A 43,474-nucleotide genomic window follows, 5' to 3' on the forward strand; every position below is an offset into this window, starting at 1 on the left:
TGAGAATAGCAGCCTAAATGAACCCCTGATCCATCTTAAACCGGCTGCAAATTGGTCGAAAATCTAGGACCACCTCTACCTATGACGTAAACAAATATGGTAAGCAGGCCAGGAACAAGGCCAGCGATGAGCAATTGGCCGACACTTTCGTTAGTAAGAATGGCATAAATCACCATGGCGATAGATGGTGGAATCAAGGCAGCAAAAGTACCGGCTGCGCAAATACATCCCGCGCTCAACGGGATAGAGTAACCATGCTTACTCATCTCAGGGAGGGCAATCTTGGAAAATAGGACGGAGCTTACGACGGTTGAACCGTTTATGGCACCAAAGCCACCTGCAGCAAGCGTTGTAGCATAGTACAGGCTTCCTCTTATGCCACTCGTCCACCTATGGGCAGCTGTATAGAGCTCGCTGGAAATCCCCGTAGCGGCTGTCAATGCGCCCATGAGCATAAACATTGGAACAACAACGAACGAATAATTGCTCGATACAGCATAAGGCAGATTAGAAACGGTGGTTAAAACAAACGGCGTGGTCGAGACTTGGAATAGTCCGATAATCGCCACAGTTGACATTGCTATCGCGACTGGAACTCGAATGGCCACGAGCAACAGAACACCTAGGAATATGACTGCACCAAACAACAAGGGATCCATTTATCTTACCACGCTACTTTATATATTGATTATTATCTTTAAAGGCTTTTAAGCCTCTTGAAATGCACTGAAGGCTGGAGACAATTAGACCGATGACCATGAGTGTTTTCATCGGCCAAATTGGAAAACGGTATATCGCGTCCGCGGCTTCACTAATCTCAATACTTTTGATTGCAGCTTGCCCCGCTTGCACAGCCATGAAGGAAAGCGATTAGAAGTGCTGCTGCTTCGAGCAGCTTTTTCACTTTGATGGGCGCTCCCTCAACTAGAAAGTCCACGGAGATATTTCTATCGTCTTGCACGACTTGGGGTAGAGCAAGAAAGATGATTAAAGGAAGGAGCTCTTCTGGAAGTTCCCTTGCTAGTGGAATTGGACGATTAAAAGCAAAAGTGCTGACAGCGTCTACTGTTCCAAACAACGCAACAAACAGAGCCAAGCCACATGCCACGGCTAGGAGGAATTTGGTTGAGTAGGTAAGGATCGTATGCATATGGATAAGTCATTCTTTTCGTTAAAGGTGCTTTGACCTAGGGGGCTCAGGACTAACGGGATATTTCAGATTGTTAGATTAACGCCCGTCAGGAAGGTCAAATGCAAACAGCCGCATGATGTTCTGTGCGGCTGCTTGCTCCACCTTTGGTGTCACCGATGTAAACGCTATCAGTTTTGCGCTCTTATAGCATCCGCAATTTCACCAGCTTCGGCCCCCAAACCTTGCTCTCCCATGCGATCCTGCCAAACTTTCAGAAAGTCAGGTGTCATTTCTGTAAGTTTATCCTGCTCGGTGAAGTCGACGGCAACTACGCCGTTTTCCACCATCAGTTTAAGTGCGTCCTCCCCGGCCGCCTTGACAACCTCAGAGTCACGCTTAGATGCTTCTTGGGAGACTTCGGCGATCAGTTCACGAACATTCTCAGGCCAGGAATTCCACTGATCTGCGTTCACATGAATAGCCCACGGCATGATCGCACCAAAATTGGCTGAGATGTGATATTTCGCGACTTCATAGATCTTGAGGTCAACCGAACCATTGTTTGCAAGATAGGCGCAATCGATGTTGCCACGCTGCAGACCTTCGTAAAGCTCTGCTGGCAATACTGTAACGCTGACTGCGTCAACAGCATCCCACATCAACGGTACATACGAACCAAAGCTGCGCATCTTTGCGCTCTTAAGGTCTGCAACTGTGGAAATCTCTTTCGTGCACATGAGGTGATATGTAGGCAGAGATGTGTAAAAGAGCGGCACAATGCCGTTGCGCTTGTTTTCCGCTCGCACACCTTCGAGATTTTCGATCTTCTTCATTGCATTGTGAACACCGTCAGTATCGGGATGCACAAGAGGCAATTGGCCAACACCGATCAGCGGAAGATTTGATGCATAATATGCAGGGGCCGTTGCTGAAAATGAAATGGCTCCATTTGAGACAAGGTCGAGCAACTCAGTTGATTTTCCAAGGCTTTCCGACCAGAAAAATTCAACAGAGATTTTTCCGTCACTTCGTTTTTCAATTTCGTCGCCCCACCATTGAAACAGCTCGCCATGCATCGTATTTTCGCCCAAATACCAAGCGAATTTGAGATCGAGCTCAGGATAATCGTCCTGCGCAAACGCACTCGATGAGGCAAGCAGCCCAACACTCGCTGCGATCACTGTTGAACAGATAAATTTTGAAAATTTTGACATAGTTTCCTCCCTGGTGTGCCAAAAGTCAGACTGTTATTTTTCCTCTGAGTTCGCTTGGGCAACATTCATTGCGCTAAGTGGACAGCCACCAATCTCGTGGATGTGGTACCTGCAATCTTAACTCCCTGCCGCTGTGTGCTTCTCCCTAAGGGACAGCCTAGTTTTTCGGATTGAGTATGCTCGTCGGAGGTCAAGTGCCCTCAATCGACTGCATTCAAGACCCTGAAATCACTTCAGAGTTTGATCTCTCCGATTAACGGAAATAATCGCATAGCTAGGTGGGATGGTATACAACCACAAACTAGAAACAGTTTTCCAAATATTGGAAACCACTTGCTCAGTTTGCACATCAGCGTTTCGAAGACGAAAAGGTGCCGTGTGTGGCAGCTGTTCTTGCGGTTATAGTATTTTGTCGATTTTTCGTCAACTATTTGTTAGACTAGGCTGGGCAGTATAGATTACTTGACTACAGCGTGTTCTATCGCGGCTAAATCCGTCTTGCCCACCAATTTTAGTGTAGTCGCAAAAGCGGATTATCGTCCAGCCAGTTCCTGTTCGACTTGACGAAAACCATACTCTGGAATTGAAAACGAACTCGTATCGCTGACCTGCTCCCAAAATTCAGGATTCCAATCCGCACCGTTCTCGGGATCTGCAGATCGAGCACCTGCTGTGAGCATGATGTTCGCAATAGAAAAGTGACCGCCACCAGCGCACAAAATTTTTCGGCTGGGAGCATTTTTACCAACCAGAGCAACCAATCCATGGCTTGCAAATTCAGGAGCCAATTGATCGAGCACCTCTGGCTCGAGTATGCCTTCCATCATTTGTGTAGAGGCCGTGGGCGCAAGACAATTTATTTGAATACCATACTTATCGCCCTCAATGGAAAGTGATTGCATAAAGCCAACGAGCGCCATTTTTGCTGCTGCATAGTTTGTCTGTCCAAAGTTACCGAACAACCCAGAGCAAGACGTCGTCAACACAATCCTCCCATAGTTTCGACTGCGCATGATGTCCCACACAGCTTTGGTACAAACTACGGATCCCATGAAATGAACATCCATAACGAAACGAAAGTCGTCGAGATTTAATTTTGCAAAGCTTCGGTCTCGTAGAATGCCGGCGTTATTTACGAGAATATCGATTTGGCCGTAGGATTGGACAACGAAGTCGACCATATCCGCTACACCCTGTTCGTCCGTCACAGAAGTTGCAAACGATAATGCTGATCCATTTGCGTCGGTAATTTCTAAAGCGACCTTCTTTGCAGCTTCTTCATCCAAATCGTTGACAAGTACAGAAGCTCCACGCCGGGCAAGTTCGAGTGCATGAGTTCGTCCCAATCCGGCTCCTGCACCTGTGACGATGGCCACTTGACCAGCAAGTTCATCTTGATTTTCAAACATTCGATACCAATTCCTGTAGCTTATATTATTTTTCCTGACTCCAGATCTGTGTTTCAGAAGGAGACCTGATCATAGCCCTTTAAGTTGAGCTTCTCTCGTGTCTCTTCAGGAGTCGCAATTTCAAATCCTCGAGCCTCCAATAAACCCCGGATTTTTAAGACTTGCTCGGCATTAGAAGCCGCCAATTGGCCTCGATCAATATATAGGGAGTCCTCCAGGCCAACTCTGACGTTTCCACCCATCTCTGCAGCGATCGGCGCTAACTTCATCTGCGCACTGCCGGCACCTAACACCGACCACTCATACCCATCCCCAAAAAGTCGATCGGCTGTCTGCTTCATGAATATTAAGTTCTCAATTTCAGAACCGATGCCGCCCAAAATTCCCAAAACGAATTGGATGAACAGTGGAGCCTTAAACATGCCTTGTTCGACACAGAACTTTAGATTGTAAAGGTGTCCTACATCATAACACTCGTGCTCGAATTTAACGTGATGTTTTCCACCCAGCTCCTCGGCCACCTTTGCAATGTCTGCAAAACTGTTCTTGAACACGTAGTTTTCTGACTTTCGAATATAGTCTTCTTCCCAATCAAACTTGTATTTTTTGTACCGATCCGCGAGAGGATGAAATGAAAAGTTCATTGACCCCATATTCATCGAGCACATTTCAGTAGATGTACGGCGAGCAGGTTCAATTCTATCTTCAATCGATGTCTTCAACGAGCCACCTGTCGTGATGTTTACGACCGCATCAGTGCTTTGCTTGATACGAGGCAGAAAACGCATGAAATGCTCTGGATCAACAGACACTTCCCCAGTTTCTGGATGCCGCGCATGAAGATGTATGATTGCGGCACCTGCTTCAGCAGCTGCTATTGCTTGTTGCGCAATGTCGTTTGAAGTATAGGGCAATGCACTCGACATAGTAGGCGTGTGGATAGCTCCTGTAATTGCGCAAGAAATGATGACTTTCTTATTCTTCATGTCCGGTTTTTCGTATTCTGTTGTTTTCATTTCGATGAAGTAGCTGATCTAAGAAGACTGTAGTATCGAACCCCAACTCCTTTGCTGCAAGGGGTTACATCTGAACGCCCTTAAAACCTTCTTCGGTATAGCGTTCGCCCCTTGCAGCACCGGGAGGAATAGCACGATCTAGTTCGTCGAGGATTTGTTGATCCAGCTTCACAGAGGCGGCCTCAGCATTTTCGGTAAGGTATTGGATATGGCGCGTCCCTGGGATTGGGATGATGTTGGCTTTTTGCGACATGAGCCAAGCCAGTGCGACCTGAGCTGGTTTTAGATCCAGTCGATTTGATATGTCGGCGACAACAGAAACTAGGTTAACGTTCTCGGAGAAATTTTCTGGGTGAAAGCGAGGTAAGTTGTGACGAGCATCTTCCTGATGCAACTCACCTGGAGTCTTGTATGCTCCGGTGAGCATACCTCGACCTAAGGGACTATAGGCAACAAATGCTACGTTATGCTTTTCACAACAAGGCAGAACAGATTTTTCGGCGTCCCTGGTCCAAAGAGAGTACTCTGATTGCACCGCTGCAACTGGATGGACGGCACACGCGCGTTCTAGGTTTTCTGATGAAATTTCACTGTACCCGAAGGAGAGTATTTTCCCCTCTTCTACAAGTTCAGCCAGTGCGCCGGTGGTTTCCTCTATAGGCGCTTGGGGGTCAATTCTATGGACGTAGTAAAGGTCAATCACATCGCGCTTGAGTCGCCGCAATGACGCTTCACACGCCTTTTTCATGTAGCCTTTTGAGTTGTTTAGACCACGCGCGTATCCACCACTTTGTTGGCGCACGATACCAAACTTCGTTGCAATCCTTACTGGAAGGTCGGAACCACTTGTGAATTTGGCCAGAAGCTTTTCATTGTGGCCGGAACCGTACATGTCCGACGTATCAAAGAAATCTATGCCAAGATCAGCTGCGGCGTGAAGCACTTCAAGGGACTCATCATCATTCGTGGGTCCATAGAATTCCGACATACCCATGCAGCCGAGTCCTATAGCTGACACGTCAAAAGGAGCTGTACCAAGCTGTCGCCTATTCATCATTTTTGTCCTTTTTCGAAATCATCTGTGGCGCTTGCAAGTACCTTGATACCGTTGATAGCTCGCGGATAACCCGCGAAATTGGCCATCTGAATAACGATTTCAATGAGTTCGGATTTCTTCACACCGACGGTCAGAGCGGCTTGGATATGCGTGTAAAGCTGCCTTTCAGCACCGCCCAGAACAATCAATGCTGCGACGGCACACATTTCCCGCGATCGCAGATCCAGTTGTGGCCGCTCGTAGATGTCTCCAAACGGGAACTCAATAATATACCGAGCAAAATCGGGTGAAACGGCATTGATTTCGGCGAGCGCTTTTTCACCATCACCTCCGACAATCTTTGCAAAGTTCTTAAGCCCGCGCTCGTATCTACTATCTGCCACATGATCTCCAATTCCAGTTTACCTTTGGCAATTTAGCTTTGCATGTTTGGAAAGTGTAACCTTGACTTGGAGAACCGTTTTCCATTAATAGAAAGCATGGACTGGAACGACTTACGATTTTTTCTCTCTGTTGCAAGAACAGGGAGCCTCTCAAGTGCTGCTAAGGAGCTCAATGCAAGCGCATCAACGGTGAGCCGTCGTATTGAGCAACTAGAGGCGACACTGCAGATCGCATTGTTCACGAGGCATCAAAGTGGATATCTGCTGACCGATGACGGAAACGACTTAATGGAGCACGCTAATCGGGTCGAAGACTCGGTAGGCGAGCTCGAGATGAGTGTTGTAGGCAGGGACAGGCAACCTGAAGGACTTGTCAGATTAGCAACTGCCGAAAACCTCGCCAATTTCCTAATTATCCCAGAGTTGGGCCCATTTTCATTGCGCTATCCGAAAATCACTCTTGAGATTGTAACAGGGATAGAGCGTGTAAATCCTTCCAAGCATGAAGCTGATATCGCAGTACGTCTTGTCCGACCGACACGCGGCAATGTTAAAGTCCAAAGGGTAGCGGTTCAAAAGTTTGGCTTATATGCATCAAAGTCATTCCTGGAGTTGCGATATGGAGATAATTTTGATCGCAACTTCCAACGTCAACCGGATGATCGTTGGATCGTCTGGGCGGATGACTTTTCGCATCTACCAACCGCTGAACTAGTTGGTCGAATTTTGGCCGGTCAACGTCCAAGCCTCATCACTCATAGTGTGATGGCGCAAGTTATGGCCGCGAAAGCTGGTCTTGGAATGGCAGTACTGCCTTGTCTGCTAGGCGATATGCACAGCGATCTCATTCGGCTGCGCTTTGAAGGTGAAATGACCGAGCAAGAAATTTGGTTGGTGACACAGCAGGATCTTGTCGAGTCTGCAAGAGTTAAGGCCGTTTCGGGATTCGTCAGGGAACTGTTCGAGCGGAACAGAGATCGGCTCTACGGCGCCGGGTCGAAAGCAATTTCTAGCTAGTAGCGGAATCCCAATTGAGGATTCACGCGGTTTTCCAAAAACAGAAAAACACTTCCTGAAATACTGCAGGGTGCATCAAGTTTTTGTGTGTCATAAAGGCGCGAACATTAAGGAGTGTGGGTTTGTGTCAGGGTAACTGGCGTAAAGCAAGCTCCCACTATTCAGGAGTTTGTGCAGTGACAGAACTATCAAAAATCGAGCAACCCAACGCAGCAGATGATAAATACCTGCTGTACATTGATGGCGAGTTTCGTTCCGCCGAGAACGACTCAACCCTGCCGTCTGAAAACCCGTTCACAGGTGAAGTTTGGGCTGAAGTCCCTTCGGCATCTGAATCAGATGTTGATAGTGCTGTAAAAGCTGCTCGTAAGGCCTTGTCGGGTCCTTGGGGGCAAATGACGGCTCGAGAGCGCGGCAAATTACTTGGAAAACTGGCAGACTTGCTTGCTCAAAACGCTGAGCTCTTGGGAATTCTCGAAGCCAAAGACAACGGCAAACTCCTAAAGGAAATGAGTGGGCAAACACAGTATCTTCCGGAGTGGTTCCACTACTTTGCTGGAGCCGCTGATAAACTCAATGGTGAGGTCATTCCTTCAGAACGTCCGAACTTCCATATTTATACTCGCCACGAACCAGTTGGTGTCGTGGGAGCAATTACTCCTTGGAATTCTCCATTGATCTTGCTGGCCTTTAAATTAGCCCCCGCTTTGGCTGCAGGCTGTACATTTATTGTCAAATCCTCCGAGCATACCCCTGTTTCCACACTCGCATTTGCGAAAATCGTTCACGAGGCTGGGTTTCCCGCAGGTGTCTTCAACGTTGTTTCAGGCGGGCCCGAAGTTGGTGCGTTTCTTTCGAGCCATCCCGGTGTCAACAAACTTGCATTCACCGGTTCTGATGCAACGGGTAAAAAAGTACTTTGTTCGGCTGCAGAAAACTTCACTCGCGTGTCTTTGGAGCTTGGGGGCAAGTCCCCGAACATCGTGTTTGAGGATGCAGATATTGATGCAGCAGTGAACGGTATTGTCGCCGGTGTCTTTGCCGCTACCGGACAAAGCTGTATGGCTGGTTCACGTCTTGTGGTTCACCATTCTGTAAAAGACGAACTCCTTGAAAAGCTGGTTGCTAGGGCCAAGTCGATTAAATTGGGCGATCCAATGGATCCGGAAACAGAGGTTGGTCCGATGGCCACTCGCCCACAATTTGAAAAAGTCAAAGGTATTCTCAAACAGGCCGCAAACGACGGAGCAACTTTCCTTTGTGGTGGCGGTGCCAGCGAAGAGCACCCCGGCTTCTTCATTGTTCCCACTGTTGTAGATGATGTTCACTCGGAAATGGATGTGGTGAAGAACGAGATCTTCGGGCCAGTCATCTCGGTTCTTACTTTTAGTACAGAAGAAGAGGCGATTGAGATTGCCAACGATACGCGGTTTGGTCTTGCGGCGGGAATTTGGACATCGTCGGTTCAACGAAGCACACGTGTTGCGCATCAAGTAAAAGCTGGAACAGTTTGGATAAACGCCTACCGTGTTGTCGCTCCAAACGTACCGTTCGGCGGTTTCGGTCATTCAGGCATAGGCCGCGAAAATGGGTTTGATGCCATGAAGCAATACTCTGAGGTCAAAGCTGTTTGGGTCGAGACTTCTGGGACAACGCGCGACCCATTCGCTGTAGGGTAGGAGGTCCTCTATGAACTGGTTTTCTCAAAGACTGAGAAACCAGTCGTCGGGAATACTGAAGCTCCCTGGTGCATTTGACGCGCTGTCGGCTAGGCTTATACGCAGTGAAGGCTTTGAGGCCATCTATTGCGGTGGATTCGCGACGGTTGCCAGTCAGTTTGGTCTTAAGGATAACGGTTCGGTCGATGTCCGCGGCTTGGCTTCAGCGTTTGGGCGCGTCAAACGAGCAACGCCTGACAAACCGCTTCTAGTCGACGGCGACACCGGGCACGGAGATGTCGATCGTGTTCGAGAATCGGTTAAGTTGTTCGCCGCCGAGAATGTTGATGCAATCCACATCGAGGACCAGACAAATCCAAAGTGTTGTGGGCAAAATGGTGACCCGCTAGTCGAGCCGCTAGCGAGCGCAGTTGAACGAATTGTGGCGGCCAAACAGGCCGCAACACCGTTCAAAATCGCAATCATTGCTCGAACAGATTGTCTGCGTTCGAGCAACCTGAATCATGCAATTGACCGATGCAACGCATTCTTGAAGGCCGGAGCGGATGCTGTCTGGATAAATGGGCTAGAACTTGAAGACTGCACCGCGTGCTTGGTCAATGCTATCGACGCCCCTCTTTTTTTTAACCTTGGCAGTACAGCTCTCAACGACAAAAACCAGGTAAGAACCCTGTCAGAGTTGGGATTCTCAGCGGTGATTGCACCTGGTCATGCGCTCTTGAGCGCTGCCTCTGCTATGCAGGTCAGCTTTCGATTGGCATCTGACCAGGTTGGCACAAATGCAATGCCAGTGGATGAATTGAACCGCTATTTGAGGGATGACGTCTAGTTTTGATGTTGCAAGCAGTTGAACTGAATGAAAATTCATATTCGCTTTGCGTGAGCGGTCAATTCGTATGCAGTGCAACAATAGGACTTTCGGAGTAATAGAAAAGTGTCGGGATCTCTCAATCTAGTGGACAAGTTGTGGAACGAACATTTCGTGTCGTCGTTGCCCGACGGAAGAGACCTTTTGTTCATCGACCGTCACATACTACACGAGGTTTGCAGCCCCCAAGCTATATCTATCTTAGAAAAAAAAGGCCTAAAGGTCGCGCATCCAGAATTAACATTTGCTACAATTGACCACATAGCGCAAACACATCCGCTCAAAAGGTTCCGCTCGGGTGGTGTAGGAAACGAATTATCGCTAGCGATCCGAAAAGCAGCGCAGACTCATGGTTTCGAATTATTTGATCTCAACGATGAACGCCAGGGCATCGTTCATGTGACTATGCCGAGTTTAGGCATAGTTCAACCCGGCATGTTCGCGGCATGCGGTGACAGTCACACGTGTTCCTTAGGTGCCATCGGGTGCCTGGGATTTGTAGTCAGTATCAGCGAAATTGCTCAGATATTGGCGACACAAACGATCTACAGGTCACGACCCAAAACACTGAAGATAGAGCTAAAGGGCGAGTTACAGAAAGAATGCTCGGCGAAAGATGTTATCCTGTGGTTACTTGGCAAGATCGGCGTAAACGGTGCAACAGGATTTGTCATTGAGTTTTGTGGCAAATTCGTTGAGGACCTATCTATCGAAGGACGTTTCACGCTTTGTAATATGGCTGCAGAAATGGGGGCTTTTTCGGCTGTAATTGCGCCGGATCGAAAAACGATTGAATTCCTCGAGGGCGCGGAATATGCGCCGAAAGAGGAACAGTGGCGTGAGGCCGTTGTGAAGTGGTTAGAACTAACTTCCGACGACGATGCCAAGTTTGATCGGCAAATGACCTATGATGTCAGCCTTGTAGATCCACAGATTACATGGGGCACACGACCAGATCACGTCATCTCTGTGACCGATCACATGCCTTCCGACTTCGAAGCACAGCATGTTTCAACGGCGCTGGACTACATGGGATTATCGACTGGAAAACCGATCGAAGGCACGCCGATTGATACCGCTTTCATCGGGTCATGTACCAACGGTCGTTTATCCGATCTTATTTCGGCAGCAGCGTTTGTCAAAGGTCGTAGAGTGGCGGAAGGCGTGAGGGCCATGGTGGTACCAGGCTCAAGAAATGTACAAAATGAGGCTGAAGCCCGCGGCCTGGACAAGATCTTTGTGAAGGCTGGGTTTGAGTGGCATTACTCAGGTTGCTCCATGTGCGCTGCTCTTAACAATGACAAAGTTGGTCCATTTGAAAGGTGTATCTCGACATCGAACAGAAACTTTCCTGGGCGGCAGGGAATTAACGCACGCACGCATTTGGCAAGCCCTGCAACTGTTGCTGCAAGTGCCATCGAAGGCCGTATTTGCGATCCCCGTAAAGCAGGATAAGTCTAGTTAGATGATTAAAACGATCAATGCACCACTCGCCTTTCTTCAGAAAGATGACATCAGTACGGACGAGATTATTCCTTCCCGGTTCCTGCTTACGACATCGGTGGAGGGTCTGGGAAAGGGTCTTTTCCACGACCTACGTTATGATTCTGACAACAAACTCAAAGAAGATTTTGTATTGAATAAGCCTCCGTTTCAGAGCGGATGTGTATTGGTTACTGGAAGAAATTTTGGTTGCGGAAGTTCGCGCGAACATGCTGCTTGGGCACTCAAGGAATTTGGCGTGGAGGCCATAGTTTCAGAGAGCGCTGCGACAAATTTTGACCGTAACGCGGCACACAATAATCTGCCGGTAATCAAAATTTCCAAAGAAAACGTTGGACTACTTGAGCGACTGGCCACCACTGAGCCCGAGGTACTTCTGGCATCTATCAATCTAGGCGATAGGAAATTGATCACCGCTACTGATTGTCAAATTTCATTTTCATTGTCTCGGCTGCAAGAAGAGTTTTTAAGTTCGCCGATTCCAGATATCGACAGGGCTCTGGCACAAAAAAACGAAATCGCCAAAACATGGTCCCGCCTTGCTCACAATATTAGGGGTAGATCACCCTCAATGAGTGGCAAATGAAGGTAGGGTTCGAACAGTATTACTGGGAACCACCTTTTTGAGCGCCAATCATATCAGCCGCTTTCTCTGCGATCATCATAACAGGTGCATTGATGTTACCGCCCGTCAAGTCCGGCATAATGGAAGCATCAACTACGCGCAGTCCTTTGACACCCACAACACGTAGGGAACTATCAACGACGCGTCCGGGATCAGTTTCATCTCCCATCCGGCACGTTCCCGCGGGATGATGAACCGAAATGGCAGTTGAAGCGATATGATCATCGAGAGAGTTATCGTCTTCTGCAGTAGGGCCGACAATACTGCTAATATGTTCTGACAGTGGTTCTGTTCGTGTGAATTCCAGCAGGCGCCGCAAGCCATCTCGTAGGAGCGATCTGTCCGCATTGGCAGTCAAGAAGTTCTGTTCAATAAGAGGTTTGTCGAAAGGATCTGGCGAACGCAAGCGAATTTGCCCTCGACTTTCCGGGTGTAGAACAACCGCACGCAACGTGAACAGATCCTGTCTCGGTTCGGAGATTAAAGGGAGCCATGGCTTGGCAGACAGCGAACCGGCAACTGCAATAACCTGTAGATCCGGCTGCTCTGTTGAATTTCGAATTTGGAGAAAACCCATGTCGCCGACAGGTAACTGGCTTCCAATGCCGGCGCCACTCACCACCCAATTCATCATTGAAGCCGCTAATCGATCTATACGTAGATTGTTTATTAGTGTCCCTCGATCAGACCGCTCACATATGACAGACGATGATATGTGATCCTGTAAATTCGCTCCAACACCAGGTAGATTGATACGGCATGAAATCCCATGCTCTTCGAGCTCATCGGCACGACCGATACCCGATAACATTAGCAATTGAGGGGAGTTTATCGCCCCACCGCAGAGCAATATTTCCTCAGATACGCGTAGCGAGAAATCACGACCCTTGCGTCGGCATCTGAGCCCAACAACACGATCTCCGTCGAAAACCAATCCAGTTGCATGGGTCCGAACCATAACCTTGAGATTTGGGCGTGACAAAACTGGGTGCAGATAGGCACTTGCTGAACTGGCACGTCGTCCATTGGCGCGGGTCATTTGCCAGGGTGAAAAACCCAAGGTATCTGTGCTGTTATAATCTGTACCCAAATTATGGCCTAAGCGATGAACAGTTTCGCGAAAGCTGTCACAAATTGGGTCGGAAAAATCACTCGGCTCAACTGTCAGTGGTCCGCTTGTGCCGCGCATTCCCGAATTTCGGCCTGTCCAGTCTTCGATCTTTTTGAAATAGGTCAAAAGAGAGTGATGATCCCAACCTGACAGTCCTGCATCGTCCCACCGATCGTAGTCGGCTGGATGGCCTTTGACCCAGGCCATTGCGTTTGTTGAAGACGACCCCCCAATCACCTTTCCACGGGCACACTCCATACCGCGGCCAATCTGTTTGTCTATTTCCGTATCATATCCCCAATCTGCGATCTTTCGACCAAGCAATACTGGCCATGCCAAGGGCAACCGGATCAATGGATGCCAATCCCAGCCCCCGGCTTCGATCAAAAGAACCTTAACATTCGGATCGGAGCTGAGCCGGTTTGCCAACACGCACCCGGCCGAACCGGCTCCAACAACGATATAGTCCCACATTTAGGTCAATCTCACCTCGCAGTACCGACTCTCTACTTTAGCAACGAGGTTTGATGTCAATATACGCCCAGCTGTTAGAAACGTATTTCTAAATATGGAAGGCCGCACAACAATCCCCAATGTCGATCCAAAGGGTCTTTGACTTGGGAGTGGGCAAAGGCTGAGGGTCTGATGCTGCCAACTTGGTGTTTGCGACTAACAGGCGCTCGTCGAGAAAAACTGCTCTGGTGACGGTCACGTTATAGGCACCTTGTGGCGATTAATGCATCCGCTTGCGTTTGCCTAGGCGCGCATTTCGGTACTCATCGAAGCAGCGCTACGTATGGAGGATCGAGATCGCCAAGCCCTGGCGATATCCCTTATCATGAGTGACCAACGAACCGCTGTTGATTGCGCTATATCTGTAGAGTTCATGGCAGCTCGCCAATGCCTTCTGGGCTTGATCTCGAACCATGCGGTTGTAATTGGCGAGCCATTGGCGATCAACAAACAGCCATCAAAGATTGGTATCGAGTACCTGAATCTCGCAATGCAAAAAGTACCTACCGGTCGGTTTCGTTAAGATCACAGCTGTTCGCAGAAAGTAGTCCCCCGGCACAAATCCCTTGAACGCGTTCTCCACATACTGAACCCGCATCGAGATTTGCTACCAATCGCGGTGATGGCACGTTGACTGTACTACCCGAATGCTTCCAAATATCGACGAATTTGACTAGAAGGCGGAACAGCAGCGTGTGATGCAAGACAAAGGCGACAACACGTGCTGTAACTTTCGATCTTACTGTCCACAACTTCAAGAGGACGTTTCTTGTATTCCGATCTGCACAGGAGATCGTGTCCATTGATGAACAAGTATGATGTCGTAGACATTGGACCCTGAAGTTGTGGACAGTAAGATCGAAACCCCTTTAGTTTACCGGAATACCCCAACCTTTGCCTACTCTCGAACCAGCTTTCCAAATGTGGAAAGCCGATTTTCAGACTTTGGCGTCAGTAAATCTCTATTTATCTGCTAACTCTAACAACGTTCATTTATTGCAGCCTGCACGCTATCGCATTTAGAGCTGTTTCATTGGCCTGATGCTCGCTGGACCGCTTTGGCAGAAACCAAAGACTGGCGAGACTGCAGATATCTGCGCACAGAAACGCCTGACGTTCAAATCATCGAAGACATTGCTCGAGTACGTGAAGGATGAGCCATGAATCAGACCACCTCTCTCTCCAAGGCTTTGACAGCCGATGCGTTCTCCAGCGGCGTCATCGCCTCGACATTGACACCGTTTTCTGAAGCCGGATCGATCCAAACCGACGCTGTCACCGACCAGGCAAAGCGTCTTGGGAAGATCGAAGGCATACTTGGGATCGCCGTCAACACGACCACTCGGGAGCGGCAGTCGATGAGCCAGACGGAGCAGATCGAGATCATCAGGCGAACGCGCGAGGCGCTCAGCACGGACCAGCTTTTGCTCGCCTGCGTCGGCGCTCTGTCGAACGGTGCCATTGACGAAATTACGGCCTGTGCAGACGCCGGCGCCAACGCGGTGATCACCTTCCCGCCAAGCTGGCGCGAAGGGCCGTCTGCACCGGCCCTGAACGACCATCTGTCTCAACTGAGAGATGCGGCTGACAGCCTCCCCCTACCCATCATCGCGGCGATCGGGGACGGGCATCGGCAGTCCAATGGGACTTGTCCGGAGATCGCCGAGCTCGCGCGGACCAGCCGGAAAGTCATCGGTGTCGATATGGGCACCCATGACAACGTCCTGCACTACGATCAGTCCTACTACGCTTTGAAAACCATAGACCGGCCGCTGGCCTGCCTGCCTTCATCTGAGGCAGCCCTCTTCCACAATCTCAACACCGGGGCAGACGGCGTGATCTCTTGTCTGGCCTATGTCGCGCCTCATGAGGTCTCTGCCCTCTACCGCGCGACCAGGGCCGGAGTCACCCATGAGGCCCAAGCGCTGCACAACAAGCTCGCACCGCTCATTGGTCTGATCTCCGGGCGCGACAAGACCACACGTGAGATGGTTCTGCGCCAGATTGCCCATAGCCGCGCATTATTGGCCTCAACAGACGCCAGTGGTCTTTCTGACACACTCGATACCTGCACCATCCACACCATCGAGCAGACTCTCGACGAGATCGCGCTCACGCCGATCGAATGGTGGTGACCGGCCGCTCGCTAGCGCTCGATCCCGCGCGAGTGGTCCTTGCCACGCTCCGGTGTGCGATCCAGCCTTTGTATCTGCTCGCGCATTTGGCTCATCACGGGTATGGCATGGGCGACCCCGTCGGCGCGCTCCTTTATGAACTTGCGCTCCGACGCTGATCTCGATGCCAAAGCCGGGTCCCGCTCGATCCCTTTCCGGATCGCCTCGTCCCCCTTGCCGTAGCGCTCGGCAAGGCCCTGGCGGAACCGCACAACTTCCTGCGCCGAGACCCTATCCGTCATCAAGAGCCGCGTCAGATCATCCTTCGCCGGCCCGGACGCCATCTGATGCACTTGTGCCATCTGCGCCATGTAAGCGGTTGCCTGTGGTGACAGATCGGGGATCGGCTTACGCATCGCAACGCGCTTTGTTTCATGTCGGTCTATGATATTGAGTTTGATCTCCTCCAGCGCGGTCAGATGTTCGTCCACCTTGCGGGCCATCGTCGGTGTCAGCTCCAGGGCCGTGCGGCGTTCGGAATTGGCGATCCCGAGCCGGGTCTTGCCCTGCATCTCGCCGAAGCTTTCAGATGACCGTTCGATCTCGGAGACTAAGGCTTTGCGGTCCCCCCGCTCGGTGTAGCGTGCGACCATCCGGTCCACGGCCTGGTCCGGTTCAACGTAAATCCGGAAGGCTGCATCCTGCGCTAAGGCGAGGCTCGGCCGCGCGGCGATATCTTCGGCAGCGCGCGTGCGGATGTCGCGATCTTCCAAAGGCGGCAGATCGGGCACGGCCTCGATGAGTGGTTTTTCGGGCGGCATGTTGGACCTCACTTTGTCTGGTGTTTGGTCGGCAGAACGGTCAGGGGTTTGGGTCGGCGTGCGATCCGGTCCTTCCGTGAAGGCCGTTGCCCGCGCGCGATCCCAAGGACGAACCCGCTCGGTTAGCGGCAGCAGGGTCGCCTGCTTTTCGGCCCATTGCGCGGCGAAGACCTCAGACCAATTTTCGCGGGCGAACGACTTCCAACCGTTGGGCAACCCATCCAGCACCGGCGCATCCTCATTCGGTTGATGGGATCCATGGGTCAGGATTGCGTCTTTCGGAAAGACCGATTTGAGGTCGGTGTTGAAGGATCGCAGCTCTTCTGCCGACAGCGCGAGGTTGAGTTCATAATGCGCCGAGCGTGTGAACCTCCGCGCCTTGCGACCACGCATGGTTTCTGATGCGAGGTTGTGGGACAGGCGGTTGACCGATTGCTGCAAGTGAACGGACATCTCGGGCGGCCGCGGTGCCGGCGGAGCACGCCGCAAAGGCTCCTTGCCCCCTTCCCTTTCCAGTACAAAGACCGACTTGTCGGGCATATTTTCAGGCTCCGGCACAGGATGACGCAACCGGCCAAACCGTTCCGCCAGTCTGTCGAAGCGCTCGCGGAGATAGTGCACATTGGCTTTGACAAAGTCGGTAATGACGCGCGTGGTCGAAAAGCCGCGTCGTTCGGCAAAGCCGCGCACGATATCCTTGTAGTCTACACGATCACGATAGAGCGCGGTGGAGTCCTGCAGCCGATCACGGCACATCAGCTCGACCAGCTCGCCCTTGCTGCGATAATCCTCGCGGGACGCGTAGAGAGAGACATCATCGCGGTGCCGTGTCAGCGCCACATAAGCGAGCTGCGCGTCCATCGTTGGCGACAGATAGACAAAGGCGCGGTCGACCGTGTTGCCCTGTTCCTTGTGGATCGTGCGCGCATAGCCATAGTCGATATGGTTGTACTCATTGGCCCGCAGGGTGATCGGATCGACCTGTCCTTCCACCAATACCTTGAGCCGGTTCCGCTCGGCTTCTGCCACCTGCCCTGTCGATCCGTTAAACACACCAAGGCTGCGTTCGTTCTTCAGGAACAGGATCTGATCGCCTGCCGCGAAAGGCTTCTCGCCGCGCTCTGATGCAAAGATGTGTTCAGTACCGAGCGCATTTTTTGACTTCAGCATCTCCCGCGCCTCGACGTTTAGCGCGATCACATCCTTGTTGCGATGTGCCATGATCGTGACATCTGCGGACGCTTGATGGTAGGGCATCCAGTCCGCAATCAAAGCGGCGCGCGCGTTCTCATTGCTCTCAGACCAGCCGAGCTTGTCGTGCTCCAGATAGGCGGCGACACCCTCGCCCGCCCTGCCAGACCCGAACGCGATCGCGGCCTCACGCATCCATGGCTCGTGCTGGCGGACGACAGAATCGAGTTCGCTATATCCCGTCACATCGACAAAGGCCCGGAAGGCGGCACCGGCCTGAATGGGCTGCAACTGCCGCGCATCGCCCAATACGATCATGCGTGCCCCGGCCTCGTTCAAGGTGCGTGTGATGCTCTCCATCTGGCGCGAGGACACCATACCGGCCTCGTCCATCACGAAGACAGTCTTGGCATTCGGAAGCATGTCCCCCTTCGCCCATTGATACTCCCAGGACGCCAACGTGCGGCTTTCAATGCCTGCCTCCGAGCGCAGATTGTCCGCGGCAATCCCCGCCAGGGCCCCACCCACAACCGTGTAGCCTTGCCGCTCAAACGCGATCCGCGTGGCCTCAGTCGCCGTCGACTTACCTGCGCCGGCATAGCCCACAAGAGCTGCCGCACCTGTCTCACGTGTCAGGTGTCGAACGACCATCTTTTGTTGATCCGTGAGATCGAACCCGCGCTTTGCCTCAAACGCTGCATAGGCCTTTTCCAGATCACGATCCGCAATGGGGGCGGACTGCCGCCGTGCCAATCCATCGATATTCTGCAGCATCTGATGCTCGAGCTCGACCATAGTTCGAGTCGAGAACATCGCCTCGCTTGTCGCATCTCCCGTGAATGGATCAAAGGCGGGTGCTGCCACCGGCACCAACTCTTCATGCGCGCCCACATGATAAAAGAGTGCCTGGAATTCAGCAGGGGTACATTCGGTGCGGTGGATCTCCCGCGCGATGTCGTGGCGGGTGAATACCGCCTTTTGTGTCGTAATCTTTTTGAGGATCAGCGCCGGATCATCCGCATAGCGCAGATAGTTTTCCCGGGCGGCAAGCTTGGCCTTCTCGGCCAGTTCGGACACTTCACCGCGCGCATCCATATTGTCGGAGGCTGGTCCGCGATGCTTGCTTGGGACTGCATCGATCCCAAGCTCTTCGAATGAGCGATGATCGACCCGGATGTCATATCCGTGTTTGGCCAGATGATGGTTTTGCGTCTCCGCCCAGGCCGCCCGCATCCCGCGCAAGCGCTCCATACCACCCGTAAACTGCTTATAGCGGATCTTGCCGTCAGACCCGCGCAGAGCCTCTCCATCATCGCCAAGAATCGGCACACGTTTGGCCCCAAAGCCTTCATCCGTGAGCGACCGCAGCGAGGTCATCAGATGCACATGCGGATTGTCAGCCATGTCATGATAGGCCCAATCCGCGACGACGCCATGCGCCGAAAGTTCGCACGATACGAAGTCCCGGACCAGTTCGATGTTCTGCTCTGTGGTCAGCTCAACCGGTAAAGCGAGAACAATCTCGCGCATCAGCTGCGCGTCTATACGCCCCTCATTGGCTTCCACCGCATTCCAGAAATACGCACTTGTCTCCGGCGCTGAATGCTCCTCAGCAAACGCAGCGATCCAGTCTGGCGCATCCTTCGGCAGCGCAAACTCCGAATGCGCGTTACCGCCTTTGCGGGAATAGTCGATTTCTTCGGCGGTCTCCTCGCGCTCCATCCTGGCGCAATGCCGATAGGCAGCCGCGGCAACGGCGGACCGTCCGCCTCCCTTGCCGATGATCTGCGCCGAAAGATGGTAGATCGCCAAGTCCCGTCTCCTTTCCGGCCCGCCTGCGTTCGACGTCGCTCATGTCCAGTCGACTAAGACCGCCTCTGTCGCTCCAGCACCGCTTCACCCGTCTTTTCGTGCGGCCCTCGGCGGCCGCACCTGTCGCTTGCGACGTATAAGTGCGCCGTTGTCCTAGATTTTCTATCGCATATTTACCGTTGTGTCTATCGTTATATATAGCGATATTATTTGAAATACTGTATCGTCGGCTCAAAGACCCTCGATGCCCAAAGACAGGAGACACTACCCATGGCCAGAAAACCCAAATCCGTCGTCGATATCGACAAAGAGATCGAAGCCCTCAAGGCGCAACGTGTTGCCGCCCTTGAGGCACGCGCAGACCAGATCGGAAAGATCGCCGGCAAGGCCGATCTGACGACGTTGGAAATCACTGACGCGGAATTGCAAAAGGAGTTTCAGGCGATTGTGGACCGATTTCGCCGCAAGACTTCTGCCTCCGCTCCTGCGAACACTTGATGCCAAAATTGCCAAGGGAGGCCAACTGATGCAACGCGCCAAACACGCAGACCGGAAGCAAGAGACGCGCAGAAAAATCCTGATTGGTGAGGCTGCGATGCGCGCAGGCGCGTCTCACTTGCCGCTCGACGAGCTCGAAGCGGTTCTTGCCCACTATGTCAAAGCAGGTGGCAGCAAAGAGCTCCAGTCTTTTGTCGCTGCTTATAGCACCTTAGCCAAAGGCGGAAGCGAAGCGAACCGCCGAGGCGATGTCGAGAGCGGGCCGATGGTGCGTTCCGAAAGCATGTTACAATGATCTACAAGCCGGACGTCGCCCCCTATCGCTGGTTGATCATCGGCACTATCGTTTGTGCTCTGTGTGCGGGATTGGTGTATTGGATTTTCTTTCAATACACCGCATATCGCACAGCGGACGGTGCATCGATCCCGATCAAGTGGGACTATGTGAAAGCTTGCCTACACCCATTCGACAAAGCCTATTGCGGTCAGATCAAAGCGGCGATGTCCCTAAACTCGGAACAACAATTCTATCTCGGCACAACCACCTTTGCCGCCTTTGTCGTGATGGCTGTCGGTTGTTTCGGCTATCTGATTTGGGAATGGGGATTGCGGGTTAAGCCGCTCATCATCAAAGCCGGACTGACCATCGCCGGTCCAAAAGAACTCGTCGCTGCATCCAACAAGGAGATCAAACGCGACGCAAAAGGTCTGCACTGGTTTGGTGATTTCATCGTCAGCCGTTTGCGCGAAGTGAATCACTTTCTGGTCTTCGGCGCGATTGGTGGCGGTAAGACACAGACGATCCTGCCGCTGCTCCGATCGGTCATGGAACGCGGCGACAAGGTCGTCGTGTTCGACTTCAAAGGTGATTACACCCGCATGGCGTTCTCAAAGCCCACGGGCGCGAAAGAGCCGCAGGCACCGCTCCTTCTCGCACCTCATGATGACCGTTCGGTGATCTGGGACATCGCCAACGATCTCATCGTCGAAGAGGATGCGATCGAGGTGGCGAACCGAATTATCCCAGAAACCAAGGATCGGTTTTTCTCAGACTCGTCGCGGACAGTGCTGGCGCTCTGCATCATCACGCTGATGAAGACCAAGCCGCAAAAATGGACATGGTGGGAGTTGATGGAAACCACGCAGCTGCCGCTAGAGCAGTTGCAGACCTTCGCCAAAAAGTATCATCGTGATGCGATGATCTATCTCAATGCGGACTACCGTCAGGTGTCCGCGACGATCTCAACTATGGCCGCAGGGCTAGGCGCGGTACGCATGCTCGCCTATGGATGGCGATCAAGCGAAGGCAAGCGCAAGACGTTCTCCCTGCGCAAGTGGTTGCTCGATGAGGAGACGAAGGATCGCACGCTTGTGCTGCAACGTTCGGGGCGGTTCCAAGATCAGTCTGAGGGATGGATATCGGCCTTTCTGACGGTGATGTCGTCCAATGTGTCGGATGTTTCCTTCGGTGACAGCACAGACCGTAGGGTCTGGCTGTTCGTCGATGAGTTCGCGCAATTGCCCAAAGTCCATCGGTTTGAGGCCATGCTGGAAACCGGACGCTCCAAGGGTCTTGCTGTCGTTTTGGGGATACAAGGCGTGGAACAGCTGGTCGCCAAATACTCGCAGCAGGTCGCAGACCAGATCGAGTCTTTGATCGGTACCAAGGTAATCGCCAAGATCAATGTTGGGCAAACGGCACGGCGGCTCGAAGAGCAGTTCGGCAATACCATCATGATCACCCATAGGCGGGACACCGATGGCGGCGGACGGCTCAAATGGATGCGCGAAGAAAAGCGCGAACCTGTCGTGCATCGCACCGATTTTCAAACCGAACTTGGCCCGCTTCTGCACAAGAAGGGGGTCTACGTTCTGGTCAGCGGGATCGGCAAACATATCTATCGCGTGCTGGTGCCCTATTCGAAATCCGTCGACATGCGCGCGGCTGAAAAGCCCGCGTCATGGACGATGAGGTTGCGGGAAATTTTCGAAGACGAGGCGGAAGTCGCCAAGCAGGATGATATCACCGCACAGGAAGAGATGCGGTTTGGTGAGAGAGATCGTGATGATCCGGGATATGATCTGTCGCGTGACTAGAGTGATATCTGTCGAGAAGAAAACCGTCGGCACGCACTAATGGAGCTTAAAACTTGAACACGGCCTTTCGCTCATTGGCCGGCTTGATGATGTCGCCCTTGGCGTCTAACCGGATCGCCACTTTCGGATCGACAGAGTAGAGCCCGTTGCGGTTCTGTCGTTTGAGCAATCCCGCATCAGCAAAGCGGGAGCGCCAGCGTTGGATCGTCACCGTTGTTGTAGAGAGGCGCTCGGCACTGTCATCCATGCGGCCGATAAAGCCTGTTTCCTGAATGTCCTGACAAATGTCAGCCAGCACCCGACAGGCGATGTTCTCTTTGGCCTTGTTATAATGCTCTTTGACCTGTCGAAAGAGGTCGATATTCACGCCTAGATGGTCCGGAGTCAGGTCTTTGCTCTGTGGCGGTCCCTCGAAGAACTTCACATTTTTGGCTTCAAATAGTGTCTCTTCGTCACTCACAGTACACCCGTGCATTTGACATGTCCCAACCCCTGTTTCCCCTGTGTGTCTCCCTTTTTGCCCATCAAGCGTGGTGACATCGGTGGAATCAGTAACGGAATTGAATGTTTTTGTCATCTCCAAGTGCCTGAACGTTATGTGTGACGTGAAGATCGTCAATCGGCCCCGATGGTGGGAGGTCCACCGGGGCCGATCCTCTCAGGTTAGGCTGCCTGCTGGTTGCTGGCGGCCTGGGGTTCGCGTGCGGACCAGAGCATCAGGTGGGTGACATTGTCATCACCGATTTCGTCGAGCGCGATGACGTTGGCGTAGATCGCCATGGCGCCAAGCTCGGGGGCGGCCATTTTCACCGACAGGTAGTCGTTGCCGGTGGTCTCGGAGGTCTTCTTCCAGGCGGCACCGATTTCGTAGGTGCCATTGGCGAAGACGCGGTAGTCGGGCTGATCGCTGTGGGCCTTTGCGTTGGGGACGATCGTGATCTTGGAGCGAACGGCCATTGTGGCGAGTGTGCCGGTGAAGATGTCTTTTTCGTTCTTGGTGAGAGATGCGAGTTTGTTGCTCATGGTATTTTCCTCTTAAGTTGTCAGGAACCATTTCCTGATGACACTGGACAAGCATGGGTGAAGCCGAGAAAACGCACCGAGAAAAACCGAGTGGTGCGGCTCGCAGCCGGGCAAGCGCAGCGCAGAACGGCGAGAACTCGGTCGGGCTTTTCGACATTGCGTTTTGGAGCGCCCATGCCCAGTGGCGGTCAATCAGGAACTGGTCCCTGACGGCCGATTTGAGTGAGGAAATCTTTTGAGCAATTTGCACCTCCTCCCAAAACAGAACGAAAACGTCAGGCACCCCCCCTTGCCCCACGGCCAGCCTGCACAACATCCCGGCCCCGGATAAAGGCCCATAGTGATCAGACCTGCATTACATGCGCCCTATGGCCCCCAATCCTGCTGCCGCCGAAGACATCTGTTCCACCGGTCATGATCGATCTGGCGAAAATGGCATCTTCGAGCTGGCACAGGTCATCAACTCAAGTGATTGCGCGTCACCGTCGGTGACATGTTTTTGTCCACCGCTCTGACCTGCCCCGAAGTCTGGCTGCGACCGGAAGGCTCTGATGACGGGATTTGCTCCGGATTTGCCTGATATCGGGGTCGCTTGATGATCCGCTTAGTGATCGGTCGGGCCGTCAATATGCTTGTGCAGGAGATCGAACCGCATGATGACGAGATCCACCGCGCGCCGTTTGGCGTCTGCATCGTCGGTGAACGTGGTGGTGCGCACATAGCCTTCAAAATGGACCAAGTCGCCTGGTGTAAGCTGGTCCGTGAGCTCAGCGCGTAACCTGTCCTTGAAGCAGATGATGGTGTTCCAGGCGGGACGTGTCGGGGTTCTGGTGTCGGCCCTATAGCCATCGAGCTCGTGATAGACCGTGAGAACGAGCGCCTTCTTATAGGGCTTTATGGTGCCGATGCGCACGATGGCGTCCCATGTGAACGAGCCGCTCATGCGCTTACTCTACGAGCCAGCATATCGAGGCCCGTTATCATCATCCGCACCATGGCCGCGGCCCGCGTCGCGGATAGGGTTCCGCCAGACCGGCGGCCAGCATGGCTGGGCCGATTTCGCCACTCTTCACCCAGAGTCGCGCCAGCGCGCGACCGTACCGGTCTTCGCCGTCGAATTCGATCTTTCGCAACCCAGTATTGAGCAATTTGGTGAGATATTGAGTGGCTTGGTCCGCAGTCTTCCGCTCGGCGGCGCAGCGCCCTTGAACTTCGGGCGTATCAATTCCGATAAGGCGTATTTTTGTGCCTTCGTACCAGAGTGTGTCTCCGTCAACGACGCAGGTTACCCGGCGCTCATCTGGCAGGCAGAGCCGCCATGTCAGTTCTTGGGCAAGAACCTGGCTTGGAAAGACGGCACAAAGGGCGACCCCAACGGCCGATGCTGTATGGGCTAAGCATCGTCGCGACATTCGGGGCGAAACTCGTGCAGATGTTGGAAGTCGACGAACATGCCGTTGAGGTGAAAAGCGCCGAACATATCAGACTCATCACCATAATATCGGTTCAGAGATCCGACATAGTCTTCAATCCGATCGCGATAATCCGCGTCGTTCACAGTGTAGGGAAAACGCTCAGCGCCTACCACCCGGCAATCCTGGACCGCGATGATGTGCCAGCCAATGTCGCGGATGTCGAAAGTGTCGATCTCGGCTTTTGTCAGCCTGTTTGTGCAAAGCGGCTGACAGAGGTCTTTGTTAACCGGCAAGGCAGCACGTGCGTGTTTGCTGACAAAGAGTTGCCGACTGCGCAATCGGTTGGCGAGCATCAGAACGAGATCGTCAAGGCGCTCTTCGTCGAGCGCCTGCATCAAGCTTTCCTTGAAAGGATTGTCGAGCTGTTTCAAAATACTGCTCCTTGTACATAAGCCAAAATATCGATGTATATAACGATATCTATCTATACTATACATCTCGCGATATGGAAGCGGGCTGCACCATCACAACGTGTATTAGTTTGTTACATACACGTGGAACCGGCGAATGACGCACTCTTGTAAAGACCTTAGGTTTGCTGCAGCGCGGCGGAAAGGAAACAGGTTTCTGAAATAAGCGCCAGATTGAGCACGTTTGCGCTTATCGCAACCTGCGGCTGATCACGCATTTAGATGTTGTCAAACATATGACCCCTGCCCTCAAGACAGGCAAACAGTTCGCGTTCAAGGTAAAGGCGAAAAACCTCGTCGGACAATGGGAGCTTATTGCGGGTGAGATAGTCGGCAAGCAGAGTGAAGATTTGCTGCACGTCGCCGCGTTTCAGAGCCTGATCAAGCGCCTGGCATTCGTCTGGATCAGTGAATCTCAAGTGGTCCATTGGTAGGTCTCCTCGATAACGAGGCCACGACCCAAAGCCGGGTGTTAAGAACCTTCTGTGACAAAGGCGCGCCGCTTTTGGGCGCGAGCGCCTTGGACATCACAGCGCCACCCGGCCGCAAGGCCGTTCGGGCTGTCACAGAGAGGTTCTTAAGCCTCACGCTTCGTGTGCGAAGCGCTTCAGTGTTATGCTGCGTTTGCGCGATATTTGCAATGAAAACAGTGGAAGTTGGTGTGTTTGATGTTCCACAAGTGCGGATCACCCGTCACAAACCTATCGTTATATATATCGGTGTAGATTTCGACATTTAGCGATTTTGCGTTAGGATCGTGTGATGCGCGAGCGATCGTCACCGGATGGCGAAGACCGTACAGCGGGCTTCGGGAGCGAAGCGAGTAGAGCGCGGCCGGAACGGCGCGCCCAGATAAACGACAGACGACATGGATCAAATCTTGGAAGAAGACGGCAAAACGATCTCGATTAACCCTGATGACCTCGTCGCTCGATTGCGACAAGTCGAGAGTATCGCTGAAGGCGATATCGCCCGCGTGATCGAACTGCTTCTTGTCGAAAACCATGTTCTGAAGCGGCGACAATCAACGGGATTGTCTCGTGGGGTGGGTGTTCGCTTTGACACCTATCCACGGTTTTTGAGGTTTGACACCGGTGCCAATGCTGATCCCGAACAGGACAAAAGCTCGGCAAAAGGTGTAGAGCGACCCTGAACCGGCGGATCGCGTTTATGCTGTCGAAATGTAGATTCGCTTTATGACATGCAATTACTATGAATTTGAATGCCGGCTCCGAGGGGCCTGGTTGTCGTTGTGCATTTCAGAGACTGCGGAAAACGCCTGACGCGCCAACGCACTCCCAAGGTTAGAATACTTCATCATCGTGGATGAATGCGAGTGAACTACGTCCTCAAGTGCGATTGCAACAACCGATGCTGCTTCAGCTGGCCTTTCCAGATAGGCCGCCTCACTCCCGGACTCAAGCCACATTCCCATCGAAGCCCGTGCTCATGCACTTTGTGATACGCCAAACACCCATCTTCTTGAGTTTCTGGATGTGGCAAGTTCCCTGCTTAAAACGCCATACCACGTACAGGATGGAACGTTGAAACCCCGTGGTCCAGGTCTTGGTATAAGCTGGAATGTAGACGCGGTAGGAAAAGCCTTGGCGCAAGACTTGGCATTTATCCCAATCTATATGTTCTGCGTAGAAGACCGAGGCCTCTTGCGACTTTGTACTGTTCGCGCGAACTTCTCTTGGGGAAACGACGCCTTTTCAGGTCGGTAAGGACGGTTTGTTCTTTCACTTCCCTCACCCTTATGCCAAAATTATGCAAGCTGACAACGATCAATCCATGAGGTATGTTCTCTTTTTGTTCGCTTCTCACTGCGGCGATTTGATTGGGAGTTATACCGCGACATGGCAAAACCTTATGCATCAGAAATGGCCCAGTTGGGCACGACTTTGGACTGGATATGTCAATCTGACATAACTGGTCTGAAGAACTCACTGAGAACGGCATGTAGTCTGCCAATGGTGGCAATCGGATCGGGCGGCTCCCTCTCTGCTGCACACGGCCTAGCAAGCAATCACCGACAGTTTTCACAGAAAATTTCCGTTGTATCTACGCCTTTGGAAATCACTCGGGAGCCGATAGAGAAGCAATCAACCAATTGGTTACTGAGCGCCGGCGGACAAAACGTAGATGTGCTCGCTGCAGTGAGTGCTTTAATCGCTCGTGAACCTTCGCATCTTGTGGTCATGACCGGCCGCGATGACACCAAACTGACCGAGATATGCAGAGCACATCCGTTCGTTGACCTTCATATTTTTCCGCCACCCGCTGGAAAAGACGGCTTTCTGGCGACAAATTCGCTTTTTGGTTTCAGCGGATTGATACAGCGTGCCTATACGTTGCTCTTTCAGAACGAAAAGACTTGGAACGATACCGCCGATGCAATTCGGCGCACCATAGGTGCGAGCGTAGACGGCCCGGGTCGCATGAAGGTTATGTCCGAGCCGCTATGGCAGCGTTCGACGACCGTTGTGCTGTATGGACCCGCAACGAGCCTTGGTGCGATCGATCTCGAATCCAAGTTTACTGAAGCTGCATTGGGGTCCATTCAACTTGCCGATTTTCGCAACTTCGCTCACGGGCGCCATCATTGGCTTGCGAAACGCGGCAACGATTCAGGTGTGATTGCTCTGGTAGCTCCTGAGGATAGGAAGCTGGCCGAAAAAACTCTAGCGCTTCTTCCCGATGACATTCCCCAAGTCGTGATCGATTTGCCTGGTGGTGGATCGGCAGGTCTGGCTTCGTTGTTGGCAGCATTTGAACTCACAGGTCTTGCTGGAATCGCGCAGGGCATCGATCCTGGTCGACCAGGAGTCCCAATGTTTGGACGCCATTTGTATCGGTTGAAGCCACCTCGGGAAAAAGCGGAAAAGCCGCGCCATGGCCTGTCGCAACGCGATGTGGTGGCAATTGAACGAAAGTCTGCGAACTCAATCGAATGCTTGGAAAAGGCTGGAAAGATAAGTTTTTGGGAACAGAATCTGAACCAGTTTCGTGATGCTATTCTGTCCGAACATTTCGATGCTATCGTTCTTGACTATGATGGCACCGTAGTCGAAACGCGCGCTCGGAAGGCACCTCCCAACAAACGGCTTACACAGAAACTGGTAGAGTGTCTCAAGGCCGATATCTGGGTCTGTTTCGCGACAGGAAGAGGTAAGTCGGTCAGAACGGCTCTACAAGACGTGATTCCAGAGCAGTATTGGGAGAAGGTTTTGATTGGCTACTACAATGGCGCTGAAATCGGATCACTCAAAGACGATCTTATCCCGGATGGTAACCCACAGGTGGGCAACGCTCTTCATAAGGCCGCCGAACTCCTGAGGACCGACGAAGAATTGACCGGAATCTGCGAGCAGGAAGATCGGACCTATCAGATAACGGTGAGCTGTAAGAATAATGTTGATTCCACGTATCTTTTTCATCGAGTGACTGAATTACTGGCCCGGGAGGACTGTAATGACGTATCTGTCGTCCGTTCTGGCCACTCTATCGATGTCTTATCCCCGATGGTTTCTAAAAACAACGTTGCACAAGCACTGAGAAAAAATAACTCGTCTGTATCCATACTGTCTATTGGCGATAGCGGAGGGTTGAACGGCAACGATCACGATCTTTTGGCTGGGCCGTTTTCACTTAGCGTCGACAAGATCAGCTCCAATCCTGCAACATGTTGGAATCTCGGCTCCAGAGGGCAACGTGGCCCCGAAATTCTTGCCGAGTATCTAGACGCGATTGAATGCAACGACGGCACCTTCAGATTTCGCAAAGGGGCTTTGAAGTGAACCAAGACCTCGCGTTGAAAGTCATGGGCGAAATCATGCGTTGGGACGATGATGAAGCTCGCAAGGAGTTTCGTTGGCTGAAGCTGATGGCGCGGCTCAAATATGATGGATACCGAGATTTTCAAGCTGGTATGCGATTCATTGAGAGCTTGGCAACGTGGCTGCAACAGTTCGACCAAGATGAACGCAAAGTAGCTTATACATTTGTTAAAGAGCGAATGGTCTATGTTGGTCCCGGCGAAGTCCGCCGGCTGGTCGAGCAGTTTTTTCCGAACACTATTCGACAACGAATTGTTCGGACCGTCGCAGCTGATCTCGGGATCAAGCCCTATACCGTTTTGATTGATCCTCAGGCAATAGCAGCGATTGAACGCTTACGGCGCCAAACACTTGTTTTGGGTCTCAGTGATGGCGCGAGAATGGACATTGTCCGGCATTCAAATGTCGGCCGTCTGAGCAATGAGCAGCTCGTTCTTGCACCACAGATCGATACTGAAAAATGGAAAGATCTCTTGGAGAGTTTGCGCGAGGATTTGAAAGATAAAGATGCGCTTTTCAGGATTATCTATCTTGTTGATGACTTTGCCGGTACCGGTACGTCGTTTTTGAGATTCAATGTCGATAAGAATAAATGGTCGGGTAAGCTAACACGGTTTCGCACATCGCTATTCAACGCAATCAAGGACGAAGATGTTGGTAACATCGTAGCCCCTGACTGGCAGTTGTGCGCTCATCATTACATGGCGACATCTGACGCAAAGACCAAGATGACAGATAGCGAACTGGCTGCAAGAAAAACTCTGAACAGTGACGGATGGCCCAAAGAGGTTCATCTGTCATTTGCGACCGTGTTTGATGAACAATTGCCCATTGTGTCCGGGAAGGATGATGCATTTATTGCTTTGGCAAATAAATACTATGATCCCATTATCGAGACCAAGCATACAGCGGTAGGAGGAGTTAAGCATCTTGGGCTTGGATATGGAGGATGCGCTCTGCCGGTAGTACTCGAACATAACACACCTAATAACTCCGCAGCCCTGCTTTGGGCTGAGACTTCCGGTGGTGATAGAGAGGGTGTTGACGCGCCAGCTATGCGTCCACTTTTTCGTCGTCGACAAAGGCATGTGTGAGGCTAGAAATTGGCAAATCCGTTTGAAAAAAGAGCATCTGAGTACCGCCGAGACGATGAAGCATTCTTGCCTTTGGTAACGCCGGATCCCTTGATCACTTTCTTCAAGAAACATGCTGACGACGGCAAATTGTATGATCAACTGTCGGTCATTATCGGAGCCCCAGGTAGTGGTAAGACGACAATTGCACGGCTCTATCAATACGCCACTCTGAAAACTCTTCTGCAACACGAAAGCCAGACAAACTTCAAGCCACTGGTTGACACGCTCACACAGTGTGGAGCGATCAAGAACAGAGAGCCTGTGTTACTTGGTGGACGTGTCCCCTTGGAGTCAGAGTATCGCGATTTTTGGGAATTTCCTTACCCCGAAGATCTGAAATGCAAGCTGATGTTTGCGTTGATTCAGAGCAGGACCGTCCTTTCGTGGATCAGCAATCTGGTGAGTACGGGGGTCGCGCTTGAACAAATTTCGATAATTCCTCGCGGCGACGCGATCGCCGCATTAGCTGCGATTGGTGGAAAAGACGGAATATCGCTGTTCAATAAAGCTCGCGCCATTGAAGAACAGATATATAGAATCTCGGCGGCGCTGCTACCTCCATCGATTGATGACATCGATGATGAAGCTGCAGCCGCCTATCATCCTTTTGACGTCATTGAGCGCTTCGAAATCAGGATAGGCGAACAGAAGACAGTCCTCCGTCCGCTGGTAATTTTCGATGACGCGCATAGCCTCCATCCGGAACAGTTCACAGCATTTAGGCAATGGCTAGCGCGACGTGAATTGAAGATTTCGAGATGGGTTCTAACCCGTATGGACGCGCTTTCACCGGCCGACGTTTTATTGGCCCAAGGTGAGAGCAATACCAAACGTCCGGGCCTAAAGAACGCGCGCGAACTCACCGTGATCTGGATGCAGAGCCAAGATGATCGCTTCAGCAAACGCAAAGCCTTTCGGAAGATGGCGAAGGGCATGGCAACCCGATATTTGAGACAGATGGATGTGTTTTCACGAAGGGGTATTCAAGATCTTACCGATTTCATCTCAACGCGTCCGGATACGATTGCACCGAGCAGGCTTGAGGCTCTGGCAAGCTCAGTAGACAGCATCCAACAGAAGAACGGGATATCGGACGCGCGCCGTAAATCACTGGAGGAACTTGTTGCCGACTACTTGTCCAGTACAGGACTAGAAGGCGAGGATGTCGCGCTAGCGATGCTTTCGATCCTGTTTCATAGATATTTGAAACGAATCCCACAGAAGGGCCTTTTCGACCATCAAGACCAGGATGTTGAACCAAACAGGCCTATCAAGGTCGATGGCGGCATTGCAGATGGAGCAAAGGTTCGATTGCTTCATGATTTTGGACGACCTTATTACTACGATATTGATGCCTTGTGCGACGCAAGCTCAGAGAACGCTGAGCAGTTTCTTCACTTGGCATCGACGCTTGTGACGCAGGCTGAGACCCAGCTAATCCGCGAAAAACCCGCTTCACTCTCGAGCAGAGTGCAAAACCGCCTCCTGCGGGAAAAAGCGGGGCAAATTTACCGAGAGTGGGATTTCCCGCATAGTCAGCAGGTCGCGGTGCTTGCTGAGGGAATTGCTCAACAGTGCGTGGCAAAGACACTCGAGGGCAATGCTTCGTTGGGCGGTGGGGCTGGAGCTGGGGCTTTTGGAATACCTCAAGAAGAATTTGATGAGATTCCAAAGAAATACGAAGAACTTGCTCGTATTCTGAAGTTTGGTGCGGCCTACAATGCGTTTGTTTTGGTTCAAAACCACAGCACAAAAAATCGCATGTGGTGCCAGATCGAGTTGAGTGGCGTCTTAAGGGTGCATTTTGGACTTTCACAAACCAGAGGCGGGTTTTTGGAACGGACAACAGATGATCTTCTGTCAATGCTGAAATCGAATTGATAGAGGTGAGCTTTTGAGATGGGACCAGTGCATTGCAAACTTTGGGCATGAAGTAGCCGATTTTGCAGAAGACTATTTTGCCGATACGGAGCGCAAAGTGCTGCTCATCGCCGGCGCAGGTTTTGATCCAAGATCGAAAATTGTAGCAACGTGTCTGGTTGATGCAGGGACGAATATCGAAGCTGTACTTATCAAGGAGATACGCCCGGAACCAAGTCAAGATTTGGTCGATTTGGCTGAAGACAACAAGTCGGATCTGGAAAACCTCTTACCGGATCATGATCTCGTCGAAATTGATATTTTTGGTTCCGACAACGCTGTGGTTGGTGGACGCAACGTTGTCAAAGCACTCAATGCCCTCAATTACGCAGGCTATACGGATGTCATTGTCGACATTAGTGCATTGTCAATTGGGACAAGTTTTCCAGCCATTCGCTATTTCATCGAACGCATTGAAGCGAATATGCCGCCAGCGAACCTTCATGTCTTTGTTACTCACAACCCGTCGCTTGACACCGGTATCACACTCATTCCAAGCGACTCTCCAGGTTATATACATGGTTTTCGCGGCGGCACATCGTTGGACAGTTCTTCAGCAGCAGCCAAGCTTTGGTTACCTCAACTCGTGTCAGGACGCCGAGCGGCACTGAATGCGTTACACGGGTATCTTGAGCCCCATGATACCTGTCCGATTGTTCCGTTCCCTGCCGCCAACCCGCGACAAGTAGACATCTTGGCGGAAGAGTACATTGCTGAACTTGAAAACGCTTGGTCGGTCGATACTAGAAATTTGGTGTATGCAGATGAATCTAACCCTTTGGATTTATACAGAACTATTTTAAGACTGCATGATCTGAGAAGGCTCGTGTTTCAGGATATCGGTGGCTCATTGATGATATTGTCGCCACTGGGAAGCAAAATAATGGCAATCGGCGCTCTTCTGGCAGCTATGGAAAGAAACCTTCCCGTCGCATATCTGGAAGCGATCGGCTACAATATGAGAAGTGGCCCTCCACACGGGCCAGCAGATCACAAGCTGGTTCACCTTTGGCTGGAAGGGGATGTTTACCCAAAACCAAGGCCTGCACTGCAAAAAAACGGAAGCGTCAAATAATGAAAAATTCAAACTCTCCTCAAGCATTTGGCGCTGGTTTGATTGCTTTGGATCTCATTCTTGGGGCAGATCCCGAAGGCCCCGTGAAGTCTTGGACAGGCGGAACATGTGGCAATGTGTTATCAATTCTAGCATTTCTCGGTTGGAAATCGTATCCAATTGCCCGCATGAATGGTGATGCCGCTTCAGAGCGTGTCTTGACGGACATGCAGAAGTGGGGGGTTCAATTGGACTTTGCCAGATGTGAGCCGCAAGGTGACACGCCAATTATCGTTCAGCAAATTAGGCCAGATCGCGACGGTAATCCAAGCCACAGGTTTTTGTGGGCCTGTCCCTCGTGCGGTAAACATCTTCCTCGATTCAAGGCTGTTACGCAGGCTGCTGTCGAAGTTGTGTCACCTCACATGGGTGACGCGGCTGTCTTCTTTATGGATAGGCTCTCGCGCGCCATGTTAACTATGGCGAAGGATGCCGCTGAAAGTGGCGCAGTTGTAGTGTTTGAACCATCTGCAAAGTCGGATCCAAAACATTTTGCAGAGGCCATAAAAATTGCTCACGTTCTAAAATATGCGGATCAACGGCTGACCGACGCAGGTGATGTAATCGGTAATGATACGTCGGTCGTTCTCGAAATACAGACACTTGGTGAGCAAGGCCTTCGTTACCGATCAAAGTCAGGCAGTCAGCCGCTTCCATGGAGCCAGATGAAAGCATTCAAAACGCCACGCCTCAAAGATACATGTGGCTCAGGAGATTGGTGTACTGCCGGCATTATCCACAAACTTGCTTCTCATGGGTTGGAAGGCTTTTCCCAGCATGGACCCGACAACTTTTCCGATGCCCTAACTTACGGACAAAGCCTGGCAGCTTGGAATTGTGGTTTTGAAGGTGCTCGGGGTGGAATGTACTCAATGTCGTTCGAAGAGTTTCAGAAGCAGGTTGATGACATCTTGAATGGCGAAGTCTATATCGCTCCTAACAATCCGATATCTAAGGATGTTGAAGAGTCGGTACGGTGTCCGGCGTGTACCTCGCAAGCGGCGTAGGTGCGGTCTATTCGTTAAAGAGCCGTTCGTCCCACCAAATTGGGGTTTCCAAGCCAGTTGTTATTAACTTGAAATCAGGATGTAGTGCGTTGAACACCACGTTATTCTCCATGCGTGCAACCACTGAAGGCACGATCAGGATTGCGGAGCGTTTTTCTGCATACCAGCTTCGCCCAAATTTTCGGGCCGCTTCTCCATCAGGAGTGGACCATCCCTCAATGAAGTCACTGTTGACGACTTCATAGCTTGTGCCGACTGGTATCGATATCTTGATGAAATGTTGGCCAGACGGGATTTCGCCCTGATAGTGAACCAGCTTTTCAAGCATTGCGGTCGAGTAATTTTGTGACGCATAGATCACAGCAGCGCCGGCTTCATGCCAGCGACCTGAACTCAGCCTTGCTCCACCATCATCCCAAATCGGAAACTCGCCTTTTGGGTCGCCGATACGATAGGCGGTCAGAGAGTTTTCTAACTTCCGATCCCGCGTCATCATACGGCGAAGCTGGACTCCGCACGTCTGAGCATGTTGATCACTGCCTCAGCGCCTGCCGAGTTTGACTGTGCCATCTCAATCGGAGTACGCCCACCAAGCAATTTGTGCGGTCTGTTTAAGAAGCGCGATATCGCGTCTTCGTCTCCATGATACACACGGCTGACCGCATCGACCACACGACTAACTTCATACAGGCGCTCACTCATCTCGCGAGACAAAGCCTTGCGACTTTTCTTGGCCCTTCGCAGAGTCGCTTCTGGAATGAGAGGGCCAACAACCGCGGCACGACCGAGAGCCAAACTCAAAGTCTCTGCTGCCGATACCGCCAGACCTTGCGCGATGCGATCTGCCAAACCAATGTCATCAAGCGGGTGTTTTGCTTTGAGTCCTAGAAGCATGCCAATTCGTCCCGACTCGGTTCCGGGTAACGCCTCTGGCGTCATGTAAGCTTGTAGCGGCGCCATATTCATCTCCTATTGCAATCGTCACATGACGTTTATGTAGTCGTCATTTGACGAATTGTCAAGGTGTGGCCCTGTTATCTCATTAGCTGCGCATCGTACTTTGCGCGCACATTTAGAGTTTTTGCTTCTGTTACGAAAGCTCGGACAACAGGCCTCGGCGTCCGAGACTTTGTAACGCCAAGGAAACCGAGTTTCTTCAGATGCAGGGCCAACACGCCAGAAAGAACTAAACCGGTCTACTGACTTTTCATCTGTTGGCCTCAAAGTGTCCGCTGTCCGTGGACAGGGGACACACAATGTCAAGTTCTGCGACGTACCGAGAGGAAGGCTAGGCAGTCACATCGTCACAGTGTCATCGGCAATATCAGGCAAATCCCGCAAACTATGCAGGTCAAACGTCGCCAAGAACGTCTCAGTCGTCACGAAGGTATGCGGCGCGCCCGGCCGCGGACTTTTGGGCCCGTTGCCGATCAGGTTCTTGTAGCGCAGCCGACTGAGCAGATCGCGGTTGATCTCCTTGCCAAAGATGTCGGCGAGCCCGGCTCTGTCGATCGGTTGGTGATAGGCAACGGCGCAAAGCACTGCCATTTCTTCCTCGGAAAAGTTGTGCGCTTGGTCGCCAATATCAGCTACCGTCCGGATTGCCGTCGCATAGTGAGGCCTTGTCCGGAACATCCAGCCGCCGGCAACTGGGACAATCTCATAGGGCTTGGCTTTCAGATCGGCTTGGATGTCTTCGATCAGCAGATCGATGTTCGCGCCCTTCCCGACCACCAATGACAAGGCGTCCCGCTCAACCGGTATGCTACTGGCGAAGATGACAGCCTCGATGCGGTTCATCCATTCGCGCCATCTCAACTCAGCGGGCAAGTCTTCGAGCTCAACATCGAGCATCTCAGCTTCGGTATCATCTTGTCTGCGTGCGGCCATCATTACGCCACCCCATACAGACGGAAGGAAGCGCGGCCGGTCAGCTCTTTGGCGACGCCCAATTCGATCAGGCGTTCGCAGAGCCGCCGCGCGGATCGAGGTGTCATGGCTGTGCTTGATCCACGGATGATGGGTGACAACATCGTTGAGGGCAGCACCGCGTCTTCCGACAGAAACAGACGCACTGCGTCCTGCGACCCCTTCGTACGCAGCTTTGGTTCGATCGCGCGGAGATGCACTGCACGACGGGCCAGATCATGGGCCAATCGCACCACATCTTGAGCAGCGCGTGCGACCGCGTCGTGGCACGCGATCTGAACGTCTGCACCGTCCGCGATATTTCGAAACACTCTGCGGTTTAGATAAAGGCCAAAAAGGGGAAGCGGTCGTTCCCATCCCAAACCGCGCGCCAGGACCGTGTCGGAGCAAAGGAGGGCTGCCGCCTCCTGACGCGGAAAATCCCGAACGAAGGTTGAGAGAACCAAGCGGGCATGGGCAACGGGGTTGCCGACGCTTTGGTTCAGCTCGCCGACCAAGTCAGGCCATTGTTCCTGCATGTCGCTCGGCAAAAGGTTCCGCAGCCGATCTTGCCAATTGGCCTGGTTCAAGGAAATCGCTGATCCTGCTCTCCACAGCGCCAACATATCGCCGGCTGGTCCCTTCGCATCACCCGGGGCGGCCAACAAATAGGCATCACGGATTTCAGCTTCGCTTTGCACCCTGCCCTCTATCTTCAGGCAATGGGCGGCCGCGCGCAGCGCCAGCCGATTGCGTAACAATTCGGTAGGGACATTGATGCTAGGATCGTTGAGGGCGACATGCAGCAAAGTGAGCGCCGCACCGCTGGCAAAGCCAGCCGTTTCTGGGGTTTCGGCACCGGAAGCATCCATGATCCACTTCGGTAAAAGGGGTGGCAATATGGTGTCAGGTGTTTTTCGTTTTGCTGCATGGGTCGTCTGAATCATGCAAACAGTGTAAGTTATATCGGCGCTTTATGCTATCAAATAGGCATTAAACCGCCCCACCTTATACCTCTCCACTATGTCCAATAAGTTTGCCTTATCGGACATAAAAAGAATATGCTTTGAAACATGCGCAAATCACCCGAAAAAGCCGAGAAATCGACCTCAGCTGCCACTACCGCGTCCGGCGACGCTGCGGTCGACGAGAGAGATCAGCTGCCTGCGTCAGCCGAAGATATGCCGGACATCGATCTTGATGATCTTCTGTCAGATGAGACCGATAAGGAAGACGACAGGTCACAGAGCATCGCCCTGCCCGCTCATGTTGCGGGATCCGGATCGCTCGACCGCCTCGTCGACCAGGCACGCGGCTATGCCGCCGCCGCAACAGCCGAAAACACCAATAAGGCCTACAAGGCAGATTGGAGGCACTTCGCCAGCTGGTGCCGGCGCAAAGGCGTCGATGCCCTGGTCCCCTCCCCCGCCGTGATCGGGCTCTACATCTCTGACTGTGCGAAACCGCAAGACGGATCCCCCGCCCTGTCTGTGGCCACGATCGAACGGCGCTTGTCCGGCCTCGCCTCCAACTACCGTCAGCGTGGTCTTACGCTCGACATGAAAGATTGTCACATCGCCTCGGTCTGGGCCGGGATCAAAAACACCCACGGCACACCGCCAGTCCAGAAGGAAGCGGTGCTGGCCGAGGATGTGCTCGAGATGGTGGCGCTGCTCAGCTTTGGGCTGAGGGATATGCGCGACCGCGCCATTCTCTTGATCGGCTATGCTGGCGGGCTGCGCCGCACTGAGATTACCGGTCTGGATATCGGCAAAGAGGAGACTGACGACGGTCGCGGCTACATCGAACTACTGGACGGCGGGGTTGTGATGCACATCAAGGGCAAGACCGGTTGGCGAGAGGTGGAGATCGGTCGCGGATCCTCCGATCAGTCCTGCCCGGTCCATACACTGGAGCAGTGGATAAATTACGCAAAGATCGACTTCGGCCCGGTGTTCCGGCGGGTCTATCGGGACAATTCCGGGGTCGGGACCGAGCGACTCTCTGACAAACATGTTGTGCGGTTGATCAAGCGTCTCGTCCTGGACTCCGGAGTTGGCCTTGACCGACCAACACTCTCAAAACTCTCTGATGAAGAGCGCGTGAAACACTTTTCCGGCCATTCCCTGCGCGCCGGTCTCGCCTCTGGGGCAGAAGTTGATGAGCGCTACGTTCAAAAACAACTCGGTCATGCCTCCGCCGAGATGACACGGCGCTATCAACGCCGCAGGGATCGGTTCCGGGTCAATCTCACAAAAGCGGCTGGACTTTAGCCAAAGCCCCCTGCCCTACGCGGCGGACTGCAATTTCTCCACTTTGATCTCAGCCTCATGCAACCTGGCTTGTGCCAGTTCATAGCTGCTCTGCATACGCAACAATGTATCGGCCTTGACGCCAAACGCTTTCTCAAACCGGATTGCCATCTCGGCGGACAGACCGGTCCTGCTGTTCAACAGGCTGCTCATCGCTTGACGCGAAACGCCAAAGTGATCGGCAAGAGCCTTCACACTCATACCTGTCGGTTCGACAATTTCAGTCTTGAGCCAGTCGCCCGCATGGACATGCAGGCCGGGATGCATTTCAAGAGCCATGATAATCCTCCAGATCCATGTTGATGAGAGCACCATCCTCGTTCAACTGGAACGTCAATCGCCAGTTTTTGGTCACTGTCATCGACCAGGTGCCCTTCCGGTTCCCCGTCAACGGGTGCAATCCGTAATTTGGTGGGGTCGCCAACTCTTCCAGACCGCCCGCCGCATCGACAAAGGCCAGCATTTTGCGTAACCTGTCAGTATCACCGACCAGGCCCTTTGGGTTTCCGGTTTCAAAGAACCGCCTGAGCCCCTTATGGCCAATACTCTCAATTCTCATGTTCGTTCCTACAGTTAAGACGCAGTGCTGTCAAGTGTCGCCTTACGGGCGACACTATGAAACGCGCTCGCTCAAACGGCCGTAGAAACTGCGGTCCAGATGCAACTCCCCTGCCCTGGCCTTCTCGACCATCCCTCGGAGATAGCCGCCAGGCGATTTGACCTCTCCGGTTGTGTGCTTGTCGAAGATCAGCGCGATCGCGGCGGCCGCAACAGCCGGACCAAGGGCCTTTTGCGACAGGTTCCAGGCATCTTCGGATATTCCCGCCATACCCCTGATTTGCCCGGCGGCCCGGTGCAGTTCATTCCAGTCCCGGATATATCCGCCGCCAACAGCCCGCGCCATCTCGGCAAAATGAGGGCAGGTTGCCATCAGCATCGGGATATCGACCTCTGATGTGCGTTTGTTGGTATGGGTGCTCCACTGGATATCAAGATCCACCTGTTCCGGTCTTTCAACCCGCTCAGGTTCTGGCATTTCTGGCTCAACGCCCGCCGCGTGCTTTTTTTCAAAGCGATTACTATTTACGGGATCAGGTTGGTTTGTAGTTAGTATGTGGGTGCCATCAGAGACACCTGTGGGTGCCATATTTACATTAATTGGAACTACATTGCTTTCGGAAGATGCCTCCGCATTGGGTGATTTGACGTCGGATTCCTCTGGCCAATCGAAAGCAGCCTCAAAAGCTTCCTCAACGCGGCCTTTGAAAGCTTTGAACCAGTCTACGATGTCCAGGAGCTTGTTGGCCGTTGTAGTGCGCTTTGGCAGGCTCTGAAGCAGTACAGCGAACTCTTCTTCCAAATCTTTCCACGGGCCTCTGAGGCCGCTCTCCAGAGCCTTGTCGATCTTTGCACGGATGACACGCCGCGTAATCGTCACAACATTCCTCAGAGAGGCACAGAACGCGCGTTCCTGCTTCAACTGAGCGTAGAGCGCCTCAAACTCTTCTGCGCGCGCTGCCAGCGGTGCCAGGTCGAAGCCATAGGCCTCCACAATCACACCATCCTCGTCCCTGTGGCCATAACGCTTGCCGTTGGGGCTGTCCTTGATCCAGATGAGGCCCAGTTCCGCCAGCCGACGGACATGGCGTCTCAGCGTGGACAGAGAGAACCCTGTTTGTTCCATCAGAAAGTTGTTGGAAGCCCAGACGATCGGCCGCCTGCCCTGCTCCCAATCCTGCGGCTGCGTGAAAGCGGCGAATGTATCGAGCAAAAGCAAGTCTTGCGCCTGCAGGCCGATTGCGGCGGCCACCCTTTTGGCCGCACTCGTTGCCTGTGATTTGGGTATAGAAAGCTGTTCACCGGCTTGTGCGTGCTTTTCAGCGACCACAAGGCCCGGCGTTGGCTTGCGCCATCCGTTATGTTTCATGGGTTCTTTTCGACCTCCTTTAGTTGAAAGAGGGCAAAAGAATTCCGTTCACCGAATCGGTGTTCTGCATTGACAGTGATTCGCGGAGGGTGCTATCTAGTAGGTGCAAATTACCTAGATCAGCTCTCTTACCGCATGGTGGAGGGCTTTTCTTTTGCCTGTATTAACTCCTCATTGTTTCTGTTCCGCCTTGAACTGCTCGTACAATTTTTCAAGGCGTTCGGAGACGAATTCTCCAAACTCGATTGCACGCTGGTCTTTAGCTTTCACGGCGATGGTGAAGCTTTTCCCGCGCGATGTTGAACTGACCTCAATGGCCTTATCTTTGGGTGTCCACGGTCGGGCTTTTTTTGTAGCGCCCTTAATGGTCTTCTGGCCTCGTTTGAGAGTGCCAAGAAGTAATTCGAACCTTTCGTCGGAGCTGAGGGTGCCAAATCTATCTGATCCGATTATCTCTTGAGCGCGCTGCGAGTTCGCGGGGCGATCAAGCAGTGTCTTCAGCTCATACCACCTGTCTCGGCCAATTGATTTCGCGGCTCCAAGCGACGTGAGGATAGGTTCTGCAATGCTGGCAACTGACAGCATCTTTGAAAGCGTTGCCTTGTCGACCGAGAGCGCTGAGAGTGCAGTAGTATTATCGTTGTCATACCCACCGTTCGCGACGTTTGCTGCCAGCAACGCGCGTTCGAGGAAGGAAAGATTAGCACGGGCAGCATTTTCCTGGCCCTGAGCAACAACGTGATCACGATCCGACATATACTTAACGACGGCCCGGACATTAATGCCAAGCTCTTCGGCGACCTTTCGACGACGCGCGCCGAACACTACCATATATCGACCGTCTAGCTTCGGATGGGGCCTGACTAAGATCGGTGAGTTCTGCCCATCTTCGTCGATAGCCTTCTTCAATGCCTGAAAATCACGATCATCGTGTTCTAAACGATCCTTCAAAAACGAGGGATCAATCAGCGACGGTTCAAGCTCAACGATGGTTTCGCCTTCGAGAAGCTTGTCAGCCTTGTCAGCCAAATCGTCGAGCGTACTCGAAATAGACTTCGATGCCCCACGCGAGACAAACTCGCGCTCCTTGGGGCTTGCAGGGTCCGGCGCGTCACCTAGCACGCTTTCAAATGGGTTTTTCCTAGCCATACAAATACCCACCTTTCACTAGGTCGATGTTTTTGTGCGGTTTTTTTGCCATTTTGACTGCCGTCAACTTACTCATATCCGACCCCACGCTCTGTGAATGAGGTCTTGGACCTCAGCGTTCACTGCCCACATGCTTTCGAAGGCACGGTCATAGGTTTCTCTGTTGAATTTACCCCGCTCGATTTCAAACAGTGACTGCTTCGTGAGCCCTGCATCAGAGATTGCAGTCGATTTCAGCATGTGGTTGGTCAGAATTTCTTCTGCGAACATCGACTGCATAAAACCCAGCATTTGCGTTTGCGGGATATCGGTCGGTTCATAGCGCGTGATGAGATACCGGAGCCAATCCATCTGGACATTTGCACCTGCTTTTACGAGCGACTTGGTGAAATTACCGAGGGTCAATAGGAACTGGCTCATTGACATCAGATCCAACATCTCGGGATGAACTGTTATCAAAACTGAAGTAGATGCCGTTACGGCCGTCAGCGTCAGGTATCCAAGCTGTGGCGGGCAATCCAATACAACAATGTCGTAGCGATCATCGACATCCTCCAGCGCCTTGCTCAATCGCGTGAAGAAGAGTTTGCCTTCGCGGGACGCTTGCGCAGCCAGTGGGGTTTCAAATTCATACTCTGACAGCTCGAGGTTGGCGGGGACGATATCAAGCGAAGGGAAATTCGTTGGGCTGATGAGTTCAGCAATTGATTGACGTTCTTCATCGTAACGCAAAGCGTCATAGACTGAGCGGTTATCGTCAAGTTCGGGTTGGTATCCAAACAGCGCAGAAAGTGACGCTTGAGGATCCAAGTCTAATGCCAGGACACGATGGCCCGTAAGAGCCAACTGTTGCGCGAGGTGCACCGCGGTCGTTGTTTTGCCGCTCCCGCCTTTGAAATTGACAACACCTATGACCTGGAGCTTCTCACCGTCTCGCCGATGGGGAACATAGTTCTTTGCCCCTGACTTTCCGGTCTTGTCGAGGTAGGTTCGAAGCTCGATTATTTGCTCTGCCGTATAGAACCGTCGACCTCCGGCCTTAGTTGTTGGAGTAGGGCCCTTATCCTCGAGACTTAGTCGCTTCAGGTTATTTGGACTCACACCCAAAAACCGCGCAGCTTCCGCCATCGAGAATTCGCGCAGCATCTTTCGCGCATCCGGTGGAAAGTTTTCACGACGCAACATGTCTAGGCGCCGAGAAATCTCTGCACCTTGCGCAAGAATCTTGTTATCAAATTCAAACGCCGGAAACGGTGTGCTGTTTTCCATATGCTCTGCCTGTTATGGCGCTAAATCGGCCAATTAGATTATTTTGTCGCCATTATGGTCAAAAAGCCCTAGTAATCAATAGGCAATCATTCCACTTTAAATGCCTCGCAGGACTACATCTTGTGCAACACAAGCTAGCCGACCCCATCGAAGAAACTATGGAAGGTTGAAGTGTTGACGGCAGTCAAAAGTGCCATTTTCACGTGCAGATTCAGTTATTTAGGAAGGTAATAGCTATTTTGGCTGCAAGTATGGGGTCTGTGCGACCATCATTGTGTCAACCGATCTGCGACTTTCGGATGGGATGGTCTTCCAGACTGTGCGACTTCGCTGTGGAGCTGGTTTGAACGGCTGTCGATGGCAAAATTGCGTTTCGTTACAAGCGATTCGGGCATTGAAAACGAATCGCGCTCACAAAATACTCAGCTAGTTCGCATCACTGGGATGGACTTGCTCCTAACACCATCGGTACCGTGATGCGTGTTCGCTTTAGACTGCATCCACCTCGCCTATCTAGAATTCATTCAAAATCATTTTTCCGGTCGCGCGGAAGAGCCGCTGGAAAGCGCATCCGACCCATAATCTGCCATCGGCCTAAGTCGGGTGTATGAGACAGCCGGACGGAACGCGCCCACGAGTTTTGAACGCGCCAGACGTATGAGGTTCTCGACCGAGTAGTTGAAGTAGCTCGCACCGGTAAACCCCGCGATCGCGAACACAAGTACGGCAAAGGTCCACGACCTGATGTGGAAGATGAACAGGATGATGAAGAAGATCAGACGCGCGTCAAAGAACATGAGATGCGGCCGTGCCATGGCGTAGCGCCAATGCACTGTTGAGCGATAGATAATGCACTGTTGAGCGATAGATATTGTAACGGTCATCCGCCATGATCGACCTTTCGCTCTCAACGCGTGGGCGTTTC

Annotated in this window: 42 protein-coding genes; 18 read left to right on the plus strand and 24 right to left on the minus strand. The window is 52.3% G+C overall.

Annotated elements, in window-relative coordinates:
- Positions 1–35: 35 nt before the first annotated feature.
- From Q1A75_RS17885 to Q1A75_RS17915, 7 genes are all read right to left on the minus strand, one after another.
- On the minus strand, positions 36–659 hold the full coding sequence (locus tag Q1A75_RS17885) for a TRAP transporter large permease subunit (protein ID WP_299592680.1): 624 nt from the start codon (positions 657–659) through the stop codon (positions 36–38).
- Between the two features lie 158 nt (positions 660–817).
- Positions 818–1,150, minus strand: coding sequence for a TRAP transporter small permease subunit (locus Q1A75_RS17890; RefSeq protein WP_299592678.1), 333 nt, complete (start codon positions 1,148–1,150; stop codon positions 818–820).
- Between the two features lie 170 nt (positions 1,151–1,320).
- The gene (dctP, locus tag Q1A75_RS17895) at positions 1,321–2,346 is read right to left on the minus strand and encodes a TRAP transporter substrate-binding protein DctP (protein ID WP_299592676.1); all 1,026 of its coding nucleotides are present in this window, start codon (positions 2,344–2,346) and stop codon (positions 1,321–1,323) included.
- Between the two features lie 533 nt (positions 2,347–2,879).
- The gene (locus tag Q1A75_RS17900; RefSeq protein ID WP_299592674.1) at positions 2,880–3,755 is read right to left on the minus strand and encodes an SDR family NAD(P)-dependent oxidoreductase; all 876 of its coding nucleotides are present in this window, start codon (positions 3,753–3,755) and stop codon (positions 2,880–2,882) included.
- Between the two features lie 53 nt (positions 3,756–3,808).
- Entirely contained in the window at positions 3,809–4,771 is a 963-nt protein-coding gene (locus tag Q1A75_RS17905) for a 3-keto-5-aminohexanoate cleavage protein (protein ID WP_299640699.1), read from the minus strand.
- Between the two features lie 64 nt (positions 4,772–4,835).
- Positions 4,836–5,828: an aldo/keto reductase gene (locus tag Q1A75_RS17910; protein ID WP_366142218.1), complete on the minus strand. Its 993-nt coding sequence runs from the start codon at positions 5,826–5,828 to the stop codon at positions 4,836–4,838.
- Positions 5,825–6,211 carry a carboxymuconolactone decarboxylase family protein gene (locus tag Q1A75_RS17915; RefSeq protein ID WP_299592668.1) on the minus strand — a complete coding sequence of 129 codons (387 nt, stop codon included), beginning with the start codon at positions 6,209–6,211 and terminating at the stop codon, positions 5,825–5,827. Before Q1A75_RS17915 ends, Q1A75_RS17910 begins: the two co-directional genes overlap by 4 nt.
- 96 nt (positions 6,212–6,307) lie before the next feature.
- Between Q1A75_RS17915 and Q1A75_RS17920 the strand changes: the two genes are divergently transcribed.
- The 5 genes from Q1A75_RS17920 (at position 6,308) to leuD (ending at position 11,864) form a co-directional block, all read left to right on the plus strand.
- On the plus strand, positions 6,308–7,228 hold the full coding sequence (locus Q1A75_RS17920; RefSeq protein WP_299592667.1) for a LysR family transcriptional regulator: 921 nt from the start codon (positions 6,308–6,310) through the stop codon (positions 7,226–7,228).
- A 176-nt stretch (positions 7,229–7,404) separates the two neighbouring features.
- Positions 7,405–8,907, plus strand: coding sequence for an aldehyde dehydrogenase (locus Q1A75_RS17925; RefSeq protein ID WP_299592665.1), 1,503 nt, complete (start codon positions 7,405–7,407; stop codon positions 8,905–8,907).
- A 10-nt stretch (positions 8,908–8,917) separates the two neighbouring features.
- On the plus strand, positions 8,918–9,736 hold the full coding sequence (locus tag Q1A75_RS17930; RefSeq protein WP_299592663.1) for an isocitrate lyase/PEP mutase family protein: 819 nt from the start codon (positions 8,918–8,920) through the stop codon (positions 9,734–9,736).
- 126 nt (positions 9,737–9,862) lie between these two features.
- Positions 9,863–11,230 (plus strand): 3-isopropylmalate dehydratase large subunit, encoded by a 1,368-nt coding sequence (locus tag Q1A75_RS17935; protein WP_299592661.1) that lies wholly within the window; start codon positions 9,863–9,865, stop codon positions 11,228–11,230.
- A 10-nt stretch (positions 11,231–11,240) separates the two neighbouring features.
- Complete coding sequence (leuD, locus tag Q1A75_RS17940) at positions 11,241–11,864, plus strand: 3-isopropylmalate dehydratase small subunit (RefSeq protein ID WP_299592659.1); 624 nt, start codon at positions 11,241–11,243, stop codon at positions 11,862–11,864.
- A gap of 19 nt (positions 11,865–11,883) precedes the next feature.
- On the opposite strand, the gene Q1A75_RS17945 is transcribed toward leuD, so the two are convergent.
- Complete coding sequence (locus Q1A75_RS17945) at positions 11,884–13,488, minus strand: GMC family oxidoreductase N-terminal domain-containing protein (RefSeq protein ID WP_299592656.1); 1,605 nt, start codon at positions 13,486–13,488, stop codon at positions 11,884–11,886.
- 1,199 nt (positions 13,489–14,687) lie between these two features.
- On the opposite strand from Q1A75_RS17945, the gene Q1A75_RS17950 reads away from it, so the two are divergent.
- Complete coding sequence (locus Q1A75_RS17950; RefSeq protein WP_299592654.1) at positions 14,688–15,662, plus strand: dihydrodipicolinate synthase family protein; 975 nt, start codon at positions 14,688–14,690, stop codon at positions 15,660–15,662.
- Positions 15,663–15,673: 11 nt separating this feature from the next.
- On the opposite strand, the gene traA is transcribed toward Q1A75_RS17950, so the two are convergent.
- Complete coding sequence (gene traA, locus Q1A75_RS17955; protein ID WP_299592652.1) at positions 15,674–19,465, minus strand: Ti-type conjugative transfer relaxase TraA; 3,792 nt, start codon at positions 19,463–19,465, stop codon at positions 15,674–15,676.
- A 270-nt stretch (positions 19,466–19,735) separates the two neighbouring features.
- Here traA and Q1A75_RS17960 point away from each other — a divergent pair, with 270 nt between their 5' ends.
- The 3 genes from Q1A75_RS17960 to Q1A75_RS17970 are packed head-to-tail and all read left to right on the plus strand — an operon-like array spanning position 19,736 to position 22,060.
- Positions 19,736–19,963 (plus strand): TraC family protein, encoded by a 228-nt coding sequence (locus Q1A75_RS17960; protein WP_299592650.1) that lies wholly within the window; start codon positions 19,736–19,738, stop codon positions 19,961–19,963.
- A gap of 28 nt (positions 19,964–19,991) precedes the next feature.
- Positions 19,992–20,258: a hypothetical protein gene (locus tag Q1A75_RS17965; RefSeq protein WP_299592648.1), complete on the plus strand. Its 267-nt coding sequence runs from the start codon at positions 19,992–19,994 to the stop codon at positions 20,256–20,258.
- Entirely contained in the window at positions 20,255–22,060 is a 1,806-nt protein-coding gene (locus Q1A75_RS17970; protein ID WP_299592646.1) for a type IV secretion system DNA-binding domain-containing protein, read from the plus strand. Before Q1A75_RS17965 ends, Q1A75_RS17970 begins: the two co-directional genes overlap by 4 nt.
- Before the next feature lie 46 nt (positions 22,061–22,106).
- Here the strand turns inward: Q1A75_RS17970 and Q1A75_RS17975 are convergent, their stop codons facing one another.
- Together Q1A75_RS17975 and Q1A75_RS17980 are read right to left on the minus strand one after the other, a co-directional pair.
- A complete protein-coding gene (locus Q1A75_RS17975) occupies positions 22,107–22,637 on the minus strand; it encodes a hypothetical protein (RefSeq protein ID WP_299592644.1) in 531 nt (176 codons plus the stop codon).
- 86 nt (positions 22,638–22,723) lie between these two features.
- On the minus strand, positions 22,724–23,083 hold the full coding sequence (locus Q1A75_RS17980) for a DUF736 domain-containing protein (RefSeq protein ID WP_299506120.1): 360 nt from the start codon (positions 23,081–23,083) through the stop codon (positions 22,724–22,726).
- Between the two features lie 53 nt (positions 23,084–23,136).
- On the opposite strand from Q1A75_RS17980, the gene Q1A75_RS17985 reads away from it, so the two are divergent.
- Positions 23,137–23,322: a hypothetical protein gene (locus tag Q1A75_RS17985; protein WP_299640709.1), complete on the plus strand. Its 186-nt coding sequence runs from the start codon at positions 23,137–23,139 to the stop codon at positions 23,320–23,322.
- A 365-nt stretch (positions 23,323–23,687) separates the two neighbouring features.
- Here Q1A75_RS17985 and Q1A75_RS17990 read toward each other — a convergent pair whose 3' ends face one another.
- From Q1A75_RS17990 to Q1A75_RS18000, 3 genes are read right to left on the minus strand one after another with little or no spacing between them, the layout of a single operon-like run.
- A complete protein-coding gene (locus tag Q1A75_RS17990; protein WP_299592642.1) occupies positions 23,688–24,026 on the minus strand; it encodes a single-stranded DNA-binding protein in 339 nt (112 codons plus the stop codon).
- 40 nt (positions 24,027–24,066) lie between these two features.
- Complete coding sequence (locus Q1A75_RS17995; RefSeq protein WP_299592640.1) at positions 24,067–24,495, minus strand: thermonuclease family protein; 429 nt, start codon at positions 24,493–24,495, stop codon at positions 24,067–24,069.
- Positions 24,477–24,929 (minus strand): hypothetical protein, encoded by a 453-nt coding sequence (locus Q1A75_RS18000; RefSeq protein ID WP_299592638.1) that lies wholly within the window; start codon positions 24,927–24,929, stop codon positions 24,477–24,479. Before Q1A75_RS18000 ends, Q1A75_RS17995 begins: the two co-directional genes overlap by 19 nt.
- Before the next feature lie 275 nt (positions 24,930–25,204).
- Here Q1A75_RS18000 and Q1A75_RS18005 point away from each other — a divergent pair, with 275 nt between their 5' ends.
- From Q1A75_RS18005 to Q1A75_RS18035, 7 genes are all read left to right on the plus strand, one after another.
- Complete coding sequence (locus tag Q1A75_RS18005) at positions 25,205–25,402, plus strand: hypothetical protein (protein WP_299640714.1); 198 nt, start codon at positions 25,205–25,207, stop codon at positions 25,400–25,402.
- A 434-nt stretch (positions 25,403–25,836) separates the two neighbouring features.
- On the plus strand, positions 25,837–26,121 hold the full coding sequence (locus Q1A75_RS18010) for a hypothetical protein (protein ID WP_299640717.1): 285 nt from the start codon (positions 25,837–25,839) through the stop codon (positions 26,119–26,121).
- A 706-nt stretch (positions 26,122–26,827) separates the two neighbouring features.
- Entirely contained in the window at positions 26,828–28,768 is a 1,941-nt protein-coding gene (locus Q1A75_RS18015; protein ID WP_299592633.1) for an HAD hydrolase family protein, read from the plus strand.
- On the plus strand, positions 28,765–29,901 hold the full coding sequence (locus Q1A75_RS18020; RefSeq protein ID WP_299592631.1) for a hypothetical protein: 1,137 nt from the start codon (positions 28,765–28,767) through the stop codon (positions 29,899–29,901). Before Q1A75_RS18015 ends, Q1A75_RS18020 begins: the two co-directional genes overlap by 4 nt.
- Before the next feature lie 9 nt (positions 29,902–29,910).
- A complete protein-coding gene (locus tag Q1A75_RS18025; protein WP_299592629.1) occupies positions 29,911–31,824 on the plus strand; it encodes a hypothetical protein in 1,914 nt (637 codons plus the stop codon).
- 13 nt (positions 31,825–31,837) lie between these two features.
- On the plus strand, positions 31,838–32,938 hold the full coding sequence (locus Q1A75_RS18030; RefSeq protein ID WP_299592627.1) for a hypothetical protein: 1,101 nt from the start codon (positions 31,838–31,840) through the stop codon (positions 32,936–32,938).
- Entirely contained in the window at positions 32,938–33,984 is a 1,047-nt protein-coding gene (locus Q1A75_RS18035) for a PfkB family carbohydrate kinase (RefSeq protein ID WP_299592625.1), read from the plus strand. The genes Q1A75_RS18030 and Q1A75_RS18035 overlap by 1 nt, the downstream gene beginning before the upstream one ends.
- Before the next feature lie 7 nt (positions 33,985–33,991).
- Here the strand turns inward: Q1A75_RS18035 and Q1A75_RS18040 are convergent, their stop codons facing one another.
- From Q1A75_RS18040 to Q1A75_RS18055, 4 genes are all read right to left on the minus strand, one after another.
- Positions 33,992–34,477: an RES domain-containing protein gene (locus Q1A75_RS18040; protein WP_299640722.1), complete on the minus strand. Its 486-nt coding sequence runs from the start codon at positions 34,475–34,477 to the stop codon at positions 33,992–33,994.
- A complete protein-coding gene (locus Q1A75_RS18045) occupies positions 34,477–34,944 on the minus strand; it encodes an antitoxin Xre/MbcA/ParS toxin-binding domain-containing protein (protein WP_299592622.1) in 468 nt (155 codons plus the stop codon). Before Q1A75_RS18045 ends, Q1A75_RS18040 begins: the two co-directional genes overlap by 1 nt.
- Positions 34,945–35,280: 336 nt before the next feature.
- Positions 35,281–35,877: an SMC-Scp complex subunit ScpB gene (locus tag Q1A75_RS18050; RefSeq protein ID WP_299592621.1), complete on the minus strand. Its 597-nt coding sequence runs from the start codon at positions 35,875–35,877 to the stop codon at positions 35,281–35,283.
- Positions 35,877–36,839 carry a DUF1403 family protein gene (locus tag Q1A75_RS18055; protein ID WP_299592620.1) on the minus strand — a complete coding sequence of 321 codons (963 nt, stop codon included), beginning with the start codon at positions 36,837–36,839 and terminating at the stop codon, positions 35,877–35,879. The genes Q1A75_RS18050 and Q1A75_RS18055 overlap by 1 nt, the downstream gene beginning before the upstream one ends.
- Before the next feature lie 126 nt (positions 36,840–36,965).
- Between Q1A75_RS18055 and Q1A75_RS18060 the strand changes: the two genes are divergently transcribed.
- Complete coding sequence (locus Q1A75_RS18060; protein ID WP_299592619.1) at positions 36,966–38,165, plus strand: tyrosine-type recombinase/integrase; 1,200 nt, start codon at positions 36,966–36,968, stop codon at positions 38,163–38,165.
- Positions 38,166–38,180: 15 nt separating this feature from the next.
- Here Q1A75_RS18060 and Q1A75_RS18065 read toward each other — a convergent pair whose 3' ends face one another.
- The 6 genes from Q1A75_RS18065 to icmT all read right to left on the minus strand — a co-directional run bounded on the left by Q1A75_RS18065 (position 38,181) and on the right by icmT (position 43,364).
- Positions 38,181–38,483: a HigA family addiction module antitoxin gene (locus Q1A75_RS18065; protein WP_299592618.1), complete on the minus strand. Its 303-nt coding sequence runs from the start codon at positions 38,481–38,483 to the stop codon at positions 38,181–38,183.
- Positions 38,473–38,763, minus strand: a complete 291-nt coding sequence (locus Q1A75_RS18070) for a type II toxin-antitoxin system RelE/ParE family toxin (RefSeq protein ID WP_299592617.1) — start codon at positions 38,761–38,763, stop codon at positions 38,473–38,475. Before Q1A75_RS18070 ends, Q1A75_RS18065 begins: the two co-directional genes overlap by 11 nt.
- 54 nt (positions 38,764–38,817) lie before the next feature.
- The gene (gene repC / locus Q1A75_RS18075) at positions 38,818–40,131 is read right to left on the minus strand and encodes a plasmid replication protein RepC (protein ID WP_299592616.1); all 1,314 of its coding nucleotides are present in this window, start codon (positions 40,129–40,131) and stop codon (positions 38,818–38,820) included.
- Between the two features lie 171 nt (positions 40,132–40,302).
- Positions 40,303–41,280, minus strand: coding sequence for a plasmid partitioning protein RepB (gene repB, locus Q1A75_RS18080; protein ID WP_299592615.1), 978 nt, complete (start codon positions 41,278–41,280; stop codon positions 40,303–40,305).
- Positions 41,281–41,352: 72 nt separating this feature from the next.
- On the minus strand, positions 41,353–42,549 hold the full coding sequence (repA, locus tag Q1A75_RS18085) for a plasmid partitioning protein RepA (RefSeq protein WP_299592613.1): 1,197 nt from the start codon (positions 42,547–42,549) through the stop codon (positions 41,353–41,355).
- Between the two features lie 530 nt (positions 42,550–43,079).
- Positions 43,080–43,364, minus strand: a complete 285-nt coding sequence (gene icmT / locus Q1A75_RS18090) for an IcmT/TraK family protein (RefSeq protein ID WP_299592611.1) — start codon at positions 43,362–43,364, stop codon at positions 43,080–43,082.
- Positions 43,365–43,474: the final 110 nt, after the last annotated feature.

Origin of the sequence: uncultured Tateyamaria sp. (genome assembly GCF_947504105.1) — a bacterium.
GTDB lineage: Bacteria > Pseudomonadota > Alphaproteobacteria > Rhodobacterales > Rhodobacteraceae > Tateyamaria.

Bases quoted from the DNA above. Each gene is read 5' to 3' on its own strand.
- repA (WP_299592613.1), bottom strand. From the start codon at position 42,549: ATGGAAAACAGCACACCGTTTCCGGCGTTTGAATTTGATAACAAGATT.
- Q1A75_RS18050 (WP_299592621.1), bottom strand. From the start codon at position 35,877: ATGATGGCCGCACGCAGACAAGATGATACCGAAGCTGAGATGCTCGAT.
- Q1A75_RS17885 (WP_299592680.1), bottom strand. From the start codon at position 659: ATGGATCCCTTGTTGTTTGGTGCAGTCATATTCCTAGGTGTTCTGTTG.
- Q1A75_RS17975 (WP_299592644.1), bottom strand. From the start codon at position 22,637: ATGACAAAAACATTCAATTCCGTTACTGATTCCACCGATGTCACCACG.
- Q1A75_RS18060 (WP_299592619.1), top strand. From the start codon at position 36,966: ATGCGCAAATCACCCGAAAAAGCCGAGAAATCGACCTCAGCTGCCACT.
- Q1A75_RS18065 (WP_299592618.1), bottom strand. From the start codon at position 38,483: ATGGCTCTTGAAATGCATCCCGGCCTGCATGTCCATGCGGGCGACTGG.
- Q1A75_RS18015 (WP_299592633.1), top strand. From the start codon at position 26,828: ATGGCAAAACCTTATGCATCAGAAATGGCCCAGTTGGGCACGACTTTG.
- Q1A75_RS17920 (WP_299592667.1), top strand. From the start codon at position 6,308: ATGGACTGGAACGACTTACGATTTTTTCTCTCTGTTGCAAGAACAGGG.
- Q1A75_RS17965 (WP_299592648.1), top strand. From the start codon at position 19,992: ATGCAACGCGCCAAACACGCAGACCGGAAGCAAGAGACGCGCAGAAAA.
- Q1A75_RS17995 (WP_299592640.1), bottom strand. From the start codon at position 24,495: ATGTCGCGACGATGCTTAGCCCATACAGCATCGGCCGTTGGGGTCGCC.
- Q1A75_RS18045 (WP_299592622.1), bottom strand. From the start codon at position 34,944: ATGGCGCCGCTACAAGCTTACATGACGCCAGAGGCGTTACCCGGAACC.
- Q1A75_RS17960 (WP_299592650.1), top strand. From the start codon at position 19,736: ATGGCCAGAAAACCCAAATCCGTCGTCGATATCGACAAAGAGATCGAA.
- Q1A75_RS17910 (WP_366142218.1), bottom strand. From the start codon at position 5,828: ATGATGAATAGGCGACAGCTTGGTACAGCTCCTTTTGACGTGTCAGCT.
- Q1A75_RS18035 (WP_299592625.1), top strand. From the start codon at position 32,938: ATGAAAAATTCAAACTCTCCTCAAGCATTTGGCGCTGGTTTGATTGCT.
- Q1A75_RS17990 (WP_299592642.1), bottom strand. From the start codon at position 24,026: ATGAGCGGCTCGTTCACATGGGACGCCATCGTGCGCATCGGCACCATA.
- Q1A75_RS18040 (WP_299640722.1), bottom strand. From the start codon at position 34,477: ATGACGCGGGATCGGAAGTTAGAAAACTCTCTGACCGCCTATCGTATC.
- dctP (WP_299592676.1), bottom strand. From the start codon at position 2,346: ATGTCAAAATTTTCAAAATTTATCTGTTCAACAGTGATCGCAGCGAGT.
- Q1A75_RS18010 (WP_299640717.1), top strand. From the start codon at position 25,837: ATGGATCAAATCTTGGAAGAAGACGGCAAAACGATCTCGATTAACCCT.
- Q1A75_RS17980 (WP_299506120.1), bottom strand. From the start codon at position 23,083: ATGAGCAACAAACTCGCATCTCTCACCAAGAACGAAAAAGACATCTTC.
- leuD (WP_299592659.1), top strand. From the start codon at position 11,241: ATGATTAAAACGATCAATGCACCACTCGCCTTTCTTCAGAAAGATGAC.
- Q1A75_RS17985 (WP_299640709.1), top strand. From the start codon at position 23,137: ATGGGTGAAGCCGAGAAAACGCACCGAGAAAAACCGAGTGGTGCGGCT.
- Q1A75_RS17950 (WP_299592654.1), top strand. From the start codon at position 14,688: ATGAATCAGACCACCTCTCTCTCCAAGGCTTTGACAGCCGATGCGTTC.
- Q1A75_RS18070 (WP_299592617.1), bottom strand. From the start codon at position 38,763: ATGAGAATTGAGAGTATTGGCCATAAGGGGCTCAGGCGGTTCTTTGAA.
- Q1A75_RS17900 (WP_299592674.1), bottom strand. From the start codon at position 3,755: ATGTTTGAAAATCAAGATGAACTTGCTGGTCAAGTGGCCATCGTCACA.
- Q1A75_RS17890 (WP_299592678.1), bottom strand. From the start codon at position 1,150: ATGCATACGATCCTTACCTACTCAACCAAATTCCTCCTAGCCGTGGCA.
- icmT (WP_299592611.1), bottom strand. From the start codon at position 43,364: ATGGCACGGCCGCATCTCATGTTCTTTGACGCGCGTCTGATCTTCTTC.
- repB (WP_299592615.1), bottom strand. From the start codon at position 41,280: ATGGCTAGGAAAAACCCATTTGAAAGCGTGCTAGGTGACGCGCCGGAC.
- Q1A75_RS18055 (WP_299592620.1), bottom strand. From the start codon at position 36,839: ATGATTCAGACGACCCATGCAGCAAAACGAAAAACACCTGACACCATA.
- Q1A75_RS18005 (WP_299640714.1), top strand. From the start codon at position 25,205: ATGACCCCTGCCCTCAAGACAGGCAAACAGTTCGCGTTCAAGGTAAAG.
- Q1A75_RS17970 (WP_299592646.1), top strand. From the start codon at position 20,255: ATGATCTACAAGCCGGACGTCGCCCCCTATCGCTGGTTGATCATCGGC.
- Q1A75_RS17930 (WP_299592663.1), top strand. From the start codon at position 8,918: ATGAACTGGTTTTCTCAAAGACTGAGAAACCAGTCGTCGGGAATACTG.
- Q1A75_RS17945 (WP_299592656.1), bottom strand. From the start codon at position 13,488: ATGTGGGACTATATCGTTGTTGGAGCCGGTTCGGCCGGGTGCGTGTTG.
- Q1A75_RS17905 (WP_299640699.1), bottom strand. From the start codon at position 4,771: ATGAAAACAACAGAATACGAAAAACCGGACATGAAGAATAAGAAAGTC.
- repC (WP_299592616.1), bottom strand. From the start codon at position 40,131: ATGAAACATAACGGATGGCGCAAGCCAACGCCGGGCCTTGTGGTCGCT.